Source organism: Curtobacterium sp. VKM Ac-2884 (assembly GCF_015350945.1).
Classification (GTDB): Bacteria; Actinomycetota; Actinomycetes; order Actinomycetales; family Microbacteriaceae; genus Curtobacterium.
In genome coordinates, this window is the sequence record NZ_JADKSA010000005.1 from 114220 (window position 1) to 171890 (window position 57671).

General features: G+C 69.9%; 48 protein-coding genes and 1 pseudogene (2 of these 49 only partly in view). 32 read left to right on the forward strand and 17 right to left on the reverse strand.

Features of this window, described 5'->3' with window-relative positions; genetic code table 11:
- The 6 genes and pseudogenes from ITJ60_RS14385 to ITJ60_RS14410 form a co-directional block, all read right to left on the reverse strand.
- On the reverse strand, positions 1–406 hold the 5' portion of the coding sequence (locus tag ITJ60_RS14385; protein WP_194648406.1) for a polysaccharide biosynthesis protein. It extends 47 nt beyond the left edge of the window; the window shows 406 of its 453 coding nt (coding positions 1–406); it begins with the start codon at positions 404–406; the stop codon falls past the left edge of the window.
- Positions 406–1506 carry a glycosyltransferase gene (locus tag ITJ60_RS14390; RefSeq protein WP_194648407.1) on the reverse strand — a complete coding sequence of 367 codons (1101 nt, stop codon included), beginning with the start codon at positions 1504–1506 and terminating at the stop codon, positions 406–408. The genes ITJ60_RS14385 and ITJ60_RS14390 overlap by 1 nt, the downstream gene beginning before the upstream one ends.
- A 99-nt stretch (positions 1507–1605) precedes the next feature.
- Complete coding sequence (locus ITJ60_RS14395) at positions 1606–4665, reverse strand: glycoside hydrolase family 2 TIM barrel-domain containing protein (protein ID WP_194648408.1); 3060 nt, start codon at positions 4663–4665, stop codon at positions 1606–1608.
- Entirely contained in the window at positions 4662–5585 is a 924-nt protein-coding gene (locus tag ITJ60_RS14400; RefSeq protein WP_194648409.1) for a carbohydrate ABC transporter permease, read from the reverse strand. Before ITJ60_RS14400 ends, ITJ60_RS14395 begins: the two co-directional genes overlap by 4 nt.
- 167 nt (positions 5586–5752) lie before the next feature.
- Positions 5753–6673 (reverse strand): annotated as a pseudogene (locus ITJ60_RS14405) (carbohydrate ABC transporter permease); the annotation flags it as partial.
- On the reverse strand, positions 6670–8028 hold the full coding sequence (locus ITJ60_RS14410) for an ABC transporter substrate-binding protein (protein ID WP_111085427.1): 1359 nt from the start codon (positions 8026–8028) through the stop codon (positions 6670–6672). The gene ITJ60_RS14410 and the pseudogene ITJ60_RS14405, both read right to left, overlap by 4 nt.
- 187 nt (positions 8029–8215) lie before the next feature.
- Between ITJ60_RS14410 and ITJ60_RS14415 the strand changes: the two genes are divergently transcribed.
- Positions 8216–9379, forward strand: a complete 1164-nt coding sequence (locus ITJ60_RS14415; protein ID WP_194648410.1) for a hypothetical protein — start codon at positions 8216–8218, stop codon at positions 9377–9379.
- A gap of 243 nt (positions 9380–9622) precedes the next feature.
- On the opposite strand, the gene ITJ60_RS14420 is transcribed toward ITJ60_RS14415, so the two are convergent.
- Positions 9623–10825: an MFS transporter gene (locus ITJ60_RS14420; RefSeq protein WP_194648411.1), complete on the reverse strand. Its 1203-nt coding sequence runs from the start codon at positions 10823–10825 to the stop codon at positions 9623–9625.
- Positions 10826–10915: 90 nt separating this feature from the next.
- On the opposite strand from ITJ60_RS14420, the gene ITJ60_RS14425 reads away from it, so the two are divergent.
- Entirely contained in the window at positions 10916–11617 is a 702-nt protein-coding gene (locus ITJ60_RS14425; protein ID WP_323749185.1) for a GntR family transcriptional regulator, read from the forward strand.
- Positions 11618–11794: 177 nt separating this feature from the next.
- On the opposite strand, the gene ITJ60_RS14430 is transcribed toward ITJ60_RS14425, so the two are convergent.
- Positions 11795–11947 (reverse strand): hypothetical protein, encoded by a 153-nt coding sequence (locus ITJ60_RS14430; RefSeq protein ID WP_194648412.1) that lies wholly within the window; start codon positions 11945–11947, stop codon positions 11795–11797.
- A 266-nt stretch (positions 11948–12213) separates the two neighbouring features.
- Between ITJ60_RS14430 and ITJ60_RS14435 the strand changes: the two genes are divergently transcribed.
- From ITJ60_RS14435 to ITJ60_RS14465, 7 genes are all read left to right on the forward strand, one after another.
- Entirely contained in the window at positions 12214–13275 is a 1062-nt protein-coding gene (locus ITJ60_RS14435) for a LacI family DNA-binding transcriptional regulator (RefSeq protein WP_243648950.1), read from the forward strand.
- A 340-nt stretch (positions 13276–13615) separates the two neighbouring features.
- Positions 13616–15373, forward strand: a complete 1758-nt coding sequence (locus tag ITJ60_RS14440; RefSeq protein ID WP_228510405.1) for an ABC transporter substrate-binding protein — start codon at positions 13616–13618, stop codon at positions 15371–15373.
- The gene (locus tag ITJ60_RS14445; RefSeq protein ID WP_111085432.1) at positions 15370–16350 is read left to right on the forward strand and encodes an ABC transporter permease; all 981 of its coding nucleotides are present in this window, start codon (positions 15370–15372) and stop codon (positions 16348–16350) included. Before ITJ60_RS14440 ends, ITJ60_RS14445 begins: the two co-directional genes overlap by 4 nt.
- Positions 16347–17291: an ABC transporter permease gene (locus tag ITJ60_RS14450; protein WP_123293511.1), complete on the forward strand. Its 945-nt coding sequence runs from the start codon at positions 16347–16349 to the stop codon at positions 17289–17291. Before ITJ60_RS14445 ends, ITJ60_RS14450 begins: the two co-directional genes overlap by 4 nt.
- Complete coding sequence (locus ITJ60_RS14455) at positions 17288–19084, forward strand: ABC transporter ATP-binding protein (RefSeq protein ID WP_228510407.1); 1797 nt, start codon at positions 17288–17290, stop codon at positions 19082–19084. Before ITJ60_RS14450 ends, ITJ60_RS14455 begins: the two co-directional genes overlap by 4 nt.
- Positions 19081–19950: an alpha/beta fold hydrolase gene (locus ITJ60_RS14460; RefSeq protein WP_194648413.1), complete on the forward strand. Its 870-nt coding sequence runs from the start codon at positions 19081–19083 to the stop codon at positions 19948–19950. Before ITJ60_RS14455 ends, ITJ60_RS14460 begins: the two co-directional genes overlap by 4 nt.
- 12 nt (positions 19951–19962) lie before the next feature.
- Positions 19963–21168 (forward strand): glycoside hydrolase family 1 protein, encoded by a 1206-nt coding sequence (locus ITJ60_RS14465; protein WP_194648607.1) that lies wholly within the window; start codon positions 19963–19965, stop codon positions 21166–21168.
- 7 nt (positions 21169–21175) lie between these two features.
- Here ITJ60_RS14465 and ITJ60_RS14470 read toward each other — a convergent pair whose 3' ends face one another.
- The 5 genes from ITJ60_RS14470 to ITJ60_RS14490 form a co-directional block, all read right to left on the reverse strand.
- Positions 21176–22273: an acyltransferase family protein gene (locus tag ITJ60_RS14470; protein WP_194648414.1), complete on the reverse strand. Its 1098-nt coding sequence runs from the start codon at positions 22271–22273 to the stop codon at positions 21176–21178.
- A gap of 72 nt (positions 22274–22345) precedes the next feature.
- A complete protein-coding gene (locus ITJ60_RS14475; protein ID WP_194648415.1) occupies positions 22346–23206 on the reverse strand; it encodes a hypothetical protein in 861 nt (286 codons plus the stop codon).
- A gap of 96 nt (positions 23207–23302) precedes the next feature.
- Positions 23303–23737: a DUF3060 domain-containing protein gene (locus ITJ60_RS14480; protein WP_194648416.1), complete on the reverse strand. Its 435-nt coding sequence runs from the start codon at positions 23735–23737 to the stop codon at positions 23303–23305.
- A 67-nt stretch (positions 23738–23804) separates the two neighbouring features.
- Positions 23805–25220: a polysaccharide biosynthesis tyrosine autokinase gene (locus ITJ60_RS14485; protein ID WP_194648417.1), complete on the reverse strand. Its 1416-nt coding sequence runs from the start codon at positions 25218–25220 to the stop codon at positions 23805–23807.
- 124 nt (positions 25221–25344) lie between these two features.
- Positions 25345–27792 carry a hypothetical protein gene (locus ITJ60_RS14490; protein ID WP_194648418.1) on the reverse strand — a complete coding sequence of 816 codons (2448 nt, stop codon included), beginning with the start codon at positions 27790–27792 and terminating at the stop codon, positions 25345–25347.
- A 154-nt stretch (positions 27793–27946) separates the two neighbouring features.
- Here ITJ60_RS14490 and dnaK point away from each other — a divergent pair, with 154 nt between their 5' ends.
- From dnaK to ITJ60_RS14510, 4 genes are all read left to right on the forward strand, one after another.
- Positions 27947–29806, forward strand: a complete 1860-nt coding sequence (gene dnaK, locus ITJ60_RS14495; RefSeq protein ID WP_194648419.1) for a molecular chaperone DnaK — start codon at positions 27947–27949, stop codon at positions 29804–29806.
- Between the two features lie 2 nt (positions 29807–29808).
- The gene (locus tag ITJ60_RS14500; protein WP_194648420.1) at positions 29809–30468 is read left to right on the forward strand and encodes a nucleotide exchange factor GrpE; all 660 of its coding nucleotides are present in this window, start codon (positions 29809–29811) and stop codon (positions 30466–30468) included.
- Between the two features lie 23 nt (positions 30469–30491).
- Positions 30492–31505, forward strand: coding sequence for a DnaJ C-terminal domain-containing protein (locus ITJ60_RS14505; RefSeq protein ID WP_194648421.1), 1014 nt, complete (start codon positions 30492–30494; stop codon positions 31503–31505).
- Between the two features lie 125 nt (positions 31506–31630).
- Entirely contained in the window at positions 31631–32041 is a 411-nt protein-coding gene (locus ITJ60_RS14510; RefSeq protein WP_194648608.1) for a heat shock protein transcriptional repressor HspR, read from the forward strand.
- Positions 32042–32102: 61 nt separating this feature from the next.
- Here ITJ60_RS14510 and ITJ60_RS14515 read toward each other — a convergent pair whose 3' ends face one another.
- Both ITJ60_RS14515 and ITJ60_RS14520 read right to left on the reverse strand, forming a co-directional pair.
- Positions 32103–32618, reverse strand: a complete 516-nt coding sequence (locus tag ITJ60_RS14515) for a hypothetical protein (protein ID WP_194648422.1) — start codon at positions 32616–32618, stop codon at positions 32103–32105.
- A 40-nt stretch (positions 32619–32658) separates the two neighbouring features.
- Positions 32659–35211 (reverse strand): hypothetical protein, encoded by a 2553-nt coding sequence (locus tag ITJ60_RS14520; RefSeq protein ID WP_194648423.1) that lies wholly within the window; start codon positions 35209–35211, stop codon positions 32659–32661.
- A 215-nt stretch (positions 35212–35426) separates the two neighbouring features.
- Between ITJ60_RS14520 and ITJ60_RS19370 the strand changes: the two genes are divergently transcribed.
- Positions 35427–36566, forward strand: coding sequence for a class I SAM-dependent methyltransferase (locus ITJ60_RS19370; protein WP_323749186.1), 1140 nt, complete (start codon positions 35427–35429; stop codon positions 36564–36566).
- 47 nt (positions 36567–36613) lie between these two features.
- On the opposite strand, the gene ITJ60_RS14530 is transcribed toward ITJ60_RS19370, so the two are convergent.
- Positions 36614–37444 carry an aldo/keto reductase gene (locus tag ITJ60_RS14530; protein WP_194648425.1) on the reverse strand — a complete coding sequence of 277 codons (831 nt, stop codon included), beginning with the start codon at positions 37442–37444 and terminating at the stop codon, positions 36614–36616.
- 73 nt (positions 37445–37517) lie between these two features.
- Positions 37518–37937, reverse strand: coding sequence for a pilus assembly protein CpaE (locus ITJ60_RS14535; RefSeq protein ID WP_194648426.1), 420 nt, complete (start codon positions 37935–37937; stop codon positions 37518–37520).
- 256 nt (positions 37938–38193) lie between these two features.
- On the opposite strand from ITJ60_RS14535, the gene ITJ60_RS14540 reads away from it, so the two are divergent.
- The 18 genes from ITJ60_RS14540 to ITJ60_RS14620 all read left to right on the forward strand — a co-directional run.
- Complete coding sequence (locus tag ITJ60_RS14540) at positions 38194–40959, forward strand: glycoside hydrolase family 2 protein (RefSeq protein ID WP_194648427.1); 2766 nt, start codon at positions 38194–38196, stop codon at positions 40957–40959.
- Between the two features lie 162 nt (positions 40960–41121).
- Positions 41122–42567, forward strand: coding sequence for a sugar transferase (locus ITJ60_RS14545; RefSeq protein ID WP_194648428.1), 1446 nt, complete (start codon positions 41122–41124; stop codon positions 42565–42567).
- A gap of 173 nt (positions 42568–42740) precedes the next feature.
- A complete protein-coding gene (gene tatA / locus ITJ60_RS14550) occupies positions 42741–43028 on the forward strand; it encodes a twin-arginine translocase TatA/TatE family subunit (protein WP_194648429.1) in 288 nt (95 codons plus the stop codon).
- A gap of 115 nt (positions 43029–43143) precedes the next feature.
- The gene (locus tag ITJ60_RS14555; protein WP_194648430.1) at positions 43144–44544 is read left to right on the forward strand and encodes an MFS transporter; all 1401 of its coding nucleotides are present in this window, start codon (positions 43144–43146) and stop codon (positions 44542–44544) included.
- A 53-nt stretch (positions 44545–44597) separates the two neighbouring features.
- On the forward strand, positions 44598–46766 hold the full coding sequence (locus ITJ60_RS14560) for an ATP-dependent Clp protease ATP-binding subunit (RefSeq protein WP_194648431.1): 2169 nt from the start codon (positions 44598–44600) through the stop codon (positions 46764–46766).
- 83 nt (positions 46767–46849) lie between these two features.
- Positions 46850–47410, forward strand: a complete 561-nt coding sequence (locus tag ITJ60_RS14565; RefSeq protein WP_194648432.1) for a DUF2231 domain-containing protein — start codon at positions 46850–46852, stop codon at positions 47408–47410.
- A 59-nt stretch (positions 47411–47469) separates the two neighbouring features.
- The gene (locus ITJ60_RS19170) at positions 47470–47592 is read left to right on the forward strand and encodes a hypothetical protein (RefSeq protein WP_267238216.1); all 123 of its coding nucleotides are present in this window, start codon (positions 47470–47472) and stop codon (positions 47590–47592) included.
- Between the two features lie 22 nt (positions 47593–47614).
- Positions 47615–48268, forward strand: a complete 654-nt coding sequence (locus ITJ60_RS14570) for a response regulator transcription factor (RefSeq protein ID WP_194648433.1) — start codon at positions 47615–47617, stop codon at positions 48266–48268.
- Complete coding sequence (locus ITJ60_RS14575) at positions 48265–49431, forward strand: sensor histidine kinase (RefSeq protein ID WP_194648434.1); 1167 nt, start codon at positions 48265–48267, stop codon at positions 49429–49431. Before ITJ60_RS14570 ends, ITJ60_RS14575 begins: the two co-directional genes overlap by 4 nt.
- 47 nt (positions 49432–49478) lie before the next feature.
- Positions 49479–49994, forward strand: coding sequence for a hypothetical protein (locus ITJ60_RS14580; protein WP_194648435.1), 516 nt, complete (start codon positions 49479–49481; stop codon positions 49992–49994).
- A gap of 26 nt (positions 49995–50020) precedes the next feature.
- The gene (locus tag ITJ60_RS14585; protein ID WP_194648436.1) at positions 50021–50515 is read left to right on the forward strand and encodes a hypothetical protein; all 495 of its coding nucleotides are present in this window, start codon (positions 50021–50023) and stop codon (positions 50513–50515) included.
- Between the two features lie 8 nt (positions 50516–50523).
- Positions 50524–51570, forward strand: a complete 1047-nt coding sequence (locus ITJ60_RS14590) for a peptidoglycan-binding protein (RefSeq protein WP_194648437.1) — start codon at positions 50524–50526, stop codon at positions 51568–51570.
- Positions 51567–52304, forward strand: coding sequence for an ABC transporter ATP-binding protein (locus ITJ60_RS14595; RefSeq protein WP_194648438.1), 738 nt, complete (start codon positions 51567–51569; stop codon positions 52302–52304). The genes ITJ60_RS14590 and ITJ60_RS14595 overlap by 4 nt, the downstream gene beginning before the upstream one ends.
- A complete protein-coding gene (locus ITJ60_RS14600; RefSeq protein WP_194648439.1) occupies positions 52301–53500 on the forward strand; it encodes an ABC transporter permease in 1200 nt (399 codons plus the stop codon). The genes ITJ60_RS14595 and ITJ60_RS14600 overlap by 4 nt, the downstream gene beginning before the upstream one ends.
- 283 nt (positions 53501–53783) lie before the next feature.
- Positions 53784–55109 carry a sugar ABC transporter substrate-binding protein gene (locus ITJ60_RS14605; protein ID WP_194648440.1) on the forward strand — a complete coding sequence of 442 codons (1326 nt, stop codon included), beginning with the start codon at positions 53784–53786 and terminating at the stop codon, positions 55107–55109.
- Positions 55110–55112: 3 nt separating this feature from the next.
- Positions 55113–56156, forward strand: coding sequence for a carbohydrate ABC transporter permease (locus tag ITJ60_RS14610; protein ID WP_173169820.1), 1044 nt, complete (start codon positions 55113–55115; stop codon positions 56154–56156).
- 65 nt (positions 56157–56221) lie between these two features.
- A complete protein-coding gene (locus ITJ60_RS14615) occupies positions 56222–57028 on the forward strand; it encodes a carbohydrate ABC transporter permease (RefSeq protein ID WP_240347571.1) in 807 nt (268 codons plus the stop codon).
- A gap of 331 nt (positions 57029–57359) precedes the next feature.
- Positions 57360–57671, forward strand: partial view of a DeoR/GlpR family DNA-binding transcription regulator gene (locus tag ITJ60_RS14620; RefSeq protein ID WP_194648441.1) — the 5' portion only. Its footprint extends 477 nt past the window's final position; only the first 312 of its 789 coding nucleotides appear in the window; its start codon is at positions 57360–57362; its stop codon lies off the right edge, out of view.

A 57671-nucleotide genomic window follows, 5' to 3' on the forward strand; every position in this document is an offset into this window, starting at 1 on the left:
GTGCGTCCCACTGCGTGACGAAGGTGTCGGTGACCGGTCGGACCAGTCGCGCGGTGAGGGTCGGGTTGTCGATGCGGTCGACGCACTCGATGAAGACGTTCGTCGTCCGGAAGAGCACCTTGCCCACCCACGAGAACGGAACGGCGGCTGCGGCTCCGCTGCTCACGATGAGGTCCGGACGTTCTGCGCGGAGCGTTCGGAGGGCGATGCCGAGGTTCACGACCAGCGCTCGGAGACTCCGGTTGGTGGGCCAGAACAGTCCGTGCGTGCGGTGTCCCTCGAGCTTCGGGATCGAGTCGGGCTTCAGGAACGTGGCGAACGCGACGTCCACGCCCTCCGGCGGTGGCATGAGCGTGAGCAGCTGGTCGAGGTGACCCCCACTGCTGCAGACGAAGAGGATGCGCATCAGCGGCTCGTTCCGAGGAGACGCGCCGCACGGTCTTCCCACATGCGGGTGGCGCGTGTCACCGAGAACGGGGCGATGTAGGAGTCGAAGGACCGCAGCGCCGGGCGGGCGGTCGCCGCACTGCGCTCGATCGCCTCGCGGAGGCCGTCGACGTCGTCGAGCGGCACGGTCTGCATCAGGTCCGGCTGTTCGCCCAACGCCCGCTGCATCTCCAACGGGCCGATCGAGCCCGTGGCGACGACGGGGGTGCCGACAGCCATCGCCTCGAGCAGGACGATGCCCCACGCCTCGCTCCGCGCGCCGTGCACCAGGACGTCGGCGGCGGCCATGTACCCGTACGGGTTGGCGTGGCCGCCCTCGATGCTGACCTGGACCAGCCCGCTCCGCCGCCGGAGTGCCTCGAGCTCCGTCCGGAGGGGTCCCTCCCCGACGACGCGCCAGTGCACCGGACGATCGAGCTGCTGCAGCGCTGCCCAGGTGCGGTCGAGACCCTTCCGCTCGATGAGGCTGCCGACGGAGACCACCGTGAACCGGTCGTCCCGCTGCTGCGGGGAGCCGGCGGCCAGACGCCGGACCTCGTCGGTGTCGATCGTGCTCGGGATGACCGCGGGCGTGCGTCGGAGCCCGTACACGTCGACCATCGACGATGCGACGGTCTCGGTGTTCGCGGTCAGGTGCGCCCGCGATCGGAAGACACGACCGATCAGCCGCTGCTTCGCCCGGCCGAGCGCGATGTACGTGGCGTGGTCACGAGGGTCGAGGTCCTCGCAGTAGTTGTACGTGTGATCGCGCGCGCCGGGGAGCCGATCGATCAGGGCGCACGCGAGGATCGACGACCACAACTTGACGACGACGAACGACGGCGGCATGCGGCGGAGCACGGCGTACAGACGTCGCGCGATCTCCGGCGTCGCGAGGTGGTGATCGACACCGAGCACGTGCAGCTCGACCTCGGGCCGGAGCGTGCTCTCCAGACCCCCGCCGCCCGAGTGGAGGACGACCGCGACGTCGTGCCCGCGTTCCGACAGGGCGTTGGCGACGCTGACCGTCTGGCGTTCGGCACCGCCGAAGCGGAGATGGGGTTGGACGAAAACGATCACGACGAGCCTCCCTGGCAACTGATATTCACATACTACACGATGGAATAACAGTAGCCAGGGCTACCTTGTCCGGTCCCGCCCGGCGGCGCGCGCCCCGCCCTACGCCAGCACCACGCTCCACGAGAACGCCTGCGGCCAGAGCTGGTGCTCCGGCAGCACGTCGAGGCCGCACGCCCGGCTGCCGAGCCCGTGCTGCGCGGCGTCGAGGTACAGGTACAGGTGGTCCGACGTCGGCAGTTCGTACGGGTGCTCGGCGCGGTCGATCTGCTGCGCGGTCCACGGCGACAGGGTGAAGCCCGCACGGTGCGATCCCACGGTCGACACCGTGAACGGCCCGACCGACAGCTCCCGCAACAGTGGCCGGTGCCCGGTCTCCTGCGGCCGCGAGTACTCGACCCCCAGCGACCGCACCGGAGCGGTGAACCGACCGACCCGGGCAGCGTGCGACGAGTCGGCGTACGACTCGAGCGGCCCGGTGCCGAACCACGTGGCCGTCTCGTCGGCCAACCCGGCCGGCAGGTCGAACCGCACCCCGATCCGCGGCCAGGTGACGTCCCACGCCCCGAACGGCACCGCGTCGGTCTGCAGCACCAGCCCGTCGGACGTCAGGGTCCAGCGGTGCGTGACCTCGAGGCCCCACCCGCTGTTCGCCGCCGCCACCCGCACCCGCTGTTCCAGCCCGGAGTCGGTCCGTGCCACCGACACCAGGCGGTGGGTCAGCCGGTCCAGTCCACGGTCCCGCCAGCGCGAGGCCGACGGGGGAGCGTCCGGGTCACCGACGCCGTGCGTCAGCACCGGGTCCGCCGTCTCGTAGCCGCCCTGCGACGCCAAGCGGTCGTTGTCGGTCGGGGCACGCCAGAGCTCGAGACGGGGCCCTGCGACCTCGTGTCCCTTCCAGGACACCAGGTCGCCGCGGTCCGAGAACGTCCCGTCGCCGAGACGGTCGCCGTCCCACCCCTGCCGGGAGGCCCGTGGTGCGTCCGCAACACGGCTCGCGACGAGCCGCTGGGTGCGTGCGACGACGTGGCCGGTGTCCGCCCACGCGGTCGGGCCCGCCAGTTCGGCGGTCAGGTCGAGCCAGAGCTCGTCGCCGGGTGCGAGTTCGGCGGTGGCCGCGTCGAGCACCTCGGACGGCACCGGGACGGTCGCCGACTCGCGGGCCGCCACCACGCCGGCGGCGAACCGACCGGACGCCTCGACGACGCCGTTCCGCGACAGGGTCCAGCAGAACCGCAGCCCGGCGGTCGAGGCCGAGTGGTACCGGTTCTCGACCAGGATCGTGGTGTCCGACACCGCCAGGCGGATCGGGGCGACGACGGCCGCGAACTCGGCGAGCCCCGGGGTCGGGGAGTCGTCGGGCAGCACCAGGCCGTCCATCACGAAGTTGCCGTCGTGCACGACCTCGTGGAAGTCGCCGCCGTAGGCGTAGTAGTCCTGGCCGGACGCGGTCTGCGCCAGGAGCCCGTGGTCGCGCCACTCCCACACGAACCCGCCGTGCAGGCGCGGGTACCGGTCGACCAGGGCCTCGTACTCGGCGATCTGGCCGGGGCCGTTGCCCATCGCGTGCACGTACTCGCAGTGGATGAACGGCTTCGAGCGTTGCCGTGCGGCCTCGGCCGGGCCGCAACCGAGCAGGGGTGTCGGGGTGCCGCCGCCGATGGACTCGGTCTCCTGCAGCGACGGGTACATCCGCGAGTACACGTCGGTGTACTCGCCCGTGTAGTCGCCCTCGTAGTGCACGGGCCGCTCGGCGTCGCGGTCGTGCACCCACTGCGACATCGCCGCCAGGTTCCGGCCGGTGCCGGACTCGTTGCCGAGCGACCACATCACGATGGACGGGTGGTTCTTGTCCCGCTCGACGGTCCGTGCGACGCGGTCGAGGTAGGCGTCCGCCCAGACCGGGTCGTCGGAGGGGTTGCCGACCCAGCCGGTGAAGATGAACCCGTGGGTCTCGAGGTCGGTCTCCAGGATCACCCAGAAGCCGAGCTCGTCGGCGAGGTCCAGCACGCGGGGGTGCGGCGGGTAGTGCGAGGTGCGGATCGCGTTGACGTTGTTGCGCTTCATGAGCGCCATGTCCGCGCGGGCGTGCTCCTCGTCGAAGACGCGGCCGCGCACGGGGTGGGTCTCGTGTCGGTTCACGCCGTGGAACACCACGCGCTCGCCGTTCACCAGGAACCGGTCGCCCTCGATCGACACGGTGCGGAAGCCGAGCCGGAGCGACACGGTCTCGCCGCCGTCGGTACCACCCGCCGCCGTGCCGGTCGCGGCAGAGTCGGTCGACAGCGTGGCGTCGTACAGCTTCGGCAGCTCCGCGCTCCACGGCTCGACGCCCTCGACCTCGATCGGCGCGACCTCGTCGGCCGTCGCCCACGTCACGTCGACGCCGAGGTCGGGCACCGCGAACCGCACCGGGAAGCCAGCGTCCAGCGTCGGGAACGTGATGGTCCCGCTGCCGGTCGCCGGGCGTCCGGACGCAGCCGTCCCGGCCGTCGCGGCACTGCCCAACGTGGGCGCCCAGGAAGCCCTGACGAACACGTCGTCGATCGGAGCCGTGGGACGGGCGAGCAGCGTGACGTCGCGGAAGATCCCGGGTAGCCACCACTGGTCCTGGTCCTCCAGGTAGGAGGCCGCCGACCACTGGTGCACCCGCACGGCCAGGTCGTTCGACCCCGGTCGGAGCAGCTGCGTGACGTCGAACTCGGTCGCGAGGCGGGACCCGGTCGACCAGCCCACGAGCGTGCCGTTCAACCACACCCGGAAGTGCGACTCGACGCCGTCGAACCGCAGCAGCACCCGACCGGCCGCCGCGAACGACGCCGGCAGCTCGAACGTGCGCCGGTGGTCACCGGTGGGGTTCTCGTCCGGCGGGTGCGGCGGGTCGATCGGGAACGGGTACTGCAGGTTCGTGTAGCTCGGCGACCCGTGCCCGTGCAGCACCCAGTGCGACGGCACCGGCAGCTCGCCCCACGCGGGGTCGTCCTCCACGGCGGCGTCGGTGGCGAACGCGTCGGACACCGACGCGACCGGCGACCACCGGAAGCGCCAGTCGCCGTTCAGCGAGAGCGAGGGTGCGTCGGTGTGGAGCGCGGCCCGCGGAGGGAGCCGTGATGCCGAACCCGGCGAGGTCGAGTGGAGGTCGTCGAGTGCGGAGTTGGTCAACCCTTGACCGATCCTTCCGTGAGGCCCCCGCGCCAGAAGCGCTGCAGGACGATGATGGCGATGACGAGCGGGATGACCGAGACGAGCACCCCGCCGGTGGTGAGCTGGTAGAACTCCGGCAGGCGGTCGACCTGCGAGCGCCAGTTGTTCAACCCCAGTGTGATCGGGTACAGCTTCTGGTCTGCCAGCATGATGAGCGGCAGGAAGAAGTTGTTCCAGATGCCGACGACCTGGAACAGGAACACGGTCACCAGGGCCGGGGTCATCTGGCGGAGCACGACGGTGTGGAAGATCCGCAGCTCGCTGGCACCGTCGATGCGTGCCTGTTCGAGCAGCGTGGTGTCCACCGACGCCGCGGCGTACACCCGGCACAGGAACAGGCCGAACGGGGAGACGAGGCTCGGGATGAGCACGCTCCAGTACGTGTCGGTCAGGCCGAGCGTCGAGAACAGCAGGAACAGCGGCAGCGCCGTCGCGGTCCCCGGCACGAGCACGCCGCCGAGGATCGTGCCGAACACGAACTGCCGCCCCTTGAAGTCGTACTTCGCCAGCGCGTACCCGCCGGCCGCGGCGAAGTAGGTCGCCAGGACCGCACCGACGCCGGAGTACAGGATGCTGTTCGCGATCCACCGGACGAAGATGCCGCCGTCGTAGGTGAACACCTGCTGCAGGTTGCTCCAGAGCGCGAACTCGCCGCCGAACCAGAACCCGTTCGTCGAGAACAGCGCGCCGGTCGTCTTCGTCGCGGCGATGACGACCCAGTACAGCGGGACGAGGAAGTACAGCGCGACGACGACGAGGATGCCCGTCACGACGATCTGCGAGCGCGGGGACCGGTCGAGCTTGCGGCGCTGGTGCGCCGAGATCGACGTGGTGTCCACGGGGACGGCGGGCTGCTTGGTCGGTGCTTCGACGGTCATGCGTCCGCCCCCTTCGTTCCGTTCTGCAGACCGGACCTGGCCTGGAGGCCCGGTGCGGCTTGGGAAGTACCGGTGCTGCCCGCCGCAGCGCGCGTCTGGAGCGCGGTGCGGGCCTCCAGGCCGTCACGCTTGGCCCGCTTGCGCCGATCGCGTTCGTCCTTCGGCGCGCGGTTCGTCAACGCGAGGAACGCGAACGACAGGATGAACGCGGCCAGCGCGATGATGACCGCCTGCGCACTCGCGACGCCGTACTCGTTGAACGCGAACGCGTTCGTGTACGCGGCGTAGTTCGGCGTGTACTCGGTGTCGATCGCCGGGGCGACCGTGGACAGGATCTGCGGCTCCGCGAAGAGCTGCAGCGTCCCGATGATCGAGAAGACCGTGGTGAGCACCAAGGCCGGCGCGATGAGCGGGATCTGGATCCGCCACGCGACCTGGAACGGGCCGGCGCCGTCCATCTTGGCGGCCTCGTAGACCTCGCCGGGGATCGACTTCAGCTGCGCCACGATGATGAGCATGTTGTAGCCCGTGTAGGTCCACGTGACGATGTTCGCGATCGACCAGAGCACGCTGTTGGCGCCGAGGAAGTCCGGCTGCAGCCCCATCGACTGCAGCAGGGACACGATCGGCGACAGGCCGGGCACGTACAGGAACGACCACAGGATCGTCGCGATGACGCCGGGGACGCCGTACGGCATGAAGTAGATCGCGCGGAAGAAGCCCGGCCAGCGGGCGCTCGCCGACTCGAGCAGCAGCGCGAGGATCGTGCAGGCGATGATCATCACCGGGACCTGCACGATGCCGAAGAGCAGCATGCGGCCGATCGAGGCGACGAAGCCGGAGTCCTGCAGGGCGATCGCGTAGTTGTCGAAGCCGGCGAACTTGCCGACGACGCCGTCCTCGCCGAACAGGCCCTCGCGGTCGACGGTCGTGAACGACTGGAACAGGGCGCTGATGATCGGGATGATGAACGTCAGCAGGAACAGGGCCAGGAACGGCGCGAGCAGGATCCACGGGGCACGCTTCTGCGCACTCGTGGCCTTCGTGCTCGTGCGGAAGGCGGGTCGCGTGCTGGTCTGCTGGCTCATCGTGCCGTCCTGACGCTGAGGCCCTTGTCCTTGAAGGACTGGACGATCTCCCGCTGCGCGAGTTCCACCGCGTCGGAGAGCTTGAGGCCGGAGGTGAGCTTCCGGCGGAACTGGTTCTGCAGGCTCGTGAACGCCGACTGGGTCACGGGGGACCACGACCAGTCGATGTTCTGCTCCTTCGAGGCCGGCACGAAGACGTCCTCGTTGTAGTTCTGGCCGGAGAACCACTTCGACGGCTGCTCACGCTGCTTGCCGATGTAGTCGACCGCGGGCGACCAGCCGATGCCGCAGTACTTGATCATCGCGTCGATGCCCTCCTTCGAGGTGGTCATCCAGGTGATGAACTCGAGCGCTTCCCTCGGGTGCTTCGCGTTCGCCAGGACCGCCGCCGTCGAACCGCCGATGGCACTCGAGCCGAAGCCGTCGGCGCCCCACTTCTGCATGGGGGCGACCTTCCACTTGCCCTCGCCGCCCTGCACGGACTCGATCAGGGCGTCGCCCCAGCTCGCGCTCGTGACCGCGGCGATCTTGCCGCTCGCGGCCGAGGCGTACCAGCCGGGGGAGTACGCACCGGCGCTGGTGTCGACGAGCTCGTCGTCGATGACCCCGTCGAAGAAGTCCGCGACCATCAGGGTCTTGTCGTCGGTCATGTCGACGACCCACTCGTCACCGTCGACCTTGAACCAACGGGCGCCGGCCTGCTGCGCGTACGCGGCGAACGGCGACGCGTCCGAGACCGGGAACACCTCGAGGTAGTTCTGCTTGCCGGTCTTCCGGACCTTCTCGGCCAGGTCCCGCCACTCGTCCCACGTCGTCGGGGGTTCGCCGCCGGCCTGCTCGAGCAGGGCGGTCTGGTAGTAGAACCCCATGGGGCCGGTGTCCTGCGGGATGCCGTAGACGCCGTCCACGAACGACACCTGCGCCCACGCGGCTTCGTCGTACTTCGACTCGAAGTCCTTCGCGCCGTAGCGGGCGAGGTCGACGAGGCCGTTGGCGAGCATGAACTCGGGGATCTGCCGGAGCTCGACCTGACCGATGTCCGGACCGCCGCCGGCCGCCAGCGCGGAGTACATCTTCTGGTACCCGCCGCTGTTGCCGCCGGGGATCCAGTTCGCCGACACCTGGATGTTCGGGTGCGTCTTGTTCCAGACGTCGCAGACCTTCTGCAGGTCCTTCAACCAGGCCCAGTAGGTGAGCTGGACGGTCTCGCCCGACGCGGCGGCCGGCACGAGGGCGGCCTTGTTCACGTTGGTGGAACCGGGGACCGCGCAGCCGGCGAGCAGTCCTGCCGCCGCCGTGCCGATGCCGAAGCCCAGGAGTTGTCGTCTGGAGATGGGTCGTGGTCGTGGCGTCATTGCCGCACTCCGGTTCGTCGTCGATTCGGGGTCCAGGTCAGCCAACCACAAAACCGAGCGTCGTTGCAGATTCGCGCCTGGGTGTTCGCTCCCGACTGTGGACGCCCGGTGGCGGCGAGGTGAAGTGTGGTCGCACGTGAGAGCGCCGGGGCTCATCGGCTCCGGCAACCGTCCGAGAGGAGCTGCCATGACGTCGACCAACGCGACGAGCGAACTGCACCGGATCCTGGGAGAGCGACTGGAGGGCGGCGGCACCTGGGCCTGGGCCTACGCCGACGTCTCCGGCAACGTCGAGGATCCCCGACGACAGGCGGCGCTCAAGCTCCGCGGTGTCGAGGAGGGGCTCCGGGCACAGGGTGCGTCCGACGAGGTCGTCGACGCCGTCGCCACCGAGTTCGAGCAGGAGCCCGGCGTCCACTCGCCCGTCACCCGGTACGTGCTCGTGCACGACGGCGAGGTCGTGCTGAGCGAGATCCTGCCCGGGCCGCTGCACGGATCGGAGTCCGTCGGCGTCGGGGCCGTGCCGGACCTGGTGCCGCTCGTCGCCCACCGTCCCGTCGACCTGCCGTTCCTGGTGGTCCACGCCGGCAAGGAGGGCGGGGCCTTCCGCGCCTACCGCCTCGGGCACGCCCCGATCGCAGCCGACGCGTCCGAACAGCAGGTGGCCGGACGGAACGACACCCTGCACTACGCCAAGGCCGGCACCGGGTGGAAGCAGCCGCACTGGCAGCAGCACACCGAGGAGATCTGGAAGCAGAACTCGTCGGAGACCGCTGCCGCCGTCGACGAGGCCGTGCGGACGATCCGGCCCGGACTCGTCGTCGTCGCCGGTGACGTCACCGCGCGCGAGCTGCTGGTGAAGGCACTCTCGTCCGAGACCCGTGCACTCGTCTCGGTGTTCCCGGGCGACCCGCGAGCCGACGCCGGCTCGAAGCAGGCGTTCGTCGAGCACGTCGAGACCGCACTCGCCCGCGTCGTCGCCACCCGCCGGCACGACCTCGAGGACTCGCTCCGCACGCACGTCGGCCGTGGCGACAACCAGGTCGTCACCGGCCTCGGACCCGTCGTCGAGGCGCTGCAGCAGGCGCAGGGCGCGACCGTCGCCCTCGACGCCGTGGCCATCGGCGACCGGACGCTGCTCGCGCTCGCCGGGGCGCCGTGGGTCGCCACCGCACCGGAGCAGGCCGCGGGGACGCCGGTCATCGGAGCGGTGCCGGCGGTGTGCGCGATGGTGCGGGCCGCGGTACTGACCGACGCCGAGCTCGTGCTCGTCAACGCCGCGTCGCTGCCCGGTGGCGCTCCCGCCGCCGCGCTGCTGCGCTGGCCCGTCGGTCCGGTCGTCCCCGCCTAGCGGCCGTTCTCTCCCGCCCCCCGGCCCGGCGCCCCCCCCCCCCGCCCCGGGAGCGCGCGCCCCGAGGTTCCGAAATCTCGGCATCTCGGGGCTCGCGCCGCCGCTCGCTGGAACCTCGGCGAACCGCGGGCGGCATGTCGTGGAACCTCGGCGGCCCCACACCGCACGGGTCAGTCGTGGAACCTCGGCGGCCCCACACCGCGCGGGTCAGTCGTGGGACCCGGCGGCCCGACACCGCTCGGGTCAGTCGTGCGACCGGTCCGCGCGCGGGACCAGCGGCAGGGCCAGCAGCGGCAGGGCGGCCACGATGCCGAACGACGCCGCGAACCCGAGCGCCGTCACCAGGGCGCCGATGCCCGGACCGACGGCGCTCGCCGCGATGAACTGCCCGGTGTTCTGCGTGCCGAGGGCCCGACCGGACCAGAACGGCCCGGCCGCCTCGGCGACCGACGTGTAGGCCAGCCCGTTGTCCGCCACGGTGACGCTCGTCGCGATGACCAGGAACACGGCTCCGGCAGCCAGGTGCGTGACGTCGACGAGCGCGAGCAGCCCCATCACGACGGCGGCGCTCACGACGACGATCCGCAGCGGCCCGACGCGTGAGCCGGCCCGGTCGCTCCACACCCCGACCAGGATCCGCCCGATCGCCCCGACGAACTGCGACGCCCCGACGAGCAACCCCGCCGCGGCCGTCGACCAGCCCAGTCCGACGAGCCACACCAGCCCGTAGGTCGACAGGGTGAACTGCGGCACCACGAGCAGGATCGACACCGCGTGGATCCGCCAGAGGAAGCCGCTCGCTCGGTACGGGTTCGCCGTCGCCTCGGCCGGTGCGGTGTGCCGGGCCGGCCTGGGCGGGTTCTGGATGCCGACGGCGCAGAGCACCGCGAGCACGGCGCAGAGGACGATCGGCAGGACGAGGGCCGCGCGGATCCCGGACCCCTCGGCGAGTTGCGGGACCGTGACCGCCGCGAGCGTCACCCCGAGCGGCTGCGACATCTGCCGGATGCCCATCGCGAGCCCGCGCCGCTCTTTCGGGAACCACCCGACGACGACCCGGCCGCTCGCGGCGTTCGTCGACGCGCTCGTCATGCCGCCCAGCAGGAACGCCAGCCCGAGCAGGACCGGGTCGCCCGCGGCGAGCCAGGCCCCGACCACCGCGAGGGTCGTCAGCACGAGTCCACCGGCGATCACGATCCGTTCGCCGATCCGGTCGGTGATCGCGCCCCAGGCGATGAGCGTCAGGACCATGCCGAACGTCGGCGCCGCCGCGAGGACGCCCGCCATGGTCAGCGACGTACCGTTCGCGTGCAGGTACGGGATGAGCAGAGCGGGAGCCGTCACCACGAGGGTCCCGGCGGCCTGCGCGGCGACCCCGAGCGCGAGCATCGTCCACGCTCGGCGGCCGATCGTGGTGGTCGTCGGGGGTGCGGCGGTCGCGGTCATCGTGGTGGCTCGCATCGTTTCATGTCGGAAGCAATTGGTATACCACAACGGTATACCATTCCGACGGTGTCCCCGCTAGAGTTGTTGGCCGTGACCGACACGACCGATGCAACCCCGGTGTCGCAGACGGCCCAGCTCTACGACAACCTGCGTGCCGCGATCCTGACGCTCGACATCGCGCCGGGCGAGCGCATCTCGGAGCGCGGTCTCGAGGCGCGGTTCCACGCCTCGCGGACCCCCGTCCGTGCCGCACTGTCGCGGCTCGAGCGCGAGGGCCTCATCCTGCACGAGGGGCGCTCGTGGACGGTCACCCCGATCGACCTCGACGAGATCGCCTCGCTCGCTGAACTCCGCGGCGTGCTCGAACCCGCCGCCACCCGACTCGCGGTCGAGCGGGCGAGCGCCGAACAGCTCGCCGAGGTCCGCGGGCACCTCGACGCACTGCGCCCGACACCCGACCAGCAGGCCGGCATCCGGATGGGCTCGACGTTCCACCTCGACCTGGCGGCGCTCGGCGGCAACCGGTTCATCACCGACGCTATCGCCGATGCCCTGACCCGTCTCGAGCGGACCCGGTGGATCGAGGTGCGCACGCCCGAGGCCCGCGACGCCGCGTGGGACGAGCACAGCGCCATCATCGACGCCGTGCGCGACGGTGACGCCGACCGTGCGGCCGGGCTCGTCGCAGCGCACGTCGCCGGGACGAACGACCGGCTGCTCAGTTGGATCGCACAGGAGCGCCGCCGACTGCGCGGCGCGGGCATGACGATCGTCGGGGCCACCGAGCGCTGACGTGAACCGCGTGACCGGACGGAGCCCGAACCGCGGGCCTGGCGGGACGCGCGGCGCGTGATCGGTCCGCCGTGACGCGAGCAGAGCCCTGGACGCGACCGCCCGGAAACGCGACCCGACAGCAGCTGCCGGGTCGCGCCTCCTGGCCGTCGCCCGGTCGACGCCGGACGTGAGCCGCTACGGGCGGTCCGCGCGTTCCTTCGTCGCGTCGAGCTGGTCGAACGTCGAACCATCGCCGTCGGTGCGCTCGAGCAGCGCGTCGCGCACCTCGGCCTCGTCGTGGCTCGCGCGGTTCGCCAGCTTGCTTCCGGATCGTGTCGCCTGTGACATGTCGGTGTCCTTCCCCTGCGTGTGGGCATCGTGGTGTTCGCGGGCATCCTGCCCGCCGGTGCGCTTCCTCACGGGACGTACTGAGGTCGTGACAGTGTCGCGCGGTCGCTCCGGCCGCCGCAAGGGCTTTCGGCACATGTGGAGAAGTGCCGTCACGGACCGTGCCTAGGATGGTGCGGCCGCGCCGCCCCGGTGCGCACCAGCGGACGTCGGACGGGAGGCACGGCTTGGCTGCACCACGTACCGCACCTCCCACGGTCTACGACGTGGCCAGTGCCGCGAACGTCTCGATCGCGACCGTCTCGCGCGTGCTCCGCACGCCGGACGCCGTCCGCGAGGGCACCCGGGACCGCGTCCAGGCGGCGATCCGCAGCCTCGGCTACGTCCCCTCCGGCAACGCCCGAGCCCTCGCCGGCAAGCGCACCGGCGTCGTCGGACTGCTGCTGCCCGGGTTCGACGTGGTGCCCGACGAACGGCCGGACCTGGTCACCGACGGGGGCGTCCGCGTGGTCGACGACCGCCGCCACGTGACGCAGCCGTTCTCCTCGAACCTGTACTTCGACGAGGTCCTGCGCGGCGCCGAGACCGAGGCCTGGCAGCGCGGACTCGCGCTCATGGTCGCCGCCGGTCGGGGGTCCTCGCGCGACGTGATCGTCAACGACGTCGCCGGCCGGGTGGACGGCCTCGCCGTGCTCGCACAGACCGTGCCGGACGACCTGCTCGAGCACGTCGCGCGTCGGATCCCGGTCGTGGTGCTCGCCGACGACCGGCGGTCGCACGGGTTCGACTCCGTGAGCGTGGACAACAGCGCTGGCATGCGGACGCTCGCGTCGCACGTGATCGGGCGCCTCGGCATCCGGTCGCTCGCGTACGTCGCAGGCCCGATCGACTCGCCGGACGACATGGAGCGCTCGACGGGCTTCCGGTCGGCGCTGGCGGACCACGGGGTGCCGGCGTCGTCGGTCCGGGTGGTGCACGGTGACTTCGGCCGGGCGCGAGCGCGGGAGCTGGCGGCGACGCTGCTGGCGGACGAGGTGCCCAGGGCCATCGTGTGCTCGAACGACCAGTCGGCGCTCGGGGTGCTCGACGCCGCCACCGCCCGGGGCCTGCGCGTGCCCGAGGACGTCGTCGTCACCGGGTTCGACGGCATCGACGCCGGGCGCTTCTCGTCGCCCCGGCTCACCACCGTGCACCAGCCGATGGGGGAGCTCGGGCGTGCAGCGGTGCGGGCGATCGTCGACCGGCTGGACCGCCGCGAGGGACCGCCGCGCGCCGTCCGCCTGCCGGTCGAGGTGCTGCTGCGCGAGAGCTGCCCGCCGGCGCTGTGACGCGCGGTGCGGCGCATGGCGCGGCGCGTGGCGCGGCGCGTGGCGCGGCGCGTGGCGCGGCGAGCGGTGCGGCGGTGCGTCCGCACCGTGCGGCGTTGCTCATCCCGTGCGACGTTGACCGCCCGGTGCGGGCCTGTAACCGCGCACGGAGCGGGCAGCCTCGCACCCGGTGACGGAACGCGCACCGTGCGCAGCGACCCTCGCTGCGACCCTCGCTCCGACCCTCGCTGCCGCCGCCCGCAGCTGCGTACCACCCCGGCACGGAACCCCGGTGTTGCGCGACGCGATGTAAGCGCATACATTGGCGCAGTACCGATTCGACACGGAGGTCGACCGAGCAATGACGCTTCCCCCACAGCGCACGCGCGGCAAGCGCGACCCCGGGACCCGCGCTCCCGGAACGCGCCCCGGCAGCACCCGACGACGCGGACGCCTCGTCGCGGCGATCGCCGGGCTCGCGGCCGTGGCCCTGATGGCCACCGGCTGCAGCATCCAGGTCCGGTCCGAACCCGATCCCACGATCGGCAAGGACACGATGCTCATCAACGCGGACCACGGCAACCCGCTGTTCGACCGCAACTTCAACCCGTACATCGCGAACGCCCGCACGGCCTCCAAGTGGATGTACGAGCCGCTCATCGAGATCAACCCCCTCGACGGCAAGGGCACCCCCTGGCTCGCCAGCAAGTGGAGCCAGCCGGACGCCAGCACGATCGACATGACGATCCGCCAGGGCGTCGAGTGGTCCGACGGCTCGCCGTTCTCGGCGAAGGACGTCGTCTTCACGTTCGACCTGCTGAAGAAGTTCCCGGCGATGGACGTCAAGGGCGCCTGGCAGCACATCAAGAGCATCGAGGTGGACGGCGACCACGTCGTCTTCCACCTCAAGAGCGACGACGTGCCCAGCCTGAACATCATCGGCGCGACGTACATCCTCGGTGAGCAGCACTGGGGCGGCGTGAAGGACCCGACCACCTGGCGGGACCCGAACCCGGTCGGCACCGGTCCGTTCGTGCTCGGCAACTACACCGACCAGCAGTACTCGATGGACAAGAACCCGACGTACTGGCAGGCCGACAAGATCGCCATCAAGCACCTCATCCTGCCGGCGACGAACACGCAGCTCGACACCGTCACCCGCGGCTACGACTGGGCGTACTCGTTCATCTCCGACGTCAAGGGCACCTGGGGCGCCGCGTCGAAGACGAACCAGTGGTGGTTCCCGGCCGGTGGCGTGATCGGCCTCATCCCGAACCTGACAAAGGCCCCGTACAACGACGTCAACGTCCGCAAGGGCATCTCGCTCGCGCTGAACCGTGACGACATCGCCGAGACCGCGTCCGAGGGCAACCTGGCAGCAGCGGGCCAGACCGGCCTGATCCTGCCGAACCAGGAGAAGTACCTCAACCCGGACATCCCGGACCAGGGCATGATCACGCAGGACGTCGACGCTGCGAAGGCCGCGTTCGCGAAGTCCGGCTGGACCGAGCAGGGCGGGAAGATCATGAAGGACGGCAAGCAGCTGTCCATCACCATCATGACCGCGAACGGCTACTCGGACTGGCTCCGCGCCGCGCAGGAGGTCCGTCGCGACCTGACGGCCATCGGCGTGAAGGTGACGATCCAGGCACCGCAGCCCGCCGGGTACCAGCAGAACATCAACAACGGCACGTTCGACATGGCGATGGGCGGCATGGGCAACGGTGACGTCTACCAGGCGTTCAACTCCCTGCTCAGCAGCGACTTCTACCAGCCGGTCGGCAAGTCGACGGTGAACAACTACGAGCGCTACAAGAACGCCGACACCCAGAAGCTCCTCGACGAGTACAAGGCGACGACGGACACCGCGAAGCAGCAGGAGATCCTGAACCAGCTGCAGGAGATCGTGTACGACGAGCTGCCCGTGATCGGCATGTACTACGGCGGGCTCTGGGGGCTGTTCAACACCGGCAAGTTCGTCGGTTGGCCCAGCGCCGAGGACCCGTACATGGCCCCGCAGAACTACGACTCCGCACCGCTGCTCATCTTCTCGAAGCTCCGGCTCCGGGACAGCGCAGCCGGCCAGGAGATCCTGAAGCAGCAAGAGGACCAGAAGTGAAGTACATCCTCCAGAAACTCGTCCTCTTCGTCCTGACCCTCTGGGCCGCGGTCACGCTGAACTTCGTGCTCCCGCGCCTCATGCCGGGCAGCCCGTCGGACGCCGCGCTGGCGAAGCTCAGCCAGAACGGCCCCGTCACCGAAGCCACCAAGAAGGCCATCGAGGCCCAGCTCGGCGTCCCCACGGGCAACCTGTGGGACCAGTACGTCAACTACCTGCACCAGGTCGTCACGCTCGACTTCGGGGTGAGCTACACGTTCTACCCGCAGCCGGTCGGCGACCTCGTGTCGAAGGCCCTGCCGTACACGCTCATCCTGGTCGGCGTCGTGACGATCCTCGCGTTCGTCCTCGGCACCCTGATCGGCGTCGCGGCGGCGTGGAAGCGCGGCACCTGGCTGGACTCGCTCCCGACGCTGTCGGGGTCGTTCATGTCGACGTTCCCGTACTTCTGGACCGCCCTGCTCCTGCTGTTCTTCCTCGGTTACGTGCTGCACTGGTTCCCGACCACGGGTGCCTACTCGGCGACCACCACCCCGGGGCTCAACGGAGCGTTCGCGGCCGATGCCCTGCAGCACGCGGTGCTGCCGGCGGTGACGATCCTGGTGACGAGCCTCGGCGGCTGGATCATCGGCATGCGCAACGCGATGATCAACACGCTCGGTGACGACTACGTGACCTTCGCCGAGGCGAACGGTCTGCGCGGCCGCACCGTGGCCGTCCGGTACGCGGCGCGGAACGCGATCCTGCCGAACCTGACCGGCTTCGGTCTGGCACTCGGTGGCGTGGTCGGTGGTTCGGTGCTGGTCGAGCAGGTCTTCGGCTACCCCGGCATCGGCTACCTGCTGTTCAACGCCGTCATCGGGCAGGACTACCCGCTGATGCAGGCCCTCTTCCTGATGATCACCGTGTCGGTGCTCATCGCCAACTTCATCGTGGACGTCATGTACGGCGTCCTGGACCCGAGGACGCGCCGATGACCAACAACGCCACTGTCGCTGTACGGACCCAGGACACCGACGAACAACAGGCACCTTCCAAGTGGAAGAGCATCGCCCGCCAGTTCGGCGTCGTCTGGTCGAATTCGAAGGCCCGGATCGGCATCATCATCCTCGCGGTGTTCGTGCTGGTCGCGATCTTCGCGCCGCTCCTGGCTCCGTACGGTGCCAGCCAGAACGGCTTCGCCCGGTCCGCCGACGCGACCGCCGACCACTGGATGGGCACCACCGCCGCCGGCGAGGACGTCCTGTCCCAGATCATCTACGGCGCACGGATCTCCGTGATGGTGGGTGCCGTCGCCGGCATCCTGTCGACGCTCGTCGCCGTCGCGATCGGCCTCAGCTGGGGCTACGTCCGCGGGTGGATCGGGGAGGTCATCGGCTTCATCGTGAACCTGTTCCTGGTCATCCCGGGCCTGCCCCTGATGATCGTCATCGCGGCGTACCTGCAGAACGGCGGCATCGCGGTCATCATCGCGGTGATCGTGGTCACCGGCTGGGCCTGGGGCGCACGCGTCCTGCGCAGCCAGACGCAGTCCCTGCGCGGTCGCGACTTCGTGACGGCCGCGCAGTTCTCCGGCGACGGTGCGACCCGCATCGTGTTCCGCGAGATCCTGCCGAACATGACCTCGCTCATCGTCGGCTCGTTCTTCGGAGCGGCCACGAGCGCGATCCTGGCCGAGGCGGGCCTCGAGTTCCTCGGGCTCGGCGACTCGTCGATCGTCAGCTGGGGCACGATCCTCTACTGGGCGCAGAACTCCAACGCGCTGCTCACCGGCCAGTGGATCCTGCTCTTCGCCCCCGGCCTCTGCATCGCGCTGCTCGCGATGAGCCTCACCCTGATCAACTTCGGCGTCGACGCCGTGTCCAACCCGCGGCTGCGCGAAGGCGCGCGCCCGAAGCGCAAGGAGGCGACCGCATGAGCGGCTCGCGTACGACGCAACCAGCAGACGGCCTGGAGGCGCGGGACGGCGCCGCCACGGGCCTCCCGTCCGACGGTGGTGACGCCCAGGGCGTCCTGCTGGACGTCCGCGACCTGTCGGTCGTGTACGAATCGGCCGGCCAGACGGCCGTGCAGGCGGTCGACCACGTGTCGTTCAGCTTGCGGAAGGGCGAGTTCGTCGGCCTGGTGGGCGAGTCCGGTTCGGGCAAGTCGACGCTCGGCTACGCGCTGACGCGTCTGCAGAAGCCGCCGGCGCGGACGAACGGCGGCAGCATCGTCTTCAACGGTCACGACATCCGTGACCTCGACGAGGAAGCGCTCCGGCAGCAGCGCCAGGGCGGCTTCGCGATGGTGCTGCAGTCCGGCATGAACGCGCTCAACCCGGTGCGCACCGTGCGGAACCACTTCATCGACATCTTCAAGGCGCACGGCCACGTGTCGCGCGATCGCTGGGACGCCCGGATGAAGGAGCTCATCGAGAAGGTGAAGCTGCCGACGTCGATGCTCGCCCGGTTCCCGGGGGAGCTCTCCGGCGGCATGCGGCAGCGTGTCTCGATCGCCCTGGCCCTGTCGCTCGAACCGCAGCTCATGGTGTTCGACGAGCCGACCACGGCACTCGACGTGCTCGTCCAGCACGCCGTCATGGACACGATCATCGAGCTGCAGCAGGCCGAGGGCTTCACGGCGATCCTGATCAGCCACGACCTCGGCATCGTGCTCGAGGCCACCGAGCGCGTGCTCGTCATGCACGAGGGCCGCATCGTCGAGGACGGCGGCTCGAAGGAGCTCCTGCGCAACCCGCAGGACGAGTACACGCAGATGCTCTTGTCGCACTACGCCGACCCGCGGGCCGAGATCGTGTCCCTGCCCGGGTTCCCGGACCGGTCGCAGCGCGCGACGTCCGGCGAGAAGCGGCAGGAGGCCACGTCGTCGTTCAGCACCGTCGGGTCGCGTGAGCGCTCGGCGGCGAAGAACCCGATCGTCGTCTCGAACATCGTGAAGACCTACCCGGCTCCGCGCCGCGGCGAGCAGCCGGTGCAGGCGGTGCGCGACGTGTCGTTCACCCTCGAGCCGGGGCAGTCGCTCGCCCTGGTCGGCCAGTCCGGTTCGGGCAAGTCGACCATCGCGAAGCTCCTGACCGGGGTCGAGAAGCCGACGACCGGCACCGTCCGGTTCGGTGACCTCGACGTCGCGCGCCTGGGCAAGCGCGGCCTGCGGGACCTCCGGTCCGAGGTGCAGATGGTGTTCCAGGACCCGTACGCGGCGCTCAACCCGCTGCACACCGTGGAGTACACGCTGTCCCGCCCGATCGCGAACTACACGGACCTGAAGGGGCAGGACGCCCGACGCCGCGTGCTCGAGCTCCTCGAGACCGTGGGCCTGACCCCGGTCGAGCAGTTCGCGCAGAAGCTCCCGCACCAGCTGTCCGGTGGGCAGCGGCAGCGCGTCGTCATCGCCCGCGCGCTCGCGTCCGACCCGCAGGTGATCATCGCCGACGAGCCGGTCTCGATGCTCGACGTGACGTTGCGCGCCGGCGTGCTCGCCCTGCTCGAGGACCTGCGCGAACAGTGGGGCGTCTCGCTCCTCTACATCACGCACGACCTGCTCAGCGCGCGGCTCATCACCGACGACATCATGGTGCTCCACGAGGGTGCCGTGGTCGAGCGGGGACGCACGGCCGAGGTGCTGCAGAACCCGCAGGACCCGTACACGATCGCCCTGCTCGACGCCGTGCCGAACCCCCGTCGCGCCCTCGCGGAGGGCCGGCTGTGACGACGCTGCACGACTTCCCGGCGGTGCCGGCGTTCGGCCACCTGCCGACGCCGGACGGTGTCGACGTCGTCGGGATCGACCTGCCGATCGGCCGCCTCACGGCCTACCGGATCGTGCCGTCCGGGGTGTCGAAGGGTGTCGTGCTCATCGTCCCCGGGTACACCGGCTCGAAGGAGGACTGGCGCACGTTCCTGCCGCTCCTCCGCGACGCCGGGTGGTCGGCGGTGGCGATCAGCCGCCGTGGACAGGCCGACTCGGTCTCGCCCGACGACCGCACGGCGTACACGCTCGAGCAGGAGGCCGCCGACGTCGTCCGCGTCGCCGGACTGCTCGACGACGGCGCTCCGGTCCACCTCGTCGGTCACTCGCTCGGCGGCGTGATCGTCCGCGCCGCAGCGATCGCCTCGCCGACGTCGTTCCGCAACGTGACGATGTTCTGCTCCGGCCCGCACGGCTGGTCGTACCGCAAGGCAGCAGAGAAGACGATCGTCGCCGACACGTGCTCCAACCGCGCGCTGTTCGACGCGCAGAACCCGCTCTGGGCCGGCCGCCCCGACGCCGAGCTGCCCGACGACGCCCGGATGGTCCGCGAGCGCTTCGACCACACGAGCGTCCTCAGCGTGCTCGGCGGCGCAGCGATCCTCGAGGACCGTGCCGACACCACCGAGGAACTCCGCGCGACCGGACTGCCGGTGCTCGTCGCGCACGGCGTCTGGGACGGCGCCTGGCCGATCCCGTGGCAGGCGGACATGGCCTCGCGTCTCGGTGCGTCGTACGAGGTGATCGCCGAGAGCTACCACGGTCCCCAGATCGAGAACCCGCTCGGGACCGTCGCCGTCTTCGATGCGTTCATGAACGCCCACTGAAAGGACCCCGTCATCAGCACGCTCGACTTCCCGAAGGGCTTCCTCTGGGGCGCCGCCACCGCCGCGCACCAGATCGAGGGCAACAACATCAACTCGAACTGGTGGGTGCACGAGCACGAGCCGGACACCACCATCGTCGAGCCGTCCGGCGACGCCGCGGACAGCTACCACCGCTACCGCGAGGACATCCGGATCGCCGCCGAGCTCGGCCTGAACTCGTACCGGTTCAGCATCGAGTGGGCGCGCATCGAGCCGGAGCGCGGGTTCGTCAGCCGTGCCGAGGTCGACCACTACCGGCGCATGGTCGACGCCTGCCACGAGTTCGGCATCGAGCCGATCGTCACGCTCATGCACTTCACGGTGCCCCGCTGGTTCGAACGTGACGGCTTCTGGCGCGCACCCGACGCGGCCGACCTGTTCGCCCGCTACACCGAAGCCGCGCTCCCGGTGGTGTCCGACGGTGTCCGGTACGTCTGCACGATCAACGAGCCGAACATCGCGGCGATGCTCGCCGGCGGCGAGGACGCGTCGAACCTGGTGGCCTACGGCTTGCCGAACCCGGACCTGGGCGTGGCCGACGCCCTGCTCGAGTCCCACAAGCGTTCGCGGGAGGTGCTCTCCCAGGTGGGTGGCATCCAGAGCGGCTGGACCGTCGCGACGCAGGCGTTCAAGTCCAACGGTGAGCCCGGCGCGGACGCGATGCTCCGCGAGTACGGGTACCCGCGCGACGACTGGTACCTCGAGAACGCCGCTGGCGACGACTTCCTCGGCGTGCAGGCGTACACCCGGACCTTCATCGGCGCTTCCGGCCCGTTGCCCGTGGCGGACGACGTCGAGACGACCCTCACCGGCTGGGAGTTCTACCCGGAGGCCTCGGCCGACGGGCTGCGCAGCGCGTGGGAGCTGTCCGGCGGCGTCCCGCTGATGATCACCGAGAACGGCATCGCCACCGCGGACGACACCCGTCGCCAGGCCTACACGCAGGGTGCTCTCGAGCGGATCCACCGCTGCATCGAGGACGGCATCGAGGTCCTCGGGTACCAGCACTGGTCACTCCTGGACAACTACGAGTGGGCGTCCGGCTTCCGTCCGACCTTCGGCCTGGTGTCGTGGGACCCGGAGACCTTCGAGCGCACGCCGAAGGACTCGGCCCGCTGGTACGGCGGGGTGGCCCAGGCGAACGCCCTCGACGTCGCTGCCGTCCAGCCCCTGGCGTAGGACTGCGTCAACGGCTCCCCGATCCTCGGATCGCGGGGGAGTCCTGCTTGGACGTCGCTTGATCGGCCACCGGCCGGTGCCCGATCAAGCGACGTCGCAGGAACCGTCCCATCGGGGTGTCGACCCATCGGTGGACTGCCCAACCCAGGACGACGGACACCACCACGGAGATCAACACCACTGGTGCCCAGTGGATCTCGGTCACGCCCGACGCTCCCATGAGCCGCGGGAGCGCTTGCGCGACCAGCGGATGGGTCAGGTAGAGCGCGAAGGCCGAGTTGCCGGCGATGACCAGCCAAGTCGGGATGCGGCCGCCGAGCCGGCGCTCGGAGGCGATGAGGAGGCCGAAGCTGGCCGTCAGGGCGCCGAACACCACGACTGCCAAGACCGGTGACGACTCCTGCCGGACCATCTCGATGACGCCGTACAAGGCCGTGCAGAGCAGCGTTGCGAGAACCGCCGGCCGGATCCGTCCGGTCCGCGCCGCGCGACCGATCCACATCCCGGCAGCGAGGAAGAGGACCACGGGGTCGGCGTAGAACCAGAGCACGCTGCCTCCTTCGGGTCGCCAGATGGACAGGACCGCGACGACGATCAAGACGGGTGTCACGAGTCGGAGCGGGTCGACCCGGACCGCGATCGCCAGCGTCACCAGGAGGTAGAACGCGGCTTCGAAGATGAGCGTCCACTCCACACCCCACAGCGCACGGAAGTCGCCCGAGGAGTCCCGTGACGGCACGAGGAGGAGCGATGCGATGATCCGGGTGGGGGTGATGTCGCCGTCGAACATGGCACGGGGAGCGAGCAGCGCCGCCGCGACCTTGATGCCCGTCATGATCCACGCCAGGGGGAGGATGCGGATCGCACGGCGCAGCGCGAAGGTCGACCAGTCGGGCTCGCGACCCGAGTCCACGACGTGGACGACGACGAACCCGCTGATGAGGAAGAAGGTCCAGACGCAGAGATCGCCAATGAGCTTGATCTCCGGGGCCGCACCGCTCGACCCGGAGTCGCGGTTGAACCAGTAGCAGGCGTGGAAGGCCACGACGACCAGCGCACTGATGAAGCGGAGTGCCTGGACGCCCCGGTAGGTGTTGATCGTCATGGTGGTTCCTCGGTGCTGGTGGACGGGCGACCATGCGAACCTGTCACACCCCCCGTGTCAGCACAAAGTATTTCAGATTTCTGGGGATGAACTGACGTTCTCCCCTTCCCCCGTGTGCTGGGTGCCGAGGAGTGCGCTGATGCGTCTCGCGCCCCTGAGGACCGCGATCTCGAGCGCGGTGCGCCCTTCGGTGTCGGGCAGGTCGACTCGAGCACCCCGGTCGACGAGCACCTCCGCGGTGGCGATCTGGTCGAACCATGCAGCGGCGTGGAGGGGTGCGAAGCCCCACCGGGGATCGAGTGCGTCGTGGTCCTCACGCTCGGCGCTGAAGCCCTCGAGTGCGAGCGACAGCCCGCCGATGTCGCCGAGGGCAGCTGCGCGGACCGCCGGCGTCGCCCAGTCGACCCAGCCGTCGGCGAAGGGCCCGCGCCAGCCGTGGGTGGGACGTTCCTCGAGCCCGGACCACACGGTCTCGTCCACCGGGTCGACCGTGAGCGAGAGTTCTGCGAACGACATCGCGAGTTCACCCGTTGGTGAGACGAGGAGTCGGAGTTCCCAGAGCGAATCCCCGACGTGGCCGATCTCACCGCGGACGACGTGGACGTCACCACCCAACAGGTCCAGCGGTCCGGACGCCGCCGGGCTGGCCGAGGCACCCGTCAGGCGGAGCGAGATCCGAGCGTGGTTCCAGCGTCGCCACAATCCGTGTTCGGTGTCGAGTACTTCATCGTTGCGGACGATCACCGCGAACGACACACGCCGGTCCGTCATCTCCCACGACTCGAAGCGCGCTCCGTCCCAGGCGACGGACGCGAGGGCCGCGACCGACGGCGGCGCGTCGGAGACCAGGCGCGCGAGGTGCTCCTGGTAACCGGGGACGTCCTCGATCGAGGCGTAACCGGGACTCGGCCAGTTCAGGTGACTCCATTGCACCTCTTGACGATACCGATCCGCGCCCTGATCGCTGCCCGTGGAACGGCGGAGGCCGCCCACGATCGTGGACGGCCTCCTGGTGTTCGGGTGCTGCGGTCAGCCCTTCGTCACGGTGTTGTCACTGCCGAGGTCCTCGACCGCCGACTCACCGCCGTGGGTGATCGAGTTGCCACTGCCCGGGACGATGATCGACTTGGCGGACTGGACCTTCACGGTGAGCTTGCTGCCCTCGATGACGAGCTTGTCGGTGGTCCCGACCGTGAACGTCACGCCCTTCTTCGGGGCGTCGACGATGGCGATGGATGCGCAGTCGGCGACCTCGACGGTCTTGCCGGCGGCGGCCTGCGACGCGAGGACCGTCAGCTGTCCATCGATGCACTTGCCGTAGTCGACGGTCTCAGCGGTCGCGCTGGCGCTGGGCTTCGCAGACGCCTTGTCGTCATCGGCCGTCGAGCAACCGGCGAGCGTGAGTGCGGCGGCTGCTCCGAGGCAGACGACGGCGAGTGCCTTCAGGGGAGCGGTGGGGGTCATGGTTTCCTCCAGGGTGTTCGGTTCGGATGGTGGTCGGGATCACGAGCAGTGTTCGACGGATGGTCGGTCACGCTGGTTCGTCGGCGGCGCGACGGCCGTGGTCGGGCGTGACCGTCGCGCTGCCCTTCTCGTCGCTCGAGTACCTGTAGTAGGTGGCAGCGGAGTGGTGTTCTCGTCGGCGCATCGTCAGGACGATCCCCATCGCCCGGCCCCCGATGTTCTCGAGGGTCTCGAGCGCGCTCCGGAGCTGTGGGCGGGTGGCTCGGCCCGCTGCCGAGACGACGAGCGCGCCATCGGTGAGGCGGCTGAGGATCGCGGCATCCGTGACCGGCAGCAGCGGGGGCGCGTCGATGATGACGGCGTCGTAGTCGCGGGTCAGCACCTCGACCAGCTGGAGCATCGCCTCGCTCGCGAGGAGCTCGCTCGGGTTCGGCGGGATGCTGCCGGACGGGAGCACTCGGAGTTCGCCGCGACCCCAGGGCACCAGCACGTCGTCGAGTTCGGCGCGACCGATGAGCAGGTCGGTGAGCCCGACGGCTCCCTCGACACCGAGCATCTCGGCGATGCGTGGTCGCCGGAGGTCGGCGTCCACGAGCGCGACGCGTGTTCCGGTCTCCGCGAGTGCGAGGGCCAGGTTGGCGGCGGTCGTCGACTTGCCTTCCGACGGCAGCGCCGAGGTGACCGTGAATGCCCGTCGCGTGCCGCCCAGGTCGACGAACTGGACGTTCGTGCGCAGCGCGCGGAATGCCTCCGCGCCGGGGTTGCGGGGGTCGGAGTGGACGATCAGCGCCGACGTCTTGGCCGTCGCGTCGAGCGCGATGTCCCCGAGGATCGGCGTGGGCGTCACCGATTCGACGTCGGCTCGCGACCGGACCTTGTTGTCCAGCAGGTGGCGCAGGAGCACGAAGGCGACGCCCAGGGCAAGCGCCCCGACCACGCCGAGCGCGAGGTTCTTCACGAGGCTCGGCGAGGCCGCCGTCGTGGGGAGCGCGGGCGGCTGGATCATCTTGATGCCGACGAGCGAGGGGCCGCCTTCTGTCGAGCGCTCCAGCTCGGCGGTGACGACGTGCGCCAGGCTCTCGGAGACAGCGGCTGCGATGCGTTGCGCGTCCTTCGGCTGCTCGTCGAGGACGGACACGTCGATCAGGACGCTGTTCGCCGGCGAGGTGGCGGAGACCCGTTCAGCGAGGGACTCGACGTCCGTGTCCAGGCCGAGCTCGTCGATCACGGGTTGGAGCACGCTCGCACTCCGGACGACCTCGACGTAGGACGTCACCTTCTGCTGCGCGGCACTGTTCCCCTGGACGACCTGCGAAGTGTCGTCCCCGCTGGCACGAACCGAGACGAAGAGCTGCGACTGTGCCTGGTAGAGCGGGGCGACGAAGATCGTCGCGGCGATCCCGCCGGCGAGGCCGACGGCGGCGATCAGTACGAGACTTCGCCAGGAGCGCTGGCAGAGGTGCAAGAAGTCCAGAAGGGTCACGGGGGCTCCCGGGGTCGAGTGCTGCAGATCGGGTTGATTGGCATAAATATATCACACGACAGCATATGGGACAACGGAGACGCCCTCGGCTCATCGCGCGAGGGCGTCTCCGTGTCCGTGGGTGTTACTGCTTGGGGGTGAGGGTGAAGGGGGCGGAGGTGGAGGTGGTGTTGTCGGTGCGGGTTTGTTCCGCGGTGAGGGTGTAGGTGATGTTGGGTCCGAAGCCGCGGTAGAACTCCCAGACGCCGTTGTTGTTGGCGGTGACGGTGGTGAGGGTGCCCCACTGGGAGCTGACCTTCACGGTTGCGCCGGGGCTGGCGATGCCGTGCACGCGGGTGCCGCCGGTGGCGTTGTACCCGTCGATCGGGCCGGCGATCGCCACTGGTGCGGTCTGGGACGGGATCGGCAGGAGCGTGAATGCTTCGGATGTGGATGTCTGGCGGTCGCTGAGGGTCTGGGTTGCGGTGAGGGTGTAGATGACGTTGGGTCCGAAGCCGCGCCAGAAGGACCAGTTGCCGTTCTTGTCGGCGGTGACGGTCTTGATGGTGTTCCACTGCGTGGCGATGTCGACGGTGGCGTAGGGGGTCGCGGTGCCGGTGACCTCGATGGACTTGCCGTTGGCGTAGGTGGCGGGGCCGTTGATCACGACGGGCAGCAGCTGCTGGTCGCCGTCGCCGGTGACCTGCACGTCCGTGGTGGTGCGCAGGTTGCCCTTGGAGTGCTGCTCGACGGTGATCAGGGTCGCCTCGGTGGATGCCGGGATCTCGATCTCGGTCGAGTACACCCCATCGACAACGGTCGTCGTGGCGGTCTTGCCGCCAGCCTTCACCGTCATCCGCGCGCCGGTCTGGCCGGTGCCCTCGACGGTGACCATGCCCGGGGTGATCTTCCCCGCGGTCGGGGAACCGATCGTGGCTGCCTGACCGTAGTCGGCGGTGGTCGTGGCGGTCTGGACGCCCTCGATCCCGGACTGCTCGATCCGGATGCTCTGCTCGCCCGGACCGATCGGGTCGATCTGGGTCGACCAGGTGCCGTTGCGGACGGTCGCGGTCCCGATCCGCTCGGCGCCGTTGAACAGGGTGATCGTGGCCCCATCGACACCAGTACCAGCAACCGTCGCCTTCCTCGACATGTCGTTCTCATCGAACGTGACGGTGCCGGTGGGGTCGGCGATCGTGGACGCGCCCGGGTTGACGGTCACTTCCGCGGTCGTGGTGTTCTGCCCCTTGGACTGCTGCGACACCACGAGCGTGTGCTTGCCCGGGGTGAGGTCTTCGGTCGTGACGGACCAGATGTTGTTGCCCATGACCGAACCTGTGGCGAGTTCCTTCGTGGAACCCTTCTCCGTCACCGACACCGTCGCACCGACCTGGCCGCGACCGCTCATCTCAAGTGGCCCGCCGGGGAAGTCGGAGTCCTTCTCCGGGGAGGTGATGCTGATCCCGGCGCCGTAGTTGATGGTGTGCTCGACCGGGGTGGTCTCATCCGAACCGCCGCCGGTCTTCGCCAGCCGCTGCGTGACCGTGACCGTGTAGTCGCCGGCCTTGTTCGGTGCCGGCAGTGCGTACTCCCACACGCCGTCCGTGCCGACCGGGGCCACGTACGTCTGCTGCTCCGGGGTGCGGATCACGACGTCCGCAGCCTTGTCCGCGGTGCCGGAGAGGTGCACCCGCTCGTTCGTGTTGTCCGAGAAGGTGTTCTTCACCGTCAACGGTGCGATCGCGAGGTCCACCTCGACGGTGATCGGCTCCCCGATCCGGTTGCCGTCCTTCCACTGCTCGACCTTCACGGTCTGCTTCCCGAGCTTCAACCCGGTCAGCTGCTTCGACCAGCGCCCGTCACCATCAGCCTCCGCCGGGATCGTGTCATTGATGATCAAATCCGCACCCGGCTCCGCCGTGCCCTTCAGCACCGCAGAACGCCCAGGAACATCAACCGACGCCACCTGAGCTCCGAGTTGGCTGAGGGAGTACTCCGTCGCCCCCGTCCCGTAATGCGCGTACTGGCGCCCTTCGGAAGCCTGGAAGCCGTCAATGTGCAGTTCTTGGTTTGCCTTGTTCACCAGCTGACCGTTGACCAGCTTGAAGTGGCTCAGGTCGGACGAGGCGTTGCAGGTTGAAGTCGCGATAATGATCTTGCGTGAACTGACACCCAAGCAGTTCGTGTACTGGCCGTACTTCCACGTGAGAGTCGACCACGAATCGGACGATACGTCGAACGTCCGCGCATTGGCGACCGCCTCCGTTCGAGAGGAATACTCGATGAAATGGACGGCGTTGCCGGTCTTCGCCATTGCCCAGAACGAGCCGCCCCCGGACAGCACGAAGGGCATCGACTCCGTTGCAGTGATGCCGGGAGTGCTGGTTGTGGCGGTTGCTGCGGCGGTGCCGAAGCTGAGGCCGGAGACGAGGGTGGCTGCCGCGATACCCGCGGCACCGATCGCCTTGAAGGAAGTACGCATGATGATGCTTTCTGTCTGGGCTCGACAACGATGAGCGACGTCGAGTCGCGGAGAAGGGAAGGTGGCGAGAGGCTGAGCCCTACACCGTTGATATAAGAATATCACATGCACAGCGCCCTTGCTGGCCTACGCACCACCCCCGGTGCTTGAGTCTGCTCGACGCAAGTTTCGGCAGGCGGGCTTGCGGTCTGCCACCAGGTGAGTAGAGTTGAGTCCATCGGACGCAAGTCCAACGACTTACCTCGAGCAAGAAGGAGCACCACACATGGGACGTGCAGTAGGCATCGACCTCGGAACCACCAACTCGGTCGTCAGCGTTCTCGAGGGCGGCGAGCCCACCGTCATCGCGAACGCCGAGGGCCTCCGCACCACGCCGTCGATCGTCGCCTTCACGAAGGACGGCGAGGTCCTGGTCGGCGAGACCGCCAAGCGCCAGGCCGTGACGAACGTCGACCGCACCATCGCGTCGGTCAAGCGTCACGTCGGCACCGACTGGACCGTCGAGATCGACGGGAAGAAGTACACGCCGCAGGAGATCTCGGCCCGTACCCTCGGCAAGCTCAAGCGCGACGCCGAGCAGTACCTCGGTGAAGACGTCACCGACGCGGTCATCACCGTGCCGGCGTACTTCAACGACGCCGAGCGCCAGGCCACGAAGGACGCCGGTGAGATCGCCGGCCTCAACGTCCTCCGCATCATCAACGAGCCGACCGCGGCTGCGCTGGCCTACGGCCTCGACAAGGGCAAGGAAGACGAGCTCATCCTGGTCTTCGACCTCGGTGGCGGCACGTTCGACGTCTCCCTGCTCGAGGTGGGCAAGGACGACGACTTCTCGACGATCCAGGTCCGCGCGACCTCCGGCGACAACCGCCTCGGTGGCGACGACTGGGACCAGCGCATCGTCGACTACCTGATCAAGAAGTTCAAGGACGAGCACGGCGTCGACCTGTCCACGGACAAGATCGCCAAGCAGCGCCTGAAGGAAGCGGCTGAGCAGGCCAAGAAGGAACTGTCGTCGCAGATGTCGGCGAACATCCAGCTGCCGTACCTGACGCTCACCGCCGAGGGCCCGCTCAACCTCGACGAGACCATCTCGCGCGCACAGTTCGAGCAGATGACCTCCGACCTGCTCGACCGCACCAAGAAGCCGTTCAACGACGTCATCAAGGAAGCCGGTGTCTCGGTGGGCGACATCGCCCACGTGGTGCTCGTCGGTGGCTCGACCCGCATGCCCGCCGTGGCCGAGGTCGTCAAGCAGCTCACCGGTGGCAAGTCCCCGAACCAGGGCGTCAACCCGGACGAGGTCGTCGCCGTCGGTGCCGCGCTGCAGGCCGGCGTGCTGAAGGGCGAGCGCAAGGACGTCCTGCTCATCGACGTCACGCCGCTGTCGCTCGGCATCGAGACCAAGGGCGGCCTGATGACGAAGCTCATCGACCGCAACACCGCGATCCCGACCAAGCGGAGCGAGACCTTCACGACCGCTGACGACAACCAGCCGTCGGTCGCGATCCAGGTCTTCCAGGGCGAGCGCGAGTTCACCCGCGACAACAAGCCGCTCGGCACGTTCGAGCTCACCGGCATCGCGCCGGCTCCCCGTGGCGTCCCGCAGGTCGAGGTCACCTTCGACATCGACGCCAACGGCATCGTGCACGTGTCCGCCAAGGACAAGGGCACCGGCAAGGAGCAGTCGATGGTCATCTCCGGCGGCTCGTCGCTGCCGAAGGAGGACATCGAGCGCATGGTCCGCGAAGCCGAGGAGCACGCGGCCGAGGACAAGGCCCGTCGTGAGGCCAACGAGCGTCGCAACCAGGCCGAGCAGCTCGTCTACTCGATCGAGAAGCTCATCAAGGAGAACGACGACAAGCTCCCCGAGGACGTCAAGTCCGAGGTGCAGGCCGACGTCGACGCGCTCAAGTCGGCGCTCGCGGGCGAGGACGAGGACGCCGTGAAGACGGCCTTCGACAAGCTCAACGAGTCGCAGGGCAAGCTCGGCCAGGCCATCTACAGCCAGCAGGACGCCGGCGCCCCGGCCGGCGAGCAGCCCGCGGGTGAGCAGCCGGCGGACGACGAGGACATCGTCGACGCCGAGGTCGTGGACGACGAGGACGACAAGGACAAGAAGTAACGATGACGGATCCCAAGGACAACGTCCCGAACGAGGACGAACCCCAGGTCGAGGGTGACGCCACGAACGCGGCCGAGCCCGAGGACCTCATCGAGGCGGAGGGGCCTGACGTCGAAGTACCGACGGACGGCCCCGCCGCGGGTGGCCCGGCAACGGACGCGGCGAACGACCTCTCCCCGGAGGACCAGGCCCTGCTCGACGACGCAGCCCGCGGTATCCAGGAGGACAAGCTGTCCGACACGGACCGTGACCTCGTCGCCGAGATGCGTGCGGACATGCTCCGTGCACAGGCCGAGCTGGTGAACTTCCGGAAGCGCGTCGAGCGTGACCGCGAGGCCAACCGCGAGGTCGCCATCGCCGAGGTGGTGCGGGCCCTGCTGCCGGCGCTCGACGACCTCACCCGGGCCGAGGCCCACGGTGACCTCGCCGAGGGTCCGATGCAGGTCATCGGCCAGAAGATCCGCGGGGGCTTCGAGAAGTTCAAGCTCGTGCAGATCGGCGAGAAGGGTGAGGCCTTCGACCCGAACATCCACGAGGCGATCGTCCAGCTCCCGACCCCGGGTGCCACCGGCCAGACCGTGGCGGACGTCGTCGAGCCGGGCTACAAGCTCGGCGAGCGCGTCCTACGTGCGGCCAAGGTCGCGGTGGCGGTCCCGGCCTGAGCCGGAACGGAAGGTAGGTACCAGTGGCCAGTCAGGACTGGTTCGACAAGGACTTCTACAAGGTCCTCGGAGTGTCGAAGGACGCGTCGGAGGCCGAGCTGAAGAAGACCTACCGGAAGCTCGCGCGGCAGTTCCACCCGGACTCCAACCCGGGTGACGCCGCGGCGGAGAACCGCTTCAAGGAGATCAGCGAGGCCTACTCGGTGCTCTCCGACAAGGAGCAGCGCCAGGAGTACGACCAGGTCCGCGCCATGGGCTCCGGCGCCCGCTTCACGGCGGGCGGCGGAGGCCAGGGCGGTGGTTTCGAGGACGTCTTCGGTGGCATGTTCGGCCAGCAGGGTGCCGGCGGGGGCGGACAGCGCGTCCGCTTCGGCCAGGGTGGCCCGGGCGGTGCCGGCGGCTTCGAGGACATCCTCGGCGGGATGTTCGGCGGCGGTGGAGGCTTCGGCCAGACCTCCGGCGGCTACCGCGGATTCGGTGGACCGACGAAGGGTCGCGACGTGACGGCGTCGACGACGCTCGACTTCACCACGGCGATCGCCGGCGACACCGTCAAGCTGTCGCAGGGCAACGGTCGCCCGGTGAACGTCCGGATCCCCGCAGGGGTCGCGGACGGCCAGAAGATCCGGCTCCGCGGCCGTGGCGAACCCTCGCCCGACGGCGGCGAGGCCGGTGACCTGGTGGTCGCTGTCACGGTCCGCAAGCACCCCGTGTTCGAGCGCGACGGGCTGAATCTGCGACTGGACGTCCCCGTGACGTTCGTCGAGGCAGCTCTCGGCGCGACGATCGAGGTCCCGACGCTCGGTGGTTCGCCCGTCAAGCTGAAGGTCGCTCCCGGCACGCCGTCGGGTCGCGTCCTGCGGGTCAAGGGCCGCGGCGTCGCGACGAAGAACGGCACGGGCGACATGCTCGCGACCGTCCAGGTCGCGGTGCCGTCGCACCTGTCGGACAAGCAGCGTGAGGCCGTCGAGGCACTCGCCGAGGCGCTTCCCGACGAGAACCCGCGCGAGGACCTCCTCGCCAAGGCGCGTGACTAGCGTCACGCAACCACAGCAGTAGACCCGGCCTGGAGGCGCGGCGCGGCTCCGTCAGGAAGCCGCACCGGGCCTCCAGGCTGGTTCTCACCCCACGCGAACGACGGAAGGAACACGCCATGACCGACATGGACGAGAACTCGCCCGTCTTCGCGATCGCGGTCGCAGCGGAACTGGCGGAGATGCACCCGCAGACGCTGCGGCAGTACGACCGGCTCGGCCTGGTCGTGCCGGGGCGGACTCGTGGTGGGTCGCGTCGCTACTCGATGCGCGACATCGCGCAGCTGCGCGAGATCGCGCGCCTCGGCTCCGAGGGGGTGTCGCTGGAGGGGATCCGGCGGGTGCTCGACCTGGAGAACGAGAACAAGGACCTGCGTGACCGGGTGCGCGAGCTCGAGACCGCGTTGGCGGACCAGCTCATCAACCGTCCCGGAGCGCGCGTGTTCGCCGCGACGACGACAGGTGCCGCGGTGTCGCTGCGGGCCGGGGTGCGGCCGCAGCGGAACACGCAGATCGTGCTGTACCGCGGGCCGCGCTAGGGAACGACGACGGGCCCGACGCTCCTGGAGCGTCGGGCCCGTCGTCGTCGATCGGGGCGGATCAGCGAGCGGAGTCGACTCCGACCGGGTTCTCGAAGCCGGTGACGGCGCGCTTCGTCACGGTGTTCGCGTTGCCGAAGTACTCCATGGCCCGCGCCGGCTGGCCGACGATCTTCAGCGCACCCGAAGCAGTCCGCTCCCAGACCGTGCCGCGTTCGTCGCTCGCGTTCGAGACGATCGTCCAGCCGCTGGACGCGGGGCCAGCGGCCTGCAGGCACGTGCCGTTCTCGAAGACGACCTGGCCCGTCTCTCCGATGGCAGGAGCGGACACCGTCGCTGCCGACTCGGCGGCGGCGTCGAACGTGCGGGAGATGCCGGGGACCACGACGACGGCACCGTCCGAGCGGAGGTCGAACGACATGAAGACATCGGCCTGCCGCTCGACGACGAGGTGGATCTGCTCAGTCGAGCTCGTGTCGGCCGCCTGCGCCGTGGCCGGCGTGGTGGCCACGAGTCCGGCGACTGCGACGGCGGCTGCGGCGATGGCGATGGGCCGGGCGATGGTTGCGGTGTTCACGATGTGGATTCCTGTTCTGTCGTCTCGGGTGGGGGGGGGGTTACTTGGGGCCGATGAGGGCGATGGTGTGGGTGGCGTCGGTGCCGGTTTCGGTGAAGGTGATGAGGTAGTCGACGGTGGGGCCGATGGTGCGGTTGAAGCTCCAGGTGCCGTTGGTGTCGACGTCGGCGGAGCCCATGGTGGTGCCCCATTGGTTGACGGCGGTGATGGTGCTGCCGGGGGTGGCGGTGCCGGCGAAGGTGTTGTTGCCCGGGGTGTAGGTGTCGCCGTTGTGGTGGCTCATGATCTCGAGGGGGGAAGAGGCGTGGGGTCCCTTGAGGCTCAGGGTGGTGGTGGCGTCGGTGCCGCTTTCGGTGAAGGTGATGACGTAGTCGACGTTCGGGCCGATGACGCGGTTGAAGTGCCACTGGTTGTCGGTGTCGACGTCGGCGGTGCCCATCGGGGTGCCCCATTGGTTGAAGGCGGTGATGGTGCTGCCGGGGGTGCCGGTGCCGGCGAAGGTGTTGTTGCCGGGGGTGTAGGTGGTGCCGTTGTGGTGGCTGCTCACGCGGAGCGTGGAGGTGGGGTGGGGTGCTTTCAGGGCGAGGGTGGTGGTGGCGTTGGTGCCGCTCTCGGTGAAGGTGATGACGTAGTCGACGTTCGGGCCGATGGCGCGGTCGAAGCTCCAGCGGCCGTTGGCGTTGACCTCGGTTTCGCCCATGACGGTGTTCCACTGGTTGACGGCGGTGATGGTGGTGCCGGGGGTTGCGGTGCCGCTGAAGGTGTTGCCGCCGGGGACGTAGGTGCTGCCGTCTTGGTGGCTCGTGACCCGGACGGAGGATGCGGGCTTCGGGCCCTTGAGGTCGAGGGTGGTGGTGGCGCCGGTGCCGCTCTCGGTGAAGGTGATGACGTAGTCGACCGATGGGCCGATGGCGCGGTCGAAGCGCCAGAAGCCGTCGGTGTTCACCTCGGCTTCGCCCATGCGGCTGCCCCACTGGTTGACGGCGGTGATGGTGCTGCCGGGGGTGCCTCGGCCGGCGAAGGTGTTCCCGCCCGGGGTGTAGGTGGTGCCGTTCTGGTGGCTCGTGACGCGCAGTGGGGAGGTGGTGTTCTCCTTCGGGTTGAAGGTGATGTTCTCCATCTTCGAGGTGCGGCCGTCGGTGGTGGTCTGGGTGAAGGTGAGGGTGTAGCCGTCCTTGGATGCCAGGTCGGCGGAGGCGGTCCAGCCGGCGGTGCTGGAGCGGCTCTGCTTGGCTTCGGTGGTGAAGACCTCGTTGCCGTCCTGGTCGGTCGCGGTGATCGTCGCGCCGGACTCCGCGGTGCCGGAGAACTCCCGCACACCCGGCGTGTACACGTTCTCCTTCTCGACACCGTCCACCTCGAGCAGACGTGGCAGGGCGACGCGCTCGGAGGTGGCGCTGAAGCGGGAGCCGTCGAACTGCAGTGCGACGAGGTCGAGCTGCTTGCCCGTGTGGCGCTGGTCGATGTTGAAGCTCCAGCCGTTGTTCGCGGCCGCGTACGAACCGACGACCTCGTCGCCGTCGAGCACCCAGATGCCGCTGGTCTGCTGCCGCTCGCCGATGACCTGGATCGTGCCGTTGGGGAGCACGTTGACGTCCTGGACGGCGGGCTGCGCGGTGTCACCGTCGACGGGCAGGGCCTCGAGTTCGCGGATCGTGGCGTCGGAGGCTGCGTCGCCGGTCTTGGCGATGACGGAGATCGTCTGCCCGACGTGGGACGCGGGGACGGTCACCGTGTAGCGGCCCTCGTCCGGGGTCGCCTCGGCGATCGGGGTGCCCTCACTGGTCTGCGCGACGACGGAGGTCGCGGCCGCGTCGACCGTTCCGCTGATGACGAAGCCGCCGTCGAGGCGACGGTCGACGGTGTCGACGGCCGGCGCCGCCGGGGCGTCGTCGGAGGTCTCGGTGAAGGAGATGTCGCGCATCACGGTCGTGCGGCCGTCGGTCGTGGTCTGCGTGAACGTCAGGTCGTAGTCGGCGCCGGCGGCGAGGTCGGCGTCGGCGGCCCAGGAGCCGGCAGCTGCACGGGTACCGTTGACCGTCGCCTCGAAGAGCGTGGCGCCCGAGGCCTTGTCCGTGGCAGTGATCGTGGCGCCCACGGTCGCGGTGCCGGTGAAGTGCTTGGTCCCCGGCGTGAAGGTGTTGGCCTCCTTGAGGCCGGCGATCTGCAGGGTGCGGGGCATCGGGATGCGGTCGGTGCGCGTCTGGGTGCCGTCCTCGGCGGTGTGCACCCGCACCATGTCGATCTGCTGGTCCTTGTGACGGTCCTGCACGAAGAGCTGGAAGAGGCCGCCGTCACCGACCGAACGGTCGACGACCTCGTCGCCCACGAGCAGGTAGACGTCATCGCTGCCGGCGGAACCCAAGACCGCCGAGGAGCCGGTCGTCGTGTTCGCGATCGACTGGACCGAGGGTGCGGGCATCGAGTCGTCGACCGGGATGCCGTCGATCGGCGAGCTCGTCACCGAACTCGAAGCGGTCGTGTGCGATTGGACTGCGGCGTGTGCGGTCAGTGGAACGGAGAGGCCCGCGCCGAGGGTGGCGACGAGCACGGTGCACGTGACTGCGGTCGCGCGGAAGGGGGAGGGTGCCATGGAGGACTCCTTTGGTGGGGGTATTCACATGGTACCCATATGTGAAATACAAATAATGGAAGCATGCCGAGCGCAAGGACAACGGGCCCGACACTCGGAGAGCGTCGGGCCCGTTGTCGCAGGTGGGGGGTTGGTTGGGTGGTTACTTGGGGCCGATGAGGGCGATGGTGTGGGCCCAGCCAGCACGCAACGCTGACCATCGGTACGCTGACGCGGTGCCCGACTTCGCCGACCTCTTCCGCCGCCGCGACGAACCCGCTCCGGACCTCATCGCGATCGACGGCACCGACCGGTTCCTCATCGACGAGGCGCCGCACGTGCACGGTGACGCACTCCGGCAGCCCGGCGAGGTGGCCGTCGTCGATGACCGCCTCGGAGTCCTGACCCTCGGACTCATCACGCAGTACGGCGCCTCGGACATCCGTGTCGTGCAGGACTCACTCGTGGGGGAACGGGCACTCGAGGCCAACGCCGGCACGTTCGGGCTGCGCGGCTTCCACCACCCGGACTCGCTCGAGGACGCCTTCCGCGACGTGCGGCTCGTGGTGCTGCGGCTGTCGAAGTCGCACGACCGGCTCGACGAGATCGCCCGAGCAGTTGCTCGGTTCGCCGCTCCCGACGTCGTGCTGCTGTGCGGCGGCAACGTGAAGTACATGCACGTGTCGCAGAACGACGTGCTGCGACGCTCGTTCGGAGAGGTCACGGCCTCGCGGGGGCGGGGGAAGTCTCGGCTGCTCATCGCGCAGGACCCGCTGCGCGCTCAGGCGAACCGTGCTGCTGCGACCAACCCGTGGCCGCGGTCGGTGCACGTCGACGACCTCGGCATGACCCTCGTCGCGCACGGTGGGGTGTTCGCGGGGACCTCGCTCGACCAGGGCACCCGGGTGCTGCTCGAGGCGATGGACGACGCTGTGCCGACGGCCCGGACCGTCGTGGACCTCGGATCGGGCAACGGCGTCATCGCGGCGGCGATCGCGCTGCGCCGACCGAACGTCAAGGTCGTCGCGACGGACGTATCCCGGATCGCGGTGGCGTCGACGCGTGCGACGGCCGAGGCGAACGGTGTCGCCGACCGGGTGACCGCTCTGCGCACCGATGCCGGCGACGAGCTCGCGGCTGGGTCCGCCCAGCTGGTGCTCTGCAACCCGCCGTTCCACGCGGACACCACGGTGACCACCGACGCGGCCGAGGCGATGTTCCGGAACGCGGCCACGATCCTCCAGTCCGGCGGTGAACTGTGGTGTGTCTGGAACTCGCACCTGCGCTACCGACCGGTGCTCGAGAAGGTCGTCGGACCGACCCGGCAGGTCGTCCGGACCGACAAGTTCACCGTCACCGCGTCCCGACGGGCATGACGAAGGGCGGCCGCGCACCGCGCGACCGCCCTTCGTGGAACCGCTGACTACGCCGGGACGTAGTCGAACGTGTCGGGGTCCGGACCCGTTCGGTGGCCCTTGTCGAGCGTCGTGATGTCCGTCATGTCCTCGTCGGAGAGCTCGAAGTCGAAGATCGCGAAGTTCTCCTCGACGCGGGCACGCGTGACCGACTTCGGGAACACGATGTCGCCGCGCTGGATGTGCCAGCGGAGCACGACCTGCGCCGGGCTCTTGCCCGTGGCACCGGCGATGCGGGTGATGGTCTCGTCGTCGAGCACGAGGCCCTGGGCGATCGGCGACCAGGCCTCGGTCGCGATGCCGAGCTCGCTGTTCACGGCGCGGAGCTCGTCCTGGGCCAGGTACGGGTGCACCTCGATCTGGTTCACGGCCGGCGGGACGTCCGTCTCGGCACGCAGGCGGCGCAGGTGGTGCGCCTGGAAGTTGCTGACGCCGATCGAGCGGGAGGTGCCGGCGGCGTAGAGCTCCTCGAGCGCCTTCCACGTCGGGACGAAGTCCGAGACGGTGGGCAGCGGCCAGTGGATGAGGAACAGGTCGGTGTAGCCGCCGAGCAGGTCGGCCGACTTCTTGCCGTTCTCGGCAGCTGCCGAAGGGTCGTGGAAGCCGTTGTTGAGCTTCGAGGTGACGAAGATCTCGTCACGAGGGATGCCGGACGACGCGATGGCCTCGCCGACCTCCTTCTCGTTGCCGTACATCTCGGCGGTGTCGATGTGGCGGTAGCCGACCTCGAGCGCCGTGAGCGTCGCTTCCTTGGTCGACGAGGGGTCGATCTGGAAGACGCCGAAGCCGAGCTGCGGGATGGTCTTGCCGTCGTTCAGGGTGATGTTCGGAACGGTCATGGTGTCATGCAACCAAACGACCCCCAGCAGCCATTCCGGCAACGTCCAGGATCGGGCACCCCGGGCGTGCCCCTCAGGACAGCGCGGCGGCGATGTACGCCTGCAGCGCCTGACCGTAGGCGATCGCGGGGACCTCGGATGCGAAGCTGCGGTCCGTGCCGTCGATCGTCGCGGTGACCGTGTAGACGATCCGGCCGCTCACCGACACCCGGGTCAACCCGATGAACGACGGCCCGAGGAGTTCGCGCAGCTGGTCCTCGCGTGGCAGCCAGAGTGACTCCGAGGCGGTGACGGAGTCGAGCGCCCACTCCGTCGTCCCGTTGAAGCCGAGGATCGTGCCGGTGGGGGAGTCGTGTCGTTCGACGGTCATCTCGGACACGGTGTAGACGTCCTCGTCCACCTCGGGCTTGTCGATGACGAACCGGTCGCCCGTCTCGGGGTGCCAGCGCAGGCCGGCGTCGCGGAGGGTCCTGGCGAGTGCAACGGTGATCACCTCCCCACCCTGCACGCGCGAGACCGCGCTGTCACCACGAAGTCGAGCTGTCACCACGTAGGTTGCCGAAAGCATCCCGTACTAGCATCGCCGAGCACCCCCATGCGCGAGCCCTACCCGACCGCGCGCGTGACGTGACGACGCCCGGGCAACCGGTGCCGCGCCTCCAGGCCGACCAACCGGCCACGGGGCGGGCCACCGGCCGGCGTCCCGACCGAGGCGACGGACACCCCGTCCGCCGAAGAGAAGGACCCGCATGACCCTCGAACGCGAGGAACTCCGCGACGGCTGGACCGTGACCATGGCCGGAGGAACCGGCGCGCCGGACGGCGTCGCGGGACGCAGCATCCCGGCGACGGTGCCGGGGCAGGTGCACACCGACCTGGAGCGGGAGGGCCTGCTGCCGGACCCGACCTTCCACCTGAACGAGCAGGCCGCGAAGTGGGTCGGCCGGGCCGACTGGGCCTACCGCACCGCGGTCGACGTCGACCCGCGGGGCCACGAGCGCGTCGACCTGGTCTGCGACGGCCTGGACACCGTGTCCGAACTGAGCCTGGACGGCGTCGTCGTGGGCACGACCCGGAACATGCACCGGCGCTACCGCTTCGACGCGCGCGTGCAGACCGGGTCCGGCGCGACGACGAAGGACCTCGAGATCCTGTTCGAGTCGCCGTACCGCGAGGCCGGCCGGGTCGCCGCGAAGGCCGGCAGCATGCCGGGCCCGTACGACGAGCCGTTCCCGTACATCCGCAAGATGGCGTCGAACTTCGGCTGGGACTGGGGACTCACCGCCGTCACGAGCGGTCCCTGGCGACCGGTCGCGATCGAGCGGTGGTCGACCGCGCGGCTGCGCGAGGTCCGACCGCTCGTCGACGTCGAGGCCGGCGAGGGCGTGCTCGACGCCCACATCACGGTCGAGCGCTCCGGCTTGAACGACCTGGACCAGGACGGCGAGGACGACGACCTGGTGCTCGTCGTGACCGTGAGCGGCCTGAAGGAGGACGGCACGCCGACGCGGCAGCGGTCGCGGGCGCAGCTGACACCGAAGGACGACGAGACCGTCGTCACGGTGCGCGTGCCCGAGGCACTGCGCTGGTGGCCCCGCGGCTACGGCGCGCAGGCGCAGTACGACGTGGTCGTCGAGCTGCAGACGGTCGACGGTGAGGTCCTGGACCGCGACACGTTCCGCACCGGCTTCCGGTCGACCCGGATCGACACACAGGTCGACGACATGGGGCGGCCCTTCGGCGTCCACGTCAACGGGACGCTGATCGACGTGCGGGGCGTGAACTGGATCCCGGACGACGTGATCATCTCGCGCGTCGACCGCGCACGCCTGCAGTCCCGTCTGACCGCTGCGGCCTCGCTCGGCACGAACCTCGTGCGCGTGTGGGGCGGCGGCGTGTACGAGTCGCGCGACTTCTACGAGGTCTGCGACGAGCTCGGCCTGCTCGTCTGGCAGGACTTCCCGTTCGCGTGCTCGGCGTACCCCGAGGTCGAACCGATCCGCAGCGAGGTCATCGCCGAGGCCCGCGACAACGTCGCCCGCCTCGCCCGGCACCCCTCGCTGGTTCTGTGGAACGGCAACAACGAGAACATCTGGCTGCACGACGTGGACGGCTGGGCGGACTCGCTCGGTGACCGCGGATGGGGCCTCGACTACTACCTCGACCTGCTGCCGACGATCGTCGACGCGGTCGACCCGTCGCGCTTCTACACGGTGGCGTCGCCGTGGTCGGGCGCCGAGTCGCTGCCCGCGAACGACGTCGACCACGAGACCCACCACTCGTGGGAAGCCTGGAACCGCCTGCCCGACACCGCGTACCGCGGATCCGTGCCACGGTTCGTGTCCGAGTTCGGCTGGCAGGCGCCGCCCGCGTGGCGGACGCTGCGGGACGGGGTCGCGGACGAGGTGCTGTCGCAGGACGCACCCGGGGTGGTCCACCACCAGAAGGCGGCCGACGGGATGGGCAAGCTGGCCCGCGGCGTGGAGCCGCGGTTCGGCACGGGGCCCTTCTCGTTCGATGCGTGGCACTACCTGACGCAGCTGCAGCAGGCGCGGGCGATCGCGACGGGCGTCGAGCACTGGCGCACGCACTGGCCGCGCAACACGGGTGTGGTCATGTGGCAGCTCAACGACCTGTGGCCGGTGTCGTCGTGGTCGGCGATCGACTCGGCGGGCCGGCTGAAGCCGCTCGCGCACGAGCTGCGCCGGTTGTACGACGACGTCCTGCTGACGATCCGTCCGGTGTCGCGTGTGGCGGTCGCGCCGTCGACCGTGTCGGGGCCGGCAGCCTCGCCGGCTGCTCCGGCTGCTCCGGCGTCTCCGGCCTCGGGAGCGGTCGCACCTGGCTCGCCGGTCGCGCCCGACTCGTCGGTCGCGTCCGGTGCGGATCGGACGGGAGGCCCGGATCACCCCGGCCACTCGGCCTCCGCCGGCGAGACGGCTGATCTGGGCGACCTGGCGGACACGCTCTCGCTCGGCGTCTCGCCCGGTGCGTTCGGGTCCTCGCCCGTCGAGGTCGCCGTCCGGTCCACGAGGGGCGGCCACGACAGCGTGGTGCGCGTGCGACGGGTCACCACGGCCGGCACGATCCTGGCCGAGGTGTCGCTGCCCGTCCGGTTGTCGTCCGCCGGGGTCGCCGTCGTCGCCCTGCCCGAGTCCGTCGGCGTGGTCGACGACCCCGCGCGCGAGCTCATCGTGGCGGACATGGACTGGCGTCGGGCGGTCTGGACGCCGGGCCCCGACGTCGACGTGCGGTGGGAACCCGCGCGGTACCGCACGTCGTTCACGCCCGTCGACGGCGGGCTCGACCTGACCGTCGAGGCCGAGACGCTCGTCCGTGACCTGCTCGTGCAGCCCGACCGCGTGACCGAGGCCGGTGCCGTGGACCGTGGGTTCATGACGCTGCTGCCCGGGGAACGGGTGACCTTCCGGCTCACCGGCGTGACCGAGGCCGACATCCCGGCGCTCCGTGCCGAACCCGTCCTGTGGAGCCTGGACCGCGCACTCGGCCGTTGATATGCAGAACGACACGGTGATATATTTGGTGGTGCGCCGCTCGTTGTCGTGACCCGTGCGACTCCGGCGTCCGGTCGACCCCCCGTCGGCCCGGTCGACAGGAGGACCCACATGTCGCTCGCAATGCGCCCGCCCACAGCAGCGATCACCGTTCCCTCGGCCGTGTCTCCGACCACGGCACCGCCCTCGGCACCCGCGGGCGGTCGCCGAGGGTTCGCCCCGGCCGTTGCACTGCTGGACGTCGGACTCCTCGTCGCGGCGTTCGCGGTCGCCCATCTGGTCCGGTTCCCCTGGGAGCTCTCGGCCGTCCGGCTCCAGGCCGGCTGGATCGAGTTCGCGACGGCACCGGCGATCATCCTCGTCTGGATGGTCCTGCTGTCGACGTTCCGGACCCGCGACCCGCGCATCGCCGGCATCGGCGGCGACGAGTACCGCCGGCTCGTGACCGCGAGCCTGATCGCCGTCGCGGTGGTGGCGGTCGTGGCGTACGCGGCGCAGCTCGACCTGGCCCGGGGGTACGTGGCCATCGCCTTCCCGCTCGGGCTCCTCTTCCTCGCTGTCGGGCGGAAGGCCGTGCGCACCGTCCTGGCACGCAGTCGTGCTCGTGGGCAGCGGTTGCAGGACGTCCTGCTCGTCGGCGACACCGAGGACGTCCGGTACGTCGGGCGGCGGATCGCGGCGACGCCGAGCGCCGGGTACCGGGTCCGTGCGATCGTGACCGACTGCGTCCCTGTGGGAACGGTGATCGACCTCGGGCCGGTTTCCGCGCCGGTGGTCAGTGGGATCGACGACGTCCTCTCGCTCGCTCGTTCCGAAGCCGTCTCGGCCGTCGTCGTGGCCGGTGCCGTTCGTGGGGGGCACGAGCGACTGCGTCGCCTGGGGTGGCAACTCGAGGAGCACGGCGTCGAGCTCGTCGTCTCGTCGCCCCTCGCGGACATCGCCGCGGGTCGCGTGCACGAGCGACCCGTCGACGGCCTGCCCCTCATGCACGTGGAGACGCCCGACTACCGCCGCCGCACGGGCAAGCGCCTGCTCGACGTCGTCGGCGCCGGCCTCGGGCTGCTGCTGCTGGCGCCCCTCCTCGGGGTGATCGCCGTGATCATCCGGCTCGACGACCGCGGTCCGGTGTTCTTCCGGCAGACCCGTGTCGGCCGTGGGGGCGAGGAGTTCTCGATCCTGAAGTTCCGCACGATGTGCATCGACGCCGAAGCGCGGATGGCCGCACTGCAGGCAGCGAACGAGGGTGCGGGCCCGCTCTTCAAGATGAAGGACGACCCCCGCGTCACCCGGGTCGGAGCGTTCCTGCGGAAGACGTCGCTCGACGAACTGCCGCAGCTGTGGAACGTGCTCACCGGTTCGATGAGCCTGGTCGGTCCCCGTCCCGCGCTGCCGCGCGAAGTCGCCCTCTACGAGGACTTCGCCGACCGTCGGCTCCTGGTCACCCCGGGGATCACGGGGCTGTGGCAGGTCAGCGGCCGGTCGGACCTGGACTGGGCTGACGGTGTCCGACTCGATCTGCACTACGTCGAGAACTGGTCGTTCCTGCACGACGTGGTGATCCTCGCCCGGACGGTACCGTCGGTGCTCCGGTCGCGCGGCGCGTACTGAGGTCCTCCGGCGTGGAGGAGTCCTCGCGCCTTCCCTGTGCGAACGGTGTCCGTTCCGATCCCCGGCCTGGGCATCGGGATGCCGGAGCGTTACGATGGGAAGAACACGGACTTCCGCCGCGTGGGTCGAAGAAGACCTGCGGACGGCGACCAGTTCCAGATCAAGGAGTCATGATGCTCGGAAACCTCGGCGGCGTACACCTGCTGATCATCCTCGGGATCGTCATCCTGCTGTTCGGCGCGACGAAGCTCCCGGCGCTCGCCAAGGGCCTCGGGCAGTCGATCAACATCTTCAAGAAGGAGATGACCGACGACGAGAAGAAGGCTCAGGCTGGCGACACCACGGTGCAGAACACCGCGGCCCCGACCAGCACCGTGCAGAACGCTCCTGCCGAACCCGCTGCCGGTCCGATCCTGAACCCCGGCCCGAGCGCGCAGCCGAACACCGACTCCCGGCGCTAGCACCCCAGCTCAGGACACCCAGCCCCGTCCTGTCGGCAGCCCCCGCGACCACTTCGGTCGCGGGGGCTTCGTCGTGCGGGGCGCGCAGCGGTCCGAGGGAGCGCAGGATGAGCACATGACCACTGCCGCACCCCGCGCGACCGCGCCGCTCCGGGACGACCGGCGCACCGTGCTCGTGGTGGCGATCCTGTCGTCGTTCGTCGTCGGGCTCGACTCGAGCGTGGTCAACGTGGCGCTCCCCGCGATCCGGCAGGAGCTCGGCGGCGGACTCGTCGTGCAGCAGTGGACCGTCGACGCGTACCTGGTGACGCTCGGCTCGCTCATCCTCGTCGCCGGGTCACTGTCGGACGTGTTCGGTCGGGTCCGGATCATCACGTGGGGGCTCGTCGTGTTCGGGATCGCCTCGGTCGCGTGTGCGATCGCCCCGACGGGGGAGTTCCTGATCGTCTCGCGGGCGTTCCAGGGCGTCGGCGGCGCCCTGGTGACCCCGAGCGCGCTCGCCCTCATCGTGGCGGCCTTCCGCGGGGCCGCGCAGTCGAAGGCGATCGGCACGTGGACCGCCTGGTCGAGCGCGTCGACGATCCTCGGACCCGTGGTCGGCGGGCTGGTGGTCGACAGCATCGGCTGGCGCTGGATCTTCGTGCTGACCGCCGTCCCGATCGCCGTGACGATCCCGCTCGTGCTGCGGATCACCGGTGACGTGCACCCCGCCGTCCGACCGCGCATCGACGTGGTCGGCGCCGTGCTGGCGGTCGTCGGGGTCGGTGGGGCGGTGCTCGGGCTCATCGAGCAGGAGCGGCTCGGGTGGGGTGCCCCGGTGGTGGTCACCGCGCTCGTGCTCGGCGCACTGGCGCTCGCGGCGTTCGTGCCGTGGGAACGCCACGTGACCCGGACGACCGGTTCGCCGCTGGTGCCACTCGCGTTGTTCCGGGCCCGCAACTTCGCGGTGGGCAACCTCGCCACCCTGTCGATCTACGGCGCCCTGAGCATGGTCTTCTTCGTGGTCACCCTGTTCCTGCAGGAGGTCTGGGGGTTCCCCGCCTGGCTCGCCGGTCTGGCGACGCTGCCCCCGACGGTGGTCCTGCTGCTGGTCTCCTCGGCGGTGGGCGGGTTGGCGGGACGGTTCGGGCCGCGCTGGTTCATGGCCGCGGGCCCGGCGGTGGCCGCGGTCGGTGCGCTCCTGATGCTGCTGGTCGGTGCGCAGCCGGACGGGTACTGGATCGCGGTGTTCCCGGGCCTCGTGCTCATCGGGTTCGGGATCGCGCTCATGGTGACACCGCTGACCAGCGCGGTGCTCGGGTCGGTGCCGCAGTCCGAGGCCGGCGTCGGCTCGGCCGTGAACAACGCGATCGCGCGGATCGCCGGCCTGGTGATGGTGGCGCTCGCGGGCGTGGTCCTCGGCGGCGAGATGAGCGTCGCCGGCCTGCACCGGGCGGTCGTCGTGATGGCAGTGCTCCTGCTGGCCGGCGCGATCGTCAGCGCCGTCGGGATCCGGAATCTTCCCGCGCCGACGTAAGTTGAGTGCAGTAGACTCAAGTACAACACCACCGCAACGAAAGGACGGAACGCATGGCGAACCTCCAGGGTGCTCCTGACTCGCAAGAGCGACAGAAGACCGCCCTCGAGCAGTACGGCGTCGACCTGACGGCGATCGCTCGCAGCGGCAAGCTCGACCCGGTCATCGGACGCGACTCCGAGATCCGACGCGTCAGCCAGGTGCTCACCCGCCGCACCAAGAACAACCCCGTGCTCATCGGCGAGCCCGGCGTCGGCAAGACCGCCGTCGTCGAGGGGCTCGCGCAGCGCATCGTCGCCGGTGACGTCGCCGACTCACTGAAGGACAAGCGGCTCGTCTCGCTCGACATCTCCTCGCTCATCGCCGGTGCGAAGTACCGCGGCGAGTTCGAGGAGCGCCTCAAGGCCGTGCTCAAGGAGATCAACGACTCCGACGGCCAGGTCATCACGTTCATCGACGAGCTGCACACGCTGATGGGCGCGGGTGGCGGCGAAGGGTCCGTCGCGGCGTCGAACATGCTCAAGCCGATGCTCGCGCGCGGCGAACTGCGGCTCATCGGGGCGACGACGCTCGACGAGTACCGCGAGTACATCGAGAAGGACGCCGCCCTCGAACGCCGCTTCCAGCAGGTCTACGTCGGAGAGCCCAGCGTCGAGGACGCGGTGGCCATCCTCCGCGGGCTCAAGGAGCGCTACGAGGCGCACCACAAGGTCACGATCAACGACTCCGCGCTCGTCGCTGCGGCCAGCCTGTCGAACCGGTACATCTCCGGCCGGCAGTTGCCCGACAAGGCGATCGACCTGATCGACGAGGCCGCCAGCCGGCTCCGCATGGAGATCGACTCCAGCCCCGTCGAGATCGACGAACTGAAGCGCAACGTCGATCGGCTGCGCGTCGAGGAGTTCGCGCTCAAGCAGGAGAAGGACGACGCCTCGAAGGCACGACTCGAGACCCTGCGGAACGAACTGCGCACGCGCGAGGAACGTCTGGGCCAGCTCGAGCAGCGCTGGCAGGCCGAGCGGGCGAGCCTGAACCGCATCGGTGAGCTGAAGCAGCAGCTCGACGACCTCAACATGCGCAGCCAGCGCGCCCAGCGCGAAGCCGACTACGCGACGGTCTCACGCCTGGAGTACGCCGAGAAGCCCCGGATCGAAGCGGAGCTCGCGGCTGCTGAGCAGGCCGAGTCCGCCGACCGCATGGTGAACGACAGCGTCACCGACGAGGACATCGCCGCCGTCATCGCGCAGTGGACGGGCATCCCGCTCGGGCGGCTGCTGCAGGGCGAGACCGAGAAGCTCCTGCACCTGGAGAACGAGCTCGGCCGCCGGATCATCGGACAGCGCACCGCCGTGAACACCGTGTCCGAGGCCGTCCGTCGCACCCGTGCCGGCATCTCCGACCCGGACCGTCCGACCGGATCGTTCCTGTTCCTCGGACCGACCGGCGTCGGCAAGACCGAGCTGGCCAAGGCGCTCGCGGAGTTCCTGTTCGACGACGAGAAGGCCCTCGTCCGCATCGACATGAGCGAGTACGGCGAGAAGCACTCGGTCTCGCGGCTGATCGGCGCCCCGCCCGGGTACGTCGGCTACGAGTCCGGCGGGCAGCTCACCGAGGCCGTCCGGCGTCGCCCGTACTCCGTGATCCTGCTCGACGAGATCGAGAAGGCGCACCCCGAGGTCTTCGACGTCCTGCTCCAGGTGCTCGACGACGGCCGACTGACGGACGGGCAGGGACGCACGGTCGACTTCCGGAACACGATCCTCGTGCTCACGTCGAACCTCGGCTCGCAGTTCATGACCGACCTGACGCTGACGGACGAGCAGCGCGAGGACGCCGTGCGCGAGCTCGTGCAGCAGGCGTTCCGGCCGGAGTTCATCAACCGACTCGACGACATCGTGGTGTTCCAGGCCCTGACGGCCGACGACCTCGGCCAGATCGTGTCGCTCTACGTCGACCGGCTCGCCCGTCGCCTGACCGACCGCCGACTCGAGCTCGCGGTCACGCCCGAGGCGCGCGGGTGGCTCGCCGAGCGCGGGTACGACCCGCTCTACGGTGCGCGGCCGCTCCGCCGCCTCATGCAGCGGCAGATCGACGACAAGCTGGCGCGCGCGATCCTGTCCGGTGACGTCCGCGACGGCGACACCGTCCGGGTCGACGTCGCCGAGGACGGCGACGGTCTGACCGTCGAGCCGTTCCAGCTGGCGGAGGTCGTCGAGGAGTAGGTGCCGACCGGAACGCACCAGCCTGGAGGCGCGGTGCCGGTCCCTGAGACCGGCACCGCGCCTCCAGGCCTATGTTCCAGGGCATGCCTGAGATCCGCGCGTTCCGTCGCCTCACCGACTCCGTCGAGCACGCGAGCGTGCTCGACAAGGCCGTCGACATCGACCGTTCCGTCGTGAACGCCCTCGCCCGGCCGAAGGCCCTGCGACAGGTGCTGCACGGCGTGCCGTTCGGGCACCCGCTGCACCCGCTCATGGTACAGGTGCCGCTCGGGGCGTGGATCTCCGCCGCCGTGCTCGACGTGTTCGGCGGGAAGGGCAACGCGAAGGCCGCGAAGACGCTCGTCGGCGTCGGGCTCGTGTCCTCCGGGAGCGCGAGCGTCGCCGGGTACGTGGACTGGTCCGAACTCGACCGCGAGCAGCTGCGCACGGGATGGGTGCACCAGGCCGTCAACTGGGTCGGCATCTCGCTGTACGGCCTGTCGTGGTGGCAGCGCAAGAACGGCAACCACGGCGCCGGCAAGCTGCTCGGGTTCGCCGCGCTCGGTGTCGTGGGGGTGGGCGGGTACCTCGGCGGACACCTGGCCTACCGCCAGCGCGCCGGCGTGAGCGACCACGGCGAGGTGCCGTTCGACGCGTCGCGCTGAGGGTCGCGGCCGGTTCGCGCGTTACGGCGACGAAACAGCCGCCGTCCCAGGCTGGGGGCATGGAACACCTCACCACGGACAGCCTGCCGCTCGCCGCCGTCCCGGGGATCCCCGGTGCCGCCTTCGTCGTCCGCATCGACGAGCAGTCCGGGATCGTGCACCTCGACCCAGCGGATGCTTAGGAATATCGCATGTAATGTCCCGATGCGTGTACTCGTGGTGGACGATGAAACAGCACTCGCCGACCTGATCGCCAGGGGGCTCTCGCGGCAGGACATGGCCGTCGACGTCGCCTACCGCGGTGACCACGCCGACGAACTGCTGGCCGTGAACGACTACGACGTCGTCGTGCTGGACCGTGACGTCCCCGGTCTGCACGGCGACGAGGTCGCCCGGCGACTCGCCGCTCGGGGGAGCCTGACCCGCATCCTCATGCTCACCGCGGCGACGACCCTGACCGACCGCGTCAACGGGCTCGAACTCGGCGCGGACGACTACCTCGCGAAGCCCTTCGAGTACCCGGAACTGGTCGCCCGGGTCCGTGCGCTCGGTCGCCGCAGTGTCGCTCCGGTCGCGCCGGTCCTCGAACGCGGCGGTCTGCTCGTCGACACGAACCGGCGGATGGCGACGCGGGACGGCCGACCGCTCGACCTGACGTCGAAGGAGCTCGGCGTGCTCGAGACCCTGCTCCGCGCCGACGGCCGGATCGTCTCGGCCGAGGAACTGCTCGAGAAGGTGTGGGACATGAACATCGACCCGTTCACGTCCGCGGTCCGGGTGACGATGTCGAAGCTCCGGAAGAAGCTCGGCGACCCGGACCCGATCCGGACCGTGCCGGGGAAGGGGTACGCACTGTGAGACGGGTCCGCCGGACCCTGAGCATCCGCGCACGGACCGCGCTGGTGTTCGCGCTCGCCTCGATGGCGCTGACCACGGCGGTGCTCGTGTTCGTCAACGTGACGTCGCTCAGCTCGATCTCGACGCGCGTCCCGGGGTCGTTCGCACCGAGCGGTCACGCGACCGCGCTGCCGCAGTCCGGACCGCAGGTGGCTCCCGATCCGGACGGACCGGGAGCAGAGCGGGCGTCCACGACGCTGGTCGCGGTCGTCGCCGTGCAGCAGTGGCAGTGGTCAGCGGTGGGCATCGCCGGAGCCGGGGTCGTCGCCGGCGGCCTGGGGTGGTTCGTCAGTCGTCGCATGCTCCGGCCGATCGACCACATCACCGCCACCGCGAACCGGATCAGCGCGTCCAACCTGCACGAGCGCATCGCCCTCGACGGGCCCGACGACGAGCTCCGGCGGTTGTCCCGCACCGTCGACGACCTGCTCGGTCGCCTGGAGACCGCGTTCGAGAGTCAGCGCCGCTTCGTGGCACAGGCCTCGCACGAGCTCCGGACCCCGCTGACCGTCCAGCGTGCGGCGATGCAGATCGGACTCCCGGACGACGCGGACCCCGACGACGTCCGCCGAACGCGCGAGGAACTCCTCGAGCAGAACCGCCGGACGGAGCGCCTGGTGGAGTCGCTGCTGCTGCTCGCCGAGGCCGACCGCGGCCTGACCGGCGCGACCGAGCCCGTCGACCTGGACCGGACGATCGACGACGTGGTGCGCGACGCGGTGGGAGCCGCGCGCGCGGCGGACGTGACCGTGACCCGGGAAGGGTGCCACGGGCCTCCAGGCGGGGTACGGGGTGAGCCGATGCTCGTCCGGCAGCTCCTCGTCAATCTGGTGGGGAACGCCGTCGAGTACAACGAACCCGGCGGGTTCGTCCGCGTCACCACACGCCGTGACGGCTTCGTGGTCGAGAACTCCGGGCCGCGCGTGCCGGACGAGGTGGCCCCGCTGCTCCTCGAGCCGTTCCGTCGTTGTCCCGGTGCGGCCGGACCCGGTCGGCACAGCGGGCTCGGCCTGTCGATCGTGGCGTCCATCGTGCAGGCGCACGGGTGGCACCTCGACATCGAGGCGCGGGGCGACGGGGGGCTGCGGGTCAGCGTCGCGTCTGGCGGGGTTTCGTCGGTGTAACGCGATGGGTACGCGGCCCGAAACAGCCGATCCGGTGTCCTGGGTACATGAAGCACACGACACGCAACCGCGGGACCGCGCTCATCGCCGCCGCACTCATCGCCTGCACGACGCCGTTCGCCCTCGCGGCCTGCTCGACCGGCCCGGACTCCGCAGCCGACACCACGAAGAGCGCCGCCGCCGGGATCGGGGCGAAGTGGGGCGACTGCATGCGCGACGCGGGCTACGACGTCCAGGACCCCGACGACGCGATGGTCTCCTCGGGAGCCATGCAGATCCCGCCGAGCGCGGACCAGGAGGAGTTCCTCGCGGCCGGCACGGACTGCGCCGAGAAGGCCGGCGTCAAGCGCACGAGCAACGCCGAGAAGCAGAAGTGGGAACGGCAGTACGCGCAGGTCGCGAGCTGCATCCGGGACGACGGGTACCCCGACTTCCCCGAGCAGAAGCCCGGCACGTTCAGCCCGGACGGGTACGCGCACTCCGAGGACGACGAGTTCAAGAAGACCGTCCAGGAGTGCATGGACGAGTTCGCACCCGACGTGCAGACCCAGCACGTCGGCTGACGTCGGCTCGAGACGAAGGACCGATCATGACCAGGAAGACCATCACCGCCGTCGCTGCCGCCGTCGCGCTGTTGCCGGGACTGCTCACCGCCTGCTCGGGCGGCGCTCCGTCCGACGGTTCGACGACGGGGAACGGATCCAGCGGGTCCGGCGTCTCGCTCTCGTCGTGCATGCGCGACCGCGGCTACGACATGTCCGAACCGGGTTCGAACAGCGGGGTGCAGACCCTCGCGGCGCCCGACGGCGTCGACGGGGAGCAGTGGGACACCGACCTGCAGGAGTGCATGGGGGACCAGGGCGCCGGCGAGGGGTTCCAGGCGGCGAAGCCCGCCGGGACGCCCGAGCAACGGAAGCAGGCAGCGGAGTGCATCCGGGACAGCGGGTTCTCGGACTACCCTGACGGCGACGCCGCGATGCAGTCGTACCGGCCCGATGACGAGCAGGCGTTCCAGGACGCCTCCTCGAAGTGCTTCGACCAGGCGTTCGGCGCCGGATCCGAGCCGAAGGACGGCACGGAGTGAGGGCCGTCGTGTCCCGCCGTCGTGCGCTCGTCGCCAGCGCGTGCCTCGTCGCGGTGCTCGCGGCCGGCGTCGGTACCTGGGCGGTCATCGACCTGCAGGCGCCGGCATCGTCCGCGGCCGAAACGTCGACGGTGAAGCACCCGACCACCGTCGTCACGAAGGGCGACCTGACGGACTCGAAGGTGTTCGCCGGCACGCTCGGGTACGGCACGGCCTCCGGTGTCCCGGGGGCAGCCCCCGGCGTGCTCACCTGGCTGCCGAAGCCGGGGGAGGTGATCCGTCGCGACGAGTTCCTGTACGCCGTCGACGAGCGCGGGGTCCGGTCGATGCACGGCACCGTCCCGCTCTGGCGATCGCTCGAGCGGGGGTTGCGGGGCACCGATGTCCAGCAGCTCAACGACAACCTCGCGGCCCTCGGGTACGACGTCGCGCAGGACGACACCTTCGGCCCTCGGACACAGCGCGCGGTGCAGCAGTGGCAGAAGGACCGCGGGCACAGGGCCACGGGCGTGCTGACCTCGGCGGACATCGCGTTCGTCGACGGGGACGTCCGCGTGGCGACGGTCGACGGGAAGCTCGGGCAGCCGGCGGCGGGCGAGAGCGGCGACGTCCTGTCGGTCACGAGCACGTCGCGCATCGTCGTCGCGACCGTGTCCCAACGTGATGCCGAACGACTCGCCGTCGGGACGAAGGTGCAGATCCGGATCAACGGGAGCGGTGCGGCGATGGCGGGCGAGGTGTCCGACCTGCAGCCGAGCGCCGGTGAGGACGCCGAGTCGAAGGTCGACGTCTCCGTGTCGTTCGAGCCCGGCAGCCGCAAGCTGCCGGCGGCGGCGTCGGCGCAGATCGATGCCGCCGGCACCACCGAGCGGGGTGTCCTCTCCGTGCCGGTCGCGGCGCTCGTCACGAGCGGGAACGGGAAGTACGCGGTCGACGTCGTCCGGCGCGACGGCACGACGAAGCGCGTCCCCGTGACACCCGGACTCATCGCGGACGGCAGGATCGCGATCACCGGCACCGTGTCCGAGGGTGACCGTGTGGTGGTCCCCGGATGACGGTCCCGGTCCTCACCCTCCGCGGTGTCACGAAGACCTACGGCGACGTCGCAGCGCTCCGCGGGGTGACCCTCGACGTCGCCGCCGGGGAACTCGTCGCCGTCGTCGGTCCGTCCGGCTCGGGCAAGTCCACGATGCTCAACACCGTCGGCACGCTCGACCGGCCCACTGACGGCACCGTGACGATCGCCGGCAACGACGTCGCCACGATGTCCGACGACGCGCTCTCCGCGCTCCGGGCCGAGCACATCGGGTTCGTGTTCCAGCACTTCCACCTGCAAGCGGGTGCGACCGCGGCGGAGAACGTCGCCGACGGCCTGCTCTACGCCGGCACCGGCCGTCGGGAGCGGCACCGGCGGGCGGTCGAGGCCCTCGGACGGGTCGGGCTGGCGCACCGGGTGGAGCACCGGCCCAACCAGCTGTCCGGTGGTGAGAAGCAGCGGGTGGCCATCGCGCGCGCGATCGTGGGTGACCCGACGATCCTGCTCGCGGACGAACCCACCGGGGCGCTCGACTCGGCATCGGGATCGGCCATCCTGGCGCTCCTCCGCGAGCTCAACGCCGCCGGGACGACCGTGCTCGTCATCACGCACGACCTCGACCTCGCCGCCTCGTTGCCGCGACAGGTGCGGATGCGCGACGGGCTGGTCGAGCACGACTCGGCGGAGGCTGCCGAAGGGGCGGTGCGGGCCTCCGCCGCTGACCTCGCCTCCGCGATCGGGGGTGGACGGTGAGCGCCGCGCGGCCCGCGCGGGCCCGCCTCGGCGGCGTCGACCTGCTGCGGCTCGGGGTGTTCGGTCTGCGCACCAGACCGGGCCGCGTGGTCCTCTCGGCACTCGGGATCGCGATCGGCATCGCCGCGATGATCGCCGTCGTCGGGATCTCGTCGTCGAGCAAGGCCAAGCTCGACCAGGTCCTCGATGCGCTCGGCACGAACGTCCTCACCGCCACCCAGGCGCAGGGGTTCGGCGACGCGCCGCCGCTGCCGGCCACTGCGCTCGAGTCGGCGATGCGGCAGGACGATGTGCAGTCCGCCGCTGCGGTCGGCACCGTGAAGGACGGCGCCGTGTACCGCAACGAGTTCATCGCGGCGCCCGAGACGAAGGGCATCGGCGTGATGGCAGCGTGGGGCGACGTGCCCGAGGTGCTCGGTGGCACGCTCGCGTCCGGTCGGTGGATCGACGACTCCGACGGTGCGCCGGACCAGGTCGTGCTCGGCGCCGCCGCCGCCGAGTCCCTGGGCATCGATCGGGTCCGTTCGGACACCCGGGTGTGGATGGGCGGGCAGTGGGTGCAGGTGGTCGGCATCCTGCGGCCGATCCAGCTCGCGGAGGACCTCGACAACCAGGTGTTCGTGCCGCGGGGACTCGCCACCGAGCTCGGGTTCGACGGGGCGCCGACCGCCGTCTACACCCGGGTCGACCCTTCGCGCGTCGCGCCGGCACGGGACGTCCTGGCGAACGCGATCAGTCCGGGGTCCCCGCAGGACGTCGGCGTGACCCGGCCGTCCGACGCGCTCGCCGCGAAGGACGCCACGGACGACTCGTTCACCGGCCTGCTCGTCGGCATCGGCGGCGTCGCACTGCTCGTCGGCGGCATCGGGGTCGCCAACACGATGGTGATCACGGTGCTGGAACGCCGAGCCGAGGTGGGCGTCCGCCGAGCCCTCGGGGCACGGCGGCGGAACATCCGCGACCAGTTCCTGGTCGAGTCGCTGCTGCTGTCGTTCCTGGGCGGGGTGGCCGGTGTGGTGATCGGGGTCGGGGTGACGGTCGCCTTCGCCCTGGCGCAGGGGTGGCCGGTGGCGATCCCGCCGTGGGCCGTCGGCGGCGGGCTCGGCGCGACCGTCGTGATCGGCGGTGTGTCCGGGTGGTACCCGGCAGCGCGCGCAGCGCGCATCCCACCGACGTCCGCCCTGGCGGCCGTCTGAGGCCGTGGTGGTGATCCGGGAGGCCCGGTGCCGGTCTGCGGGACCGGCACCGGGCCTCCCGGTCGTCCCGTCCACCCCGTCGACGCGCGGCGCAGATCATGCCTGGTCATGACCAGTCGCGTCAAGCGTTGGCGACGATCTGTTCGCCATCCGTGATCCCCCGGAAACACGCGGATCGAACGCGCTCACAGGGACCGATCCAACGGTTGACAAGGGCTCTCGGAAGGTCTTCTATTGCGAATACGCAACGACCTTTCATAAAGGCCGGACCAAGGGAGTCAACGTGACACGCACGCGTTTCGCCGCACTCGGTGCGCTCGGCCTGGCGGCCGCGCTCGCCCTCACCGGGTGCTCCGCCGGAAGCAACGGAGCTTCCGACGGTGGCACGAAGGCCATCGGCACACCCGATGGCAAGGGCAAGACCATCACCGTCTGGATGATGAACGGCGACCTGAGCGACAAGGTCCTCGACGCAGCTCAGAAGCAGTTCACGAAGGACACCGGGGCGAAGGTGAAGATCCAGACCCAGCAGTGGGACGGGATCACCACCAAGCTCACCACGGCGCTCGCCCAGGACGACGCCCCGGACGTGGTCGACCTCGGCAACACGCAGGTGCCGGTCTACGCGGCGGCCGGCGGTCTCATGGACCTGACGCCGTACCGCGACGAGCTCAAGGACGGCCAGACCTGGCTCACCGGGCTCGAGGGGCCGGCCACGGTGGACGACAAGCTCTACGGTGCTCCGCTGTTCGCCGGCAACCGCGCCGTCGTCTACAACAAGAAGGTCTGGAAGGACGCCGGAGTCACCGACGTGCCGACCACCTACGACGAGCTCACCGCCGACCTGGACAAGGTCAAGGCCGCCAACACGGCGAGCGACTTCTCCGCCTTCTACATGCCCGGCCAGTACTGGTACGGCGGGCTGCAGTGGGTCTGGGACGCCGGCGGCGAGATCGCCTCCGACAAGGACGGCAAGTGGACCGGGAAGCTCGACTCCGACGACGCCGTGCAGGGCCTGACGGCGTGGAAGACGTTCCAGAACGACTACTCCGCGAAGTCGACGCAGGACATCAACACCGACAAGCCCTCGCAGAGCGACGTCTTCGCGCAGGGCAACACCTCGGCGTTCCTCGGCTCGGCGTGGGAGATCGGTTCGATCACCACGGCGAAGCCGGCGCTCGCCGACCAGATCGGTACGTTCCCGATGCCCTCGCAGACCGACGGCAAGACGCAGCCGGTGTTCCTCGGTGGCTCCGACCTCGGGATCCCGACGAAGGCCGCCAACCAGGACCTCGCGCTGTACTACCTGAAGATCCTGACCTCGAAGGAGTTCCAGCAGGACCAGGTGTTCGGTGTGGACGGCTGGGAGCCGAACTCGACCGAGCTGCTCGACGCCGTGGCCGACGACGTCGACACCCTGCACAAGCCGTACTTCGCGGCAGCGGGCACGAGTCGTCCGACCCCGGCGACGCCGGGCTGGGCGACCATCGAGGGCGACGCGTCGTTCCAGTCGATGTTCGCGGACATCGCCACCGGGCGGAAGTCGCCGGAGCAGGCCGCCGAGGGCTTCTCGAAGCACCTCACGACAGCGCTGAACGCGCAGCAGTAGTCGATGACGTCCACTGCAGAGCAGGCGACCGGTTCGGAGCAGTCCGAGCCGGTCGCCGGCGGCGGGGGGACCGGGGGCGCGGGCACCGGGGGCAGCGGCGGTGCCGGGTCGGGGCGGCCGGTCCGTCCCGGCCGCGGGGCGCGTCGTCGGTCGGCGGTGGCGTCGCGCGCTCCGCTCGTCCTGCTGGCGCCCGCGGCGATCCTCCTGCTCGCGCTCGTCGTCTACCCGCTCGTCCGGCTCGTCGTCATCTCGTTCCAGGACTACGGGCTCCGGGCGATCTTCACCGGGGAAGCCGGGTTCGCCGGCGTCTCGAACTACACGAACGTCCTGACCGACGCCTCGTTCTGGCCGGTCATCCTGCGCACCGTCCTGGTCACCGGGGCGATGGTGCTCGGCACGATCGTCATCGGGATGGGCGTCGCGCAGCTGCTGACCCGACTCGGCGTCGCGATGCGCACCGTGGTCAGCGTCGTGCTCGTGCTGGCGTGGGCGATGCCGAACGTCGCTTCGAGCCTGGTGTGGCAGTGGCTGTTCCAGCCCTTCTACGGGGTGCTCAACTGGCTCATCACGCAGCTGCGGGTGTTCGGCGACCACACGCAGGACAACTGGGCGTCGCACCCCGGGCAGGCGTACACGATCGTGCTCACGCTCGTGATCTGGCAGGCCGTGCCGTTCGTCGCCCTGACGCTCTACGCCGCACAGTCGCAGATCGCGCCGGAGTACTACGAGGCCGGGGCGCTCGACGGTGCGTCGACGTGGACGATGTACCGCGCGATCACGCTGCCGGCACTCGCTCCGACCCTGCTGCTCGTGTCGATCCTGTCGGTGATCTGGGACTTCAACGTCTTCAACCAGATCTGGTTGCTCACGAGGGGCGGTCCGGAAGAGGCCACCCTGACGCTCGGCATCTGGACGTTCGTGAAGTCGTTCGTCTCCAACGCGTACGGCCAGGGCGCCGCGATCGCCGTCATCTCGACCGTGATCCTCGGCGCGCTCACCAGCTACTACATCCGCCGGCTCGTCCGCAGCGGGGAGGAGGACCTGTGACCGTCTCGAGTGCTGCGCCGGTCTCTGCGCCGGTTCCCGTGCGTTCGCGGAAGCGGAAGCCGCGCGTGGTCGCGAACACCATCGCGGTGGTGTTCTGCCTGGTGTGGGTGTTCCCGATCTACTGGATGGTCAACACCGCCTTCAAGCCGGCGGACGAGGTCACCACCATGACCCCGATCTGGGCGCCGCTGCACCCCACGCTCGACAACTTCACCCGCGCGCTCACGCAAGAGGGCTTCCTGGTCTACCTGCGGAACTCGACGATCGTCGTGGTGGCCGCCGTGCTGCTGTCGATCGTGGTCGGGTTCCTGGCCTCGGCGGCGCTGTCGCGGTTCCGGTTCCGCGGGCGGCGGGCGATCTTGGTCGGCATCCTGTTCGTGCAGATGATCCCGTCGGGCGCGCTGCTCATCCCGCTGTTCCTGTCGTTCCAGACCCTCGGTCTGCTCAACAGCTACGTCGGGCTGATCCTGGCGTACGTCGCGAGCGTGCTGCCGTTCTCGATCTGGGTGATGCGCGGGTTCTTCGTCGCGGTGCCCGTCGAGATCGAGGAGGCAGCGAAGGTCGACGGGGCCGGCACCTTCCGGATCCTGTGGAGTGTGCTGTTCCCGCTCGTGATGCCCGGGGTCATCGCCACGAGCGTGTTCGCGTTCATCGCGGCGTGGAACGACTACCTGATCGCGTACGTGATGCTCAAGGACCAGGGGATGTACACGCTGCCGGTCTGGCTCGCGGGCTTCTCGACGAACAAGGGCACGGACTTCGGTGGGTTGATGGCGGCGAGTGTGCTGTTCTCGATCCCCGTGGTCGTCTTCTTCCTCATCGTGCAGCGTCGGCTCGTCAGCGGTATGACCGCGGGAGCCGTCAAGGGCTGACCCGCTCGACCGAACACCCCGTCGCACACACGCGGCGGGGTGTTCGTGCGTGTGGGGTGGTCGTGCGGGTCAGGTGGTCGTGCGTGTGGGGTGTTCGTGAGCAGGTGCCCGGCCGCAGGTGATCGCTCGCGCTGACACGCCCGGTGCCGGTCGCCGAGGTTCCACGACTCGCCGTGTGTGGTCTGCCGAGGTTCCACGGACGGGCTGTGGGCACCGCGAGATGCCGAGATTTCGGAACCTCGGGGGAAGGGGACGCGGGGCGGAGTGGTTGTGTTTGTGTGGGTTTGTGGCTTATGGTTCCTGAAACCCACGGGAACGAAGGAGTTCGGGCATGTACGCAACCGAGCGGCACGACGCGATCGCAGCAGCGCTGCAGGACGCCGGCCGGGTCTCCGTCGCCGATCTGGCCGAGCACTTCGACGTCACCACCGAGACCGTGCGCCGTGACCTCGACACCCTCGAGTCCGCCGGGGTCCTGCGCCGCGTGCACGGGGGAGCGGTGCCGATCGGCCGCTCGAGCGTCGTCGAACTCTCCGTTGCCGAGCGCGAGGGGCAGCACGGTTCCGCGAAGTCCGAGATCGCCCGCGCCGCGATGCACCTGGTGCCCTCGACCTTCACGGGCTCGATCGCGATCGACGCCGGC

What these genes read in the sequence shown, in the direction of transcription:
- ITJ60_RS14400 (WP_194648409.1), bottom strand. Translation starts at nt 5,585, where the DNA reads ATGACCGTCGAAGCACCGACCAAGCAGCCCGCCGTCCCCGTGGACACC.
- ITJ60_RS14410 (WP_111085427.1), bottom strand. Translation starts at nt 8,028, where the DNA reads ATGACGCCACGACCACGACCCATCTCCAGACGACAACTCCTGGGCTTC.
- ITJ60_RS14415 (WP_194648410.1), top strand. Translation starts at nt 8,216, where the DNA reads ATGACGTCGACCAACGCGACGAGCGAACTGCACCGGATCCTGGGAGAG.
- ITJ60_RS14420 (WP_194648411.1), bottom strand. Translation starts at nt 10,825, where the DNA reads ATGACCGCGACCGCCGCACCCCCGACGACCACCACGATCGGCCGCCGA.
- ITJ60_RS14430 (WP_194648412.1), bottom strand. Translation starts at nt 11,947, where the DNA reads ATGTCACAGGCGACACGATCCGGAAGCAAGCTGGCGAACCGCGCGAGC.
- ITJ60_RS14440 (WP_228510405.1), top strand. Translation starts at nt 13,616, where the DNA reads ATGACGCTTCCCCCACAGCGCACGCGCGGCAAGCGCGACCCCGGGACC.
- ITJ60_RS14450 (WP_123293511.1), top strand. Translation starts at nt 16,347, where the DNA reads ATGACCAACAACGCCACTGTCGCTGTACGGACCCAGGACACCGACGAA.
- ITJ60_RS14455 (WP_228510407.1), top strand. Translation starts at nt 17,288, where the DNA reads ATGAGCGGCTCGCGTACGACGCAACCAGCAGACGGCCTGGAGGCGCGG.
- ITJ60_RS14470 (WP_194648414.1), bottom strand. Translation starts at nt 22,273, where the DNA reads ATGACGATCAACACCTACCGGGGCGTCCAGGCACTCCGCTTCATCAGT.
- ITJ60_RS14480 (WP_194648416.1), bottom strand. Translation starts at nt 23,737, where the DNA reads ATGACCCCCACCGCTCCCCTGAAGGCACTCGCCGTCGTCTGCCTCGGA.
- dnaK (WP_194648419.1), top strand. Translation starts at nt 27,947, where the DNA reads ATGGGACGTGCAGTAGGCATCGACCTCGGAACCACCAACTCGGTCGTC.
- ITJ60_RS14500 (WP_194648420.1), top strand. Translation starts at nt 29,809, where the DNA reads ATGACGGATCCCAAGGACAACGTCCCGAACGAGGACGAACCCCAGGTC.
- ITJ60_RS14510 (WP_194648608.1), top strand. Translation starts at nt 31,631, where the DNA reads ATGGACGAGAACTCGCCCGTCTTCGCGATCGCGGTCGCAGCGGAACTG.
- ITJ60_RS14520 (WP_194648423.1), bottom strand. Translation starts at nt 35,211, where the DNA reads ATGGCACCCTCCCCCTTCCGCGCGACCGCAGTCACGTGCACCGTGCTC.
- ITJ60_RS14530 (WP_194648425.1), bottom strand. Translation starts at nt 37,444, where the DNA reads ATGACCGTTCCGAACATCACCCTGAACGACGGCAAGACCATCCCGCAG.
- ITJ60_RS14540 (WP_194648427.1), top strand. Translation starts at nt 38,194, where the DNA reads ATGACCCTCGAACGCGAGGAACTCCGCGACGGCTGGACCGTGACCATG.
- tatA (WP_194648429.1), top strand. Translation starts at nt 42,741, where the DNA reads ATGCTCGGAAACCTCGGCGGCGTACACCTGCTGATCATCCTCGGGATC.
- ITJ60_RS14555 (WP_194648430.1), top strand. Translation starts at nt 43,144, where the DNA reads ATGACCACTGCCGCACCCCGCGCGACCGCGCCGCTCCGGGACGACCGG.
- ITJ60_RS14560 (WP_194648431.1), top strand. Translation starts at nt 44,598, where the DNA reads ATGGCGAACCTCCAGGGTGCTCCTGACTCGCAAGAGCGACAGAAGACC.
- ITJ60_RS14565 (WP_194648432.1), top strand. Translation starts at nt 46,850, where the DNA reads ATGCCTGAGATCCGCGCGTTCCGTCGCCTCACCGACTCCGTCGAGCAC.
- ITJ60_RS19170 (WP_267238216.1), top strand. Translation starts at nt 47,470, where the DNA reads ATGGAACACCTCACCACGGACAGCCTGCCGCTCGCCGCCGTCCCGGGG.
- ITJ60_RS14570 (WP_194648433.1), top strand. Translation starts at nt 47,615, where the DNA reads ATGCGTGTACTCGTGGTGGACGATGAAACAGCACTCGCCGACCTGATC.
- ITJ60_RS14580 (WP_194648435.1), top strand. Translation starts at nt 49,479, where the DNA reads ATGAAGCACACGACACGCAACCGCGGGACCGCGCTCATCGCCGCCGCA.
- ITJ60_RS14585 (WP_194648436.1), top strand. Translation starts at nt 50,021, where the DNA reads ATGACCAGGAAGACCATCACCGCCGTCGCTGCCGCCGTCGCGCTGTTG.
- ITJ60_RS14595 (WP_194648438.1), top strand. Translation starts at nt 51,567, where the DNA reads ATGACGGTCCCGGTCCTCACCCTCCGCGGTGTCACGAAGACCTACGGC.
- ITJ60_RS14610 (WP_173169820.1), top strand. Translation starts at nt 55,113, where the DNA reads ATGACGTCCACTGCAGAGCAGGCGACCGGTTCGGAGCAGTCCGAGCCG.